Below are 57,671 nucleotides of genomic sequence, written 5' to 3' on the forward strand. Positions count from 1 at the left end.
CGACATTAGGGTTTTGCATAGCAAGATTTAAGCCAGAAAATGACAAATTCGTATCATCAACACCTGCATAGATCACAGCGCTTGCAGCCACACTGTGACGTTGCGTATTCACTGGAAGACCTAAAATCGCACGAGCATGAAGTTCAAATTCACTTTGATATTGAGATGCAAGTGTCACTAATCCAGTGTCATGTGGACGTGGAGAAACTTCACTGAACCAAACTTGATCACCTTTAACGAATAATTCCACTCCAAAAATACCGCAACCGCCTAGCGCTACTGTGACTTTATTGGCAATACGTTTTGCTTCATCAAGGGCAGCTGTGCTCATAGGTTGAGGTTGCCAGCTTTCTACATAGTCACCTGCATCTTGACGGTGTCCAATAGGGTCGCAGAAGTGCGTTTCGATGTCTCCTGTTTCAGGATTTTTTGCGCGTACTGTGAGTAATGTAATTTCGAAATCAAAATCAATTTGCGATTCTACGATGACAGTGCCTTGATTGACACGACCACCTGTTTGAGCATATTCCCAAGCCGCGTCGACTTCATCAAAAGATTTTACGCGTGACTGTCCTTTACCTGATGATGACATCACAGGTTTTACAAAATTTGGATAGCCAATATCATCACATGCTGCACGGAATGATTCCAAACTATTGGCAAAACGATAAGCCGAGGTTGGTAGCCCTAGTTCCTCAGCTGCGAGGCGACGAATTCCTTCACGATTCATGGTGAGATTCACGGCTTTCGCAGAGGGAATAACTACGGCAGTTTTAGCATCTTCGATTTCCACTAAGACTTCAGTGGCAATGGCTTCAATCTCAGGAACAATTAAATGAGGTTGAACTTGTTCAATCAGTTTTTTTAATTCTTTTGGGTCCGCCATATTCAAAGTATAGGAATGATGAGCAACTTGCATGGCAGGTGCATTGTCATAGCGATCTGCTGCATGTACTTCTACACCTAATCGTTGTAATGATATTACCACCTCTTTACCCAACTCACCTGAACCCAATAATAGAACTTTAAACGCCGAAGATTGAAGTGGAGTACCGAGTGTAATAAGCATTTGATTCATCCGTGCTTGATATTATGGACTTTTAGCATATCAGAACTAAAACCTCTTGAGCGCGATGAATACAAGAAAAAGCAAGAAATTATTTTGATATCGTTTAATTTTTTTATTGATAAAAATGCATAAGCCTTATCCGAGGATCAGGCTTATAAATTTAGAATCTGAATGAATATTACGCAAGAAATGTTTAAAGTGGGAAATAGGTATACACCAAACCGTATGTGAGTGCGGCCGTGAGTGTTGCAGGTACAATCTGTTTAAATTTGAAATACAAACCCGAGAGCACAATAAAACCAATTAACATGGCAACGCTCTTATTGGGTGTTTCTAAGAGCGGTGGTAAAGTCGCGACCACGAGCATTGAACTGATCGCAGCAATACCGATTGATCCAAGGGCGATTTTGAGCCAAAGTGCACCGCGTTTCTGGCGACCTTGTTGCAGTTTTTGAATCACAAAAAAAGGACCAAAGCGTGAGGCGAAATTCGCGATACCGACTAGAATACCGACACAAATAATTTCTAGATTCATGATTGTTCACCTGTGTGCAAAGGATCATGTTGCTTCAGTACATAATGTTTAAACAAACCAGCCAAAATACCAGAGCTTATGCCAATGAATATCGCTGCAGATAAATCGATAAAGTAACACGCAATAGCAGAAACAATAATGGTGATGGTCACGACAAAGGTATGTTTTTTCTCAAATGCAGCCAATAAAAAGCTCAAGAAAAGTGCAGGTAATAGAAAGTCGAGCGCTGCTTGCAAAAATTGGGGGAGATGACTGACTTGATCTGCAAATAAGCCCCCGAGAAAAGATCCAAGTGCCCAAGACAACCAGCTAAACAGACTCAGACCTAACATCCAAGATTCAGACCATTCTTGACGGCGTTGCGAAAGTTTAATCATGCCTGATGCAAAGACTTCGTCGGTCAAGCCCCATGACCAAATTGCAGTTTTTTTCAGATTGAGTTTATCTTGAATTAAGTTTTGTAAAGCAGGGCCATATAACAAATGTCGAATATCAAGCGCTATTACTGTTAAGGCTGTCATCCAGATAGAAGTGCCACTGCCGAGTAAGGCAACCACCAAAAATTGACTGGCACCGGCATACATCGAACAGGATAAAAATAATGCTTCCCACGCTGTAAAACCAAATTGAGTTGCAGATACACCAAACGCGAATGAAACAGGCAAATAGGTGAAAATGATGGCTTGACTATCTTTGGCACCTTGCCAAAAACTTGCCGGTGTCATGTGTGGGGAGCTTGATTGGGTCACGATAAACCTAATTGGAGATTGGAACAAAAGGTATAAAACGAGATTGAGTATTCTACCCGAATTTACTAGCATAGTGCCGAATAGTTTATTAGAGCGATGTCATGTTTGCGATTCAATCTCCCTTTAAATTAGCTGCATTGACTACATTCCTCATCTTCACTTTGTCCGGTTGTGGTGGTCAGGCAGAAACTGCCGATGAAAAGGTTGAAATTAAAGAAGCACCGAAGTTGACCAATGATGCAACTGAATATGCAAATCATGCTTGGCAATTGATTAATCAGGTTGATCCTATTCTGTATCAAGCCAATAAAGCGCTTATACCATCACAAGTACGCGAGCCTGTGCGTCAATTGGTGTTGGATTGGCGTATTAATGTCAAAATGACCGACTCAGTGACTGAAGGGAAATATGCGCTTTGTCGTAAAGCGCTAACAACCATAGATGCTTGGGCACGTGCAATCGTGGAAAATGAGGGTCAGCTCGCACAGCGTCAAGCCAATTATGAACGCGATAAAGCGCAGTGCAAAACTGCAATTGAGCAACCAGAATTAGGAAACACCAAGGCGTATACAAAATTATTTTAAGTGACCCTAGCCACCCCAATACAATGATTAATCCAGATTTTACTGAAGCATATCATCTTTAGTCGGTTAAGTTTGATCGGCTAAAGCTTTAAGTTGATTGAGATTAATCACCTCAATTTTTTTAAATGCAATTTTAATTGCGCCAATTTTTTCTAAATGCTGTAGTTCTTGATTAATGGTCTGTCTTGAGCAGACTAACATTTGTGCCAATTGTTCTTGAGATAGGTTGATGGTGTTTTTTTCAATCTCTTTGAGATTACCGTATCCATTTAAGATAAAGATTAATCTTTGGGCTAAACGTTGAATAAGGGGTTGTGTTTGAATAGACACCAACTCCATGAAAGCATAACGGAGTTTATGACTGACCAATTTGGCCATATAAAACCAAAATTTTGGATATTGTTCTAAAATTAGATCAAGTCCTACACGACTTATTTTGAGGATTTTGGATTTTTTACTGGTAATCGCATGATGAGAGCGGGGTTGTTGATCAATCAACGAAATTTCACCAAACCACATAATGGGATCTGCGATAACTGTCACCGCCTCACGACCTTCTACGTCAATATGTGCTAAACGAACAGCACCATCAATCACGGCATAAATGCCATCAAATTGATCAGCTTTAGAAAATATCAGTTGCTCTTTGCCATATTCAATGAGCTGTGCATGTTCGAGCATCAGCTGTTGTAGTTCATGATCAAACTGGCTAAACCACCAATTATTTTTTAAAAGATAAACGTATTGATTTGAAAGCAAAATTATCCCTTTTATGCTGTTTATTTGTCGTCTAGTCGACAACTTATTGGTTTACATTTATATATAGTGAAGGAAATAGTCAGAAAAAGGAATGATAACATGACTCGTTTAGAGAGCTTGCTTGGACAATATGCAGCTTATCACCTAGATCGTAAAAACGTATTTTCACATTTTATTGGAATTCCCTTGATTGTATTTTCGATCTTGTGTTTTGCAGCCAAAGCGCAATTTACAGTTGCAGGATATCCCATTGATCTTGCAATGTTATTGATCGTCGCATCGGTGATTTATTACTTGAGTTTGGATCTCATTTTTGGGGTAGTGATGGCAGTGCTATTTGCTTTAATTTATCAGCCAGCCACACAAGTAGCAGCTTTAGCGACATCCTCTTGGGTATTGGTAAGTGCTGGATTTTTTATTGTGGGATGGATTATTCAATTTATTGGGCACTATTATGAAAAGAAAAAACCAGCTTTTGTAGATGATCTTGTTGGACTCGCTATAGGTCCTTTATTTGTCGTAGCAGAATTTATATTTCTTGTTGGTTTACGTAAGAAACTGGAAGAGAAAGTATTGGTTCGAGCTAAACAATTACGCTATGACATGGACCATAAACACGTAAATCACTCGAGTACTTCAACTCAAAATCCATGATCTCAATCTTTTAAATAATCTTTGCAAAAAAAACAGCCTTTCGGCTGTTTTTTTAATGACTTAAACGTTAAAACGGAAATGTAAAACATCACCATCTTGAACGACATAAGTTTTACCTTCAAGACGCCATTTTCCAGCTTCTTTAGCGCCAGCTTCGCCGTTGTATTGAACAAAATCGTCATAGGCAATGCATTCTGCACGAATAAAGCCTTTCTCAAAATCAGTGTGAATCACACCAGCAGCTTGAGGAGCGGTCGCACCGATTTTTACAGTCCAAGCACGAACTTCTTGAACGCCTGCAGTGAAATAAGTTTGTAGGCCAAGTAAGCCATAACCTGCACGAATAACCACGTTAAGACCTGGTTCTTCCATGCCCATCGCTTCTAAAAATTCAGCACGCTCATCATCTTCAAGCAAAGAGATTTCAGCTTCGATTTGGTTGCAAAGCGGAACTACAATAGCATTCTCTTCTGCCGCTAATTTTTTAACAGCATCAAGGTGCGGATTGTTTTCAAAACCATCTTCAGCAACGTTAGCAATATACATTGTTGGTTTAAGGGTTAATAAACCAAAGCCACGAACTAATTTGCGCTCGTCGTCATCAAGATCAGCTGCGCGAGCAGGGCGACCTTCATCAAGTAATGGCTGAATTTTTTCTAGTACAGCTTTTGTTGCAACAGCTTCTTTATCACCACCTTTCGCAGACTTTGCTAAACGTGTAACCGCTTTTGATACTGTTTCTAAATCTGCTAAAGCAAGCTCAGTGTTAATAGTTGCAATGTCATCAAGTGGGTCAATTTTGCCGTTCACGTGAATAACATTTTCGTCTTCAAAACAACGTACTACGTGTGCAATTGCATCAGTTTCACGAATGTTGGCTAAGAATTGGTTCCCTAAACCTTCACCTTTAGAAGCACCAGCAACTAAACCTGCGATGTCTACAAATTCCATTGTGGTTGGAATAACACGTTGAGGTTTAACAATAGCAGTTAATTTATCTAAACGTGGATCTGGAACAGGAACGATGCCGGTGTTTGGTTCAATGGTACAGAATGGGAAGTTTTCTGCAGCAATAGCAGCTTTCGTCAATGCATTGAAAAGTGTAGATTTACCAACGTTCGGCAAGCCGACAATACCGCAATTAAAACCCATGAAAAGACTCACACAGTGTTATTTAAAAATTGTCGGTGATTTTACATCAAAGCCATGACAAAGTCAGGTCATGGCTTGGATGTTTCTCGAAAACACAGATGAGACTCAATTGAATAGTGTGAATTAGATTTTACGTTTGTCCAAACTATGTGCCAATTGATCACCCAAAGCTTGAATCAGCATGACCAATACGACTAATACGATGATCACCGCCAACATAATTTGCATATCGAAGCGTTGGTAGCCATATCGGTAGGCGATGTCACCTAAACCACCCGCACCAATAGCACCCGCAATCGCAGAGGAATTGATCATGGTTACAAGCGTGACAGTAAAACCTGCCACAATACCAGGCAGTGCTTCTGGTAAAAGCACATGCCAAATAATTTGTTTGCGATTACAGCCCATGGCTTGTGCAGCTTCTATGAGCCCATGATCAACTTCTCGTAGACTGACTTCCGCAATACGTGCGAAAAAAGGTGTAGCCGCAATAGTTAAAGGTACAACCGCAGCCCATACCCCATAACTGGTCCCCACAATCAGTCGAGTGAAGGGAATGAGCGCCACCATTAAAATTAAGAAGGGAATAGAGCGCGTAATATTTACCACCCAACCTAAGGCATGATTGATTTTTTTTGATGGATAAATCCCATTTTCTGAGGTGTTGACGAGGATTACAGCCATAGGAAATCCAATAAGAAGCGCTAAAAATGCAGAAATACCGACCATTAACAAAGTATCAATGGTACCCGTAATTAAAAGATCAATGAGCTGGTTGTGCATAGCCAAGCACCTCGATTTGTGATGTTTTATGGTGGAATTGCTGATGAAGCGTATGCACATCAACATCTAATTGAGGAATACCTACGATGAGTGAGCCAACCAGATGATGTTGAATAGTGTCTACATGGCTTTGATATAAATGCACAGGCAGTGCAATTTTAGAAAGTACATCATTTAAGTTGGGAGGATTTTTCAAATCAGTTGCATAGCTGATTTTCAAAATGGTATGCGTTAAATGTGTAGCTCGCTCTTGATGTAACTGGAATGGCAAATCTAGCTGTTCCAAATTGAGAAGTTCTTGCGTGATTTTCTGCTGGGGACGAGAGAAGACTGACCAAACTTGCCCTGATTCAACGATTTCACCTTGATCAATGACCACCACTTGATCGCAAATTTCACGAATCACTTGCATTTCATGTGTAATGAGAACGATGGTGAGTCCTAATTTTTGATTAATTTCTTTCAGTAAAGATAAAACAACAGATGTGCTTTCTGGATCAAGTGCCGATGTTGCCTCATCACACAATAGTATTTCCGGTTTACTGACCAATGCGCGGGCAATCCCAACTCGTTGTTTTTGTCCACCCGATAATTGTGATGGATAGTGATGATGCTTTTCAGCTAAACCGACTAGATTTAAAACCTCATCTACACGAGTTTGAATCTCAGCAGCAGGCACTTTTGCGATTTTCAATGGAAGCGCGACATTTTCCCAAACTGTTTTGGCAGATAGTAAATTAAAATGTTGAAAAATCATGCCAATACGCTGGCGTAGGACGATTAACTCATTGTGATTAAGTTGCCCTAGATCATGTTGATGTATATGAATACTACCATCAGAAATAGTTTCTAACCCATTTAAGGTGCGAATCAATGAGGATTTGCCCGCACCACTTTTGCCGATAATGCCGAAAATTTTTCCTTCAGGAATATCCAAATTAATGTTTTTGAGTGCGTGAACTTGTTTTCCTTGTACATCGTAATACTTATTTAAATGACGAATCGTAATATGGGGTACTGCAAATTCAATGTGTGAACCAAAACTCACCATGATTATTCTCCTTATTTCCAGCCTTCAAACCACAAACCTTGCCCAAAGTCTTTGTCTAGAATCTGACGGACTTTTGCAGAGTTTTGGAAGGTGTCAACCACAGTTTTTAATTTGTCATCCTGATCTTGATAATCCCGACGCGTTACAAACAAAATCGCAAATTTTTTATTGATCGGATCTAATAACAGTGCAGACGTAGGATCAGCAACTTTTGCCATTTTCAAATAATGAGGAAAACCCATAATTAAGTCAGCTTCATTGTAAGCATGCGCGGTTTGCGGGCCTTCAACTTCAATAATCTTGAGTCTTTTAGGATTACTGATAATGTCTCGGGTGCTGGTGAGTTCATTATTAATATCTTTAACTTGAATTAAGCCTGCACGAGCCAGCAAATTTAAACCACGTGCCATGTTGACTGGATCATTCGGTACGACTACTTTCGCTTGATCAGGTATTTCCTGTAGGGATTGATATTTTTTTGAATAAAGTCCGACATGACTGCCTGAACCTTTTGCAAAAGGCACAAGGTCATAGCCTGTTTCACGCACTGCATTCGCTAGAAAAACACTTTGTTGAAAGAAATTGGCGTCAATATCACCATTTTGCACAGCGACATTGGGCGCTTGCCAGTCTGAAAATTCAATCAACTCCAGATGGATACCTTGAGCTTTTACATCCTCAGCGACACTTTGCAGTAATTCAGCATAGGGTGGGCTAATGCCGATTTTAATAACTTTATCATTTGAGTTTTGACTGATATAACGATATCCCACTAAGGCCGCCAGTACTGCGACGATGACGACTGCAATTTGGATGAATTTAGATGATTGTGTTGAAGTAGACATGAACGCTCCTTATTTCCAGCCTTTGAACCATAGTTTTTCACCAATATCCTCATTCAATGCTTGTTTAACTTTGTCTGAGCTTTGATAAATTTGGATAAATTTTTTCAGTTGAGCTGCTTTTTCAGGCTGAGTTTGTTCAAAGTCATCGCGAACAACAAATAAGATGGCATAAAGCGTGTTGTTAATTTCATCCAAAATTAAGGCATCATTTGGATCAATCGTTTGCGCTAAGCGTAGGTACATTGGATAGCTAAATACGAGGTCTGCATCATCTACGGCACGCGCAGTTTGCGGGCCTTCGACTTCAATAAAGTTCAATTTTTTTGGATTGGATTTAATATCTTTTAAGTTGGATAAGTGGTTGTTGGAATCCTTAAGTTGTATTAATCCAGCGTGTTGTAAGAGGAGTAGGGCGCGACCCTGATTCACAGGATCATTTGGCAGTACAACTCGAGCGCCATTTTCAACTTCACTCATCGCTTTATATTTTTTTGAATATAAACCGACATGTGTTCCTGAGCCGATGCCCAAGGGTTTGAGCTTAAAGTTGGTTTCTTTTAACGCATTATTCAAGAAAGGTTGATGCTGAAAATAATTTGCATCAATATCCCCATGATTTAGGGTGATGTTGGGTGTATTCCAATCTGAAAATTCTACCAAACGTACATGAATGCCTTGAGCTTTTGCTTCTTCAATTGCGGCTTGAAGTGGTTTTGCAAAAGGTGGGCTAATACCAATGACAATTTCTTGTTGATCATTTTTTTTCAAAAAGGACCATGCAAATGCTGCAATCACAATAATGGCGATTGCAACGCCGATCCATTTAAGTCGAGAAGACTGAGCTTGTGCCATAGAAAGACCCCTAAATATTAAAAACTTAAGCTGAATGTTGGTGTATAGGATTTAAATTTGATTGTTGTATATCTTGTTTTAAGCTTGGACATCGGAAATGATGTGCAGGATGTGAATGTGGTAAATGATCTCCCGCATTGAATAGCTTGTGCCTTAAGCTACCCTCAGCATAGGCGGTCTTATAGCGACCGCGATGTTGTAGTTCAGGAATGACATAACGAATAAAATCTTGATGTGACTCTGGAGCGACTGTACGGGCAAGGTTAAAACCATCTAATCCAGAAATATCAATGAATTCGATTAGCTGTTGAGCAACTGTTGCTCCACTACCAACAAATAAGGGATAACGTCCACCCAGTACATGCTGAGCTTTTAAATCTGCCAAAGTGATTTTGTTTTCCTTAAAGCGCTCATTTACAGAAACGATGCTATTGGTTTTTTTATATGGAATAGCATCCTCATCTTTTAGATGACCTAAGTCTGTTCCGATTGAGCTTGAAAAATGGGCAATCCCTGCTTCAGGACTTGCATATTGGATATATTCCTGCAGTTTTTCTTGCGCTTGTTGATCTGTTTCAGCAGTGACGACAGTGATACCCGCAAATAATTTAATCGCTGTACCATCACGACCGTGTGATTGTGCTAATTGGCGAATCTTTTGTGTTTGCGACGCAATTTTTTCAGCGGTATCTCCACCAATAAACATGGCTTCTGCATGCCGAGTGGCAAACTGTAGTCCTTTAGGTGATGCTCCCGCTTGATATAGAACAGGTGTACGTTGTACTGAAGGCGAGACTTGGAAGACGCCGTGACTGTTATAGAACCGTCCTTGATGGTGGATCGTATGTACTTTAGTCGGATCGGTAAAAATGCGATTGAGCTTATCTTGGATGACAGCATCATTTTCCCAAGAGCCTTCCCAAAATTTGTAGCAGAGTTCTAAAAATTCTTCAGCTTGTTCATAACGTAAATCATGATCTTTCAGTCCTTGCTGACCGACCAATCGCGCTGCGCTATCCAAATAGCCAGTGACTATATTCCATCCCAAACGTCCTTGGGTCAGATGATCCAGACTCGCGAAGCGACGAGCAAATTGATAAGGCGATTCATAACTTAAGTTCACTGTAATACCGAAACCCAAATGCTGTGTGACGGCTGCCATTGCAGACACCAGCGTGCTTGGATCATGGCTCGGCAGTTGAATCGATTCTTTCAAGGTTAGATCAATGCCATTTTGATAGACATCGTAAACGCCAGTAATATCGGCAATGAATAATCCATCGAAAAGACCTTTCTCTAAAGTTTGAGCGAGTTCTGTCCAATAACTTAATTCATTAAATCGGTAGGATTGATCACGTGGGTGTGTCCAAAGCCCATGGTTGATATGACCTACACAATTCATATCAAATGCATTGAACAGGATCTGTTTTTGAGGTTTCGATTGAATTTTTGTCATTACAGCGTACCTCGTCTTGGGGGGAATACGCCGTTTAAAACATAATTGGCTATGAAGAAATATTTCCAACGCGCTGGATCATGCAAGGTATGAACACGTGCGTTTCTCCAGTATCGGTCAAGATTATCTTGTCGTTGACTTCCACGACTACCAGCCAGTTCAATCAGTTTTGACGAGACTTTTAGTGCAGTCTCGGTACTGTGTGCACGTGCTTTAGCCACTTGAATAGAAGCATGTGCAACTGAATGTTCTGAAGGGGAGACTTTGGCATCTTGAACCGCTTGCGCTGCTTGTTTTAGTAGTAACTCGGTGGCCTTGACGTCTGTTGCAATTCGACCAATTTCATATAGTGTCAAAGGGTCTTGAGTGGCATGTTCAACTTTTGCATCTATCCAAGGGCGTGCTTGACGAACGCGTATTAATGTTTCTTCAAAAGCAGCTCGAGCAATGCCTGTTTCAATTGAGGCATGAATAATTTGTGCAAATGGACCTGAAATGGTGGCAGTTGAATAAGCCAAATCAAAAGGGACTATATCCTCTGGGTCAATCTGTACATTTTCAAATTTAACAGTCCCACTGCCTGTGGTACGTTGACCAAATCCACTCCAGTCATCTAATAGGCTTAAGCCTTCGCTATCATATGGAACAAAGACTAGAAACTGGCGCTCTTGTTCATCACTAGCAAGGGTTGGAATACGGTGAGCGAATAGACTGCCAGTGCAATAAAATTTTTCTCCATTGAGGACATAACCATTTTCGACTTGTCTTAAAGAGGTATGGCGTTGTGCTGCATTTTTAGTTTTAAACTCAGCCAAGGCATTTCCAAAGCGAGCACCTTGTAAAACTTCAGTAAATAAACGTCTTTTTTGAGCCTCAGACCCAGTATTCCTCAAAATTTCAAGTGCATAGAAATGATTTTGTGGAATTTGTCCGATAGAGCCATCAACACCACTCATTAATGCGATGATTTTTGTCAGTGTATGAATAGAAACATCGGCACCGCCATATTGTTGAGGTACTGTAATGGCCCATAAGCCAGATTGACTGTACGCTTCGATTTCTTCATGAGGAAGCTCACGATTTAAATCTCGTTCAGATGCACGGTACTTAAACTTTTCTGCAAGTTCGTGTGCGACTTTTAATGCTTCTTCATCAGAGCGAATAATATGCGCTGGTCTATAACTGCCTGATTCTTGGATCTCTAAAGCTTGTAAAGATGACATGATGACTCCTTAAATCCAGGCATGACGTGCAGGAAAAGTATGGTTTAAGTAATACGAACCCAGCGCGTGAAGTTTCCAGCGAATAGGATCATGAAGGGTATGTACACGTGCATTTCGCCAGTGTTGATCAAAATTATGGACATTGAGGCTGGCGCGACTTCCCCCGAGCTCAATCAACTTTTCTGAGATATGCAGTGCAGCATCATTGGCATAGACTTTAGCTTCAGCAACTTTGATCGAAGCTTCAGCAATCTGTTCATCAGAGAGTTGTTCAACTACATTGAGTGAATCTAAATAATCAGCTGCTTCATCAAGCAAAAGAATGGCGGCATCTAACAAAACATTAGCTTTGCCAACTTCTTGTAAGGTGAAATACTCATCACTGGCACGCTCAACTTGTGCATCCACAATTGGGCGTGCTTTACGGATCGCAAACAACATGTCCTCAAATGCTGCTTCAGCAATACCAACATCGATAGCCACTTGCATCAGCTGTGAAAACGCGCCTCTAAAATTAGGGACGTCCAATAATTTTCTTTCATCAAAAATCAGTAATGGATCAACTTCAACATGGTCTAAAATCACTGTGCCGCTTGAAGTGGTACGTTGACCAAATCCATCCCAGTCATTGATCACTTCGACACCAGTGGATTCACGGTTCACTAAAACTAAAATCACGTGACCTTCAGGGTGTATGGCTTTGATAGCTAACCAATGTGCAAATGAACTGCCTGTAGAGTAGAATTTTTTTCCTGAAACTCGATATTTCTCATCCTCCAAAACAAGGCGTGTGTCTAAAGTCTTGGTATCTTTGGTATGTCGTTCTGGCCCCCCATTGGCAAGACGCTTACCTTTTAAAATTTCGTTGAAAATAAATAGCTTTTGTTCATGACTTCCCATGATGTTGATCATATTGAGCAATGCAATTTGATTTTGTGGAATTTGCCCTAAACTTGAATCCGCTTTATTTAGAATACGAAATACTTGGGCGAGGGTACGATGAGAGACTTCAGCACCGCCATAGACGTGGGGGATGCGCAAGCCTCCTAAACCTTTTTGGCTGAATAGTTCAATTTCTGCAAATGGTAAAGCTCGTTGTTGGTCACGGTGATTGCGACCTTCGAGCGCATAATCAGCAACATGATAGGCTGCATGAATGGCGTCTTGATCATTTTCAATAACATGAACATTTTCAGTAATTAAACGAGACATAGATCAATTCCTCTTTGAGGAGATATACGCTACGCCCATAGAATATTTTTTTTAAATGCTGGTTTTCGTTGAACTATTCAAAAAAAATGCTTAAGACAAATATAGATATCGATTGAAAAATATTAGAAAACTTAAAATTTTGATTAATAATGAATTTTAATAAATTTCAGTGCTCTAAACACCTTGAATTCATTTAGACTTTGCAATAAAAAAGATAAAGATTTGCTAAACATTTATAATTTAACGGATTCATATTTCCAAAAATAACAATTTAAGTTGCAATTGATGCATTATCACATTGTGTTTTGGCATAGGGTTGCATAAAGTAAGCAAAACAATAAATCCTATGATTGATCAAGACTTCGGAGATTTTATGCGCATCCTTTACCAGTTTCCTTTATCTCACTTTTGTGAAAAAGCTCGCTGGTTACTTGATCATAAGGAATTGGATTATGTTGCTCAAAATATGATTCCGGGCGTACATCGTGCATTCGCAAAATTAAAAACAGGTCAAAACTCTCTGCCGATATTACGTGATAAAGAAAAGTGGATTGCAGATTCAACCCAAATTGCCCTGTATTTGGATGATGTCTATCCAGAGCATTCATTGCTCAGATCAGATTTAAAGTTAAGAAAAAAAGCAATTGAAATTAATGACCTGAGCAATCAATTGGGCGTATCAGTGAGGCGGTGGGGGCTTGCTCAAGCTTTATCTGAAAGTGATGAGCCGCTAGAAATCATGATTGGTGAAAAAGGATATCTGAGAAAATTTCAAAAGATCAGTAAGCCACTTATTAAAACTTTAGTTTCAACCAGCTATCAACTCGATGATGAACAAGTTTCACTTGCTAAAGAAAACATGCATGAAATTATTTTGCAGTTAAATGATCAATTGATTCACAATCAATCTCGATATTTGGTAGGAGATCGTTTAGGTTTGGCAGATATCGCCGTTTGTTCAATGCTTGCTCCACTACTCGAGATTTCTGGTACACCTTGGGAAAGAGAATATCATCAGCCAGTTTCATCTGAATTTGTGGAATATCAAAATCAATTGCTTGATTTGCCGATAGGACAATATGTTAAACGTATTTATGCCAATGAACGAAATGCGCGGGTAGATTGGCGCGGGATATAACAGAGCATATTTTCTGTTATGTTGTCTAATTAGTTAATTTATTTTCATTTGAATCGATATTTTTGAAAAAATAACGCATAATCATTTTGTGCCATGAAAATATTGAGAAGAAGATGGAATTAGATCGTTACGATAAACAAATTTTAGAAATTCTTACGCATGAAGATTTGAATCTGAACGAGCTTTCGGAGCGTATTAACCTGTCTGTAAGTTCAGTGCACCGTCGTATTAAACATCTCATCGAAACCAATATCATGACAAATTTAAAGCGTGATATTAACTATCAAAAATTGGGGTTTAATTTACATGTGTTGTTACAAGTATCATTGAGTAAGCATGACTCAGATACTTTTGCAAAATTTTTAGATGAACTTAAAAGTATTCCTGAAGTGATCAATGCTTTTTTAGTCACAGGGCAATCTGCTGATTTTATTATAGAAGTTGTTGCTCGTGATATGGAAAATTATAGCCAGATTTTGTTACAGCGAATTGGTAAAATTGATCATGTTGTGGCATTGCATTCAAGTTTTGTCATTAAAGAATATGATGTATTTAACTGTCATGGTTTATTGAGTAAAGCATAATTCAAGCTTGCAAAAAAAGACGCCTTTCAATTAAAAAAACGCACCAGAAGGTGCGTTTTTTTAATTCTGAATATGGATTAAGCATCCAATTGCGCTAAAACCTCTTCAGAGAACTCAACGTTGGTATATACGTTTTGTACATCATCTAAATCTTCAAGCATATCAATCATTTTCATGATTTTTTTCGCTTGATCGATATCTGTGATTTCTGCTTTAGTTGAAGGGTTCATCACCACTTCTGCATTGTCAGATTTTAAACCTGCAGCCGCTAAAGCATCTTGCACTGTACCAAAAGACTCTGGTGTGGTGATCACAAGAATTTCATCTTCTGTCACTTCAATGTCTTCTGCACCAGCTTCCAACGCAACGTCCATAATTTGGTCTTCTAAAGAAACATCTTCAAAAGTAATTTCACCACGTTTAGTGAAAAGGAAAGCAACAGAGCCGTTAGTACCTAAGTTACCATCTGTTTTAGAGAAGCAGTGACGAACATCTGGTACGGTACGGTTTAAGTTATCAGTCATTGTCTCAACAATAACGGCTACACCACCAACACCATAACCTTCGTATGTGACTTCTTTTAAATCATCATTGTCTTCACCACCAGCACCACGCTGAATGGCACGGTTGATGACATCACGAGTCATGTTAACGGACAATGCTTTTTCAACAACTGCACGAAGACGTGGGTTGCTTGCTGCATCTGGACCACCGAGTTTTGCAGCTGTAACAATTTCACGAATATATTTTGTGAAAACTTTACCACGACTAGCATCTTGTTTAGCTTTACGATGCTTAATATTGGCCCACTTGGAATGACCCGCCATGCGAAATATGCTCCTTGTAGATTGGCCTTATGCCTAATCAAATCTGCGAAATTCTACCATAAGGGCTTTTTTTTAATAAAGACCCTTATTTTAGCAATTGATCAAGATCAGGCTTTATTCTTCGGTTCAGGAATAATAATGTCTAAACCTGTATGTTCCTTATAAAGTTCCTGAATCAATTTCAAATCATGATCCAACTCTGATGGCATGATTTTGCCAAAAATTCCGCCTTGTTTGGTTTTTTGGTTTACAAACAAGAAAACGATAGGGACGTTTGCGGCTTTTGCGATATGCCAAAAACCGGTGCGGATCGGTTTACGTTGTTCACCATTTTTCGCACGAGTCGCTTCAGGCGCAATCACGAGATTAAATTTGTCATTGGAGTTGAAGAGTTCAACCATTTGCGCCACGATATCTTTATTTGAGTGACGGTCAACTGGAATACCACCAACCCCTTCTAGAATTGGCTTAAAAGGTCCTTTGAATAGTTCTTTTTTAATTAGTGTGTGAATCGGGATATCATGGATTTGAAACAGTGCGATTGAGAGTACAGCATCCATCATCGTGGTATGTTCAAAACCGATAATGACTTGTTTATCACCAAGCACATTCGGTTCAACATGATATTTGACACCAGCAAGTTTAAATGCCATTTCGGCAATGTGTTTTTTCATGATTCACAGAGATATTTGAATTTTATATGGCAGAGTTTCTTACTTCATTTTAAAAAATTCAATCCCTTTAGTAATAAATTATAGAAAAATTGACTACTAAATTTAGATTTTATCTGCAAACTTTACATCCTCGACGCTTACCAAAAATTCATAATTTTTCACATATTTGTGACTGAAATTCTATACATGATCAAGATCGTACGTGATTTGTAAACTGCGATGAATAAATTTTGGTCAAGCTGAAGATAAAAAAATGAAAAACCTTGTTTTTGAATTTGATATTGGCTAGTATTCTGATTCGAAAATACTTGAGAAATCAGTATTTATAGGGCCTATAGCTCAGTTGGTTAGAGCAGCGGACTCATAATCCGTTGGTCGACAGTTCAAGTCTGTCTGGGCCCACCAAATTTTATAATCATATGCATTCATATGAGATCCAAACCCTTAATTCTAAAAAAGTTAAGGGTTTTTTGTTGCTTTGTTTAACGTCATATAATTTTATATTGGAACACGCTCTGTGTATCATTGTTTGTATCCTAAATTTAAAATATAACTCAAGAATACAAGATAGAAAAAATATAAGGATAATCCTGCGTTATGAATACACATTCAGGAAAGGCTGATGTTATAAACCGTTCAACAAATATTGTTCAGAATGGAACTGTAATACGTAAAAAAAAATGTAGAAGATCGATATAAATCTTTAAAGCCTAAAGTTAAAGAATATCGTGAGCCAACTGATATAGCAGGTTTATATTGCAGAGTTCAGCCTAATGGAAAAAATCGTGACAATATCGTTATAAAATTCCAAAGGTAAATGGTTATGGACTGGATTAGGAGCTTATCTTTTGCGCCGTGTGTTGCCTGAATATCAAGTTAGAACATAGCATTAGACAGAGCATAACTGCGAGCATCAAAAGAGTAAGATATATAAATTAAAGCCTGATATTTTTATTGATCGCTCCAAAGCTAAAATGCTAAACGTTGTGCTGGATACCAAGTGAAAGTTGATTGATCAAAATGACCGTAGTAGACGATATGGCTTAAAGGATAGTGATACTCAGCAGATGTTCGCTTACAGTCACTATTACCTGAAACATGAGAGTGAAGTGATTATGGTGTATCCATACCGAGCAGGGAAGTTTGATCAACCTTTGGATGATTTTTGCTTTAGACATACTCAGGGTGCAAAGCTTCGAGTAGTGCCTTTTAATGTAGATGATCCCAAAAACTTCAAAATTATTTAGTTTTTTAATTTTTGAGCTTAGTCCCATATTCGGGACTTAAATCTACTTTTAAGATAGATCGGTCCCAATTTAGGTACTTATCGTAAGGCATAAATAGGCATGTATTTATAGGTAATGTGGTTTTATTTAGTTCTTTTTGTCTTTATAAAACCTGTTTTGAAAATGGTAGACAATAGTTCTAGGATTTATATTTAGGATTATAGGCAGTTATCCCTCCCCCCTTAAAACTCAATTAAATATGGAAGTATTACCTAGATCAGTAGCATAAATTTAATCATATTTATCAAGATACTAATTTTCTAAATAAATATCTAATTAATTATTATATCACTCATTTAACTGAAAAAGGCTAGATCAGATCTAAAGTTTGGTGCACATAGTGCACATAAATACCAACTATTATTGTCTGACTATAAGAGGATTTGCCATGATGGCGCAGTAAATCTTGTATCCAGGACGGAACTATGACTGCGTATTTACATTGCATGTCACATACCCCTTTGGTTGGGATAGTTGATCCAGCCCAAAGAATTTTAGATGCAATCCAACATGCTGAAGCTAATATTCGTCAGCAGATTCAAGCTTTCGATCCAGAGCTCGTTATTTTACTCGGTCCAGACCATTACAATGGTTTTTTCTATGATGTGATGCCACAGTTCTGTATTGGCATGCAAGCTCGTGCAATTGGTGATTTTAATACCGCAGCAGGTGAACTTAGTGTACCTCAAGCTGATGCAGAAGCTTTAGCTACCCATATGATAGAAGCGGGTTTTGATTTAGCTGTATCTTATCAGATGCAAGTCGATCATGCCTTTGCGCAACCTCTTGAAACCAATTTCAGCTCACTGACTTCGGTACAAGTCATTCCTATTTTTATTAATTCAGCCGCACCACCAATGCCGACATTTAAGCGTGCAATCGAATTCGGTGAAGCACTAGGGCAGTATTTAAAAAATCAGAACAAAAGAGTATTACTGCTGGCCTCAGGTGGTTTGTCACACCAGCCGCCTGTACCTGAATTGGTCACAGCGAATAATCATATGAAAGATAGATTATTAGGTGGTGGAAAGAACCTACCGGCAGCTGAACGTCAATTGCGTACTCAGCGTGTAATTGATGCCGCTCATGCATTTATCAAAGATCAAAACTGCTTGCATCCTTTAAACCCTGAATGGGATCAGATGTTTATGAACTGTCTGATCAACAGCGATTATCAGACACTTGCCAATATGAGTAATAAAGAGGTGTCTGAGATTGCAGGAAAGTCTACACATGAAGTCAAAACTTGGGTTGTTGCTGCCAGAGCATTTCAATGTTATGGCGATTTTCAGGTGCAATCTCAGTTTTATGAACCTATTCCAGAATGGATTGCTGGTTACGGCATTCTCTCAGCCAAATTAGTTTAAGGATTCTATTCATGACATATAGCTACGAATCGACGTCGCGTTTTTTGCCTGTCCAAATTGAAGATAAAACCTATCAAGTCCATCTTAATGATATTGGACAAGGCCAAGAGACGATTGTAATGCTGCATGGTTCTGGTCCAGGTGCGAATGGTTGGAGTAACTTCAATAAAAACGTTGACCACTTTGTAAATCTGGGTTATCGAGTAGTTCTACTCGATTGTCTTGGTTGGGGTGAAAGTGACAGTATTTTATGTTCTGGCTCACGTTCTCATCTTAATGCAGAACAACTAAAGCAGGTTTTGGATCAACTCAATATTGAAAATGTGCATTTAGTCGGTAATTCAATGGGAGCACATTCGTGTACGGTCTTCACTTTATTGTATCCGGAACGAGTCAATAAATTGATTTTAATGGGTGGGGGTACAGGTGGTGTTAGTCTTTTTGCGCCAATGCCAGCTGAAGGTATCAAACAGATTCAGAAAGTGTATCGTCAACCGACGCTTGAGCATTTGAAAGACCTCATGAATGTCTTTATTTTTGATGCAAGTCAAATGACAGAAGAATTACTTCAAAGTCGCTTAAAAAACATTTTAAGTAATCAAGAACATCTCGATAACTTCCTTGGCAGTTTTAAAGTTAATTCAAAACAGTTCCCTGATGTGTCTGCTCAGCTCGATCAAATCCAACATAAAACATTGATCGTATGGGGACGTGATGACCGCTTCTTACCACTTGATATTGGTTTGCGTCTATTAAGCTTAATCAAAGATTCACAAATGCATATCTTTAACCGTTGTGGACATTGGGCACAGTGGGAGCATGCGGCAGATTTTAATGCATTGCTGACTCAATTCTTAGCGGGTGAAAAGTAATGTTAGAAAATAGTCAGAAACTTGCAGATCTTCTAGCTTCAGTTGATAAAGAGCCGATTGGTGTTGAAATCGTAAAACAGCTTTTAAGTCCAGATGCAGAAGCTGAAGCTTATACCATTCAAGCATGGAATATCCAAAAACAGCTACAACAAAATGCCATTGTGACTGGTAAGAAGATTGGTTTAACCAATCCCAAAGTACAGCAACAACTCGGCGTAGATCAGCCAGATTTTGGTGTGCTGCTTAATCATATGGATTTCTCTAAAGAGTCAGCGATTTTAGTAGAACATTTTATTCAACCTAAAATTGAAGTTGAGTTAGCTTTCCTAATTAAAAAAAATATTGAGCAGTCAATTCGAACTGTTGAAGAAATGCAGCAGTACATTTCCTATGTCATTCCATCTTTCGAAATCGTCGATAGCCGTATTCAGGACTGGAAAATTCGTTTTGTAGACACCGTTGCAGACAATGCTTCAAGTGCAGCCTATGTCCTATCAGGTGAGCGTAAAGCCATTACAGAGGTGGATTGTGCAGCTGTCAAAATGACACTTACACAAAATGGTGAACTGGTTTCACAGGGCTCAGGTTTTGAATGCTTGGGTAATCCACTCAATGCTGCAATATGGCTTGTTAACAAGATGCTGAGTTTTGGTACACCAGTACAAGCTGGAGAAATTATTTTATCAGGTGCATTAGGACCAATGGTGAATGTGAAAGCAGGAGATGAGTTTGAAACTCAAATTGATGGCTTTACACCACTGAAGGCTAAATTTATCTAATTGGATTCAAGAATGAGTAAGAAGCTAAAAGTAGCCATTATAGGTTCAGGAAATATTGGTACAGACTTGATGATCAAAGTGATCCGTCATGGTCAAAATCTTGAAATGGGGGCTTTCGTTGGGATTGATCCTAAGTCAGAAGGTTTGGCACGCGCTGAACGATTAGGTGTTAAAGCGATTTCGACGGGTGTACGAGGCCTTATTGCGGATCCTGTATTTCAGGATATAGATATTGTTTTTGATGCAACATCAGCAGCAGCGCATATTGAAAATGACAAACTGCTCCGTGAAGTAAAACCCAACATCAAAATGGTGGATTTAACACCTGCTGCGATTGGACCTTACTGTGTGCCTGTCGTAAATGGTGAAGATCACCTGCAAGTCGATAATGTCAATATGGTGACTTGTGGTGGTCAGGCGACCATTCCAATGGTACATGCAGTATCCCGCATTGCCAAAGTGCACTATGCAGAGATCATTGCATCAATTGCGAGTAAATCCGCTGGTCCTGGTACTCGTGCCAATATTGATGAATTTACGGAAACGACTTCACAAGCAATTCAAGCAGTTGGTGGGGCAGAGAAAGGTAAAGCAATCATCATTATGAATCCTGCTGAACCTCCTTTAATGATGCGTGACACTGTCTTTGTTTTATCTGAATTGGCGGATCAAGATGCAATTCGTGCATCTGTACAAGATCTGGTAGCTCAAGTTCAGGCCTATGTTCCTGGCTATCGTTTAAAACAAGATGTGCAGTTCGACATTATTCCAGTAGATCAACCTGTGCGTATTGAAGGCTTGGGCTATCGTTCAGGTTTAAAAACGTCTGTATTCCTTGAAGTTGAAGGTGCTGCAAACTTCCTTCCAGCCTATGCAGGGAACTTGGACATCATGACATCAGCAGGGTTGGCTACAGCTGAAAAGATCGCGCAAGCGATTATGGCATAAGGAGATCATCATGGATTTAAACAAGAAAATTTACATCTCAGATGTAACCTTACGTGATGGTAGCCATGCCGTACGTCATCAGTATTCATTAGAAAATGTACGTCAGATTGCACGTGAATTGGATCTGGCGAAAGTTGACTCTATTGAGGTTGCTCACGGTGACGGTCTGCAAGGTTCGAGCTTTAACTATGGTTTTGGCGCACACAGTGACATTGAATGGATTGAAGCTGTTCGCGATGTGATTTCACATTCTAAAATTGCGACCTTGCTGCTACCTGGTATTGCTACGATTCATGACCTGAAAAATGCCCATGCTGCTGGTGCTTCAATTGTACGTGTGGCAACCCATTGTACCGAAGCGGATGTATCTAAACAGCACATCGAATATGCCCGAAATTTGGGAATGGATACTGTTGGTTTCTTAATGATGAGCCATATGCAGACTCCACAAGGTTTGGCTGAACAGGCAAAACTGATGGAAAACTATGGTGCGACTTGTATCTACGTTGTGGATTCAGGTGGTGCAATGGGCATGCAGGATATTCGTGATCGTTTCCGTGCTTTAAAAGATATGTTGAATCCAGAAACTGAAACAGGTATTCACGCACATCACAACTTGTCACTTGGTGTTGCCAACTCAATCGTAGCGATTGAAGAAGGCTGTGACCGTGTTGATGCAAGCTTGGCGGGTATGGGTGCAGGTGCAGGTAACGCACCATTGGAAGCATTCATTGCTGCAGTAGATAAAATGGGTGTAAATCATGGCACTGACCTATACCGCTTAATGAATGCGGCAGATGATATTGTGCGTCCATTACAAGACCGCCCAGTGCGAGTAGATCGTGAAACTCTAGCTCTTGGCTATGCAGGTGTGTATTCAAGCTTCTTGCGTCATTCAGAAATTGCAGCACAAAAATACGGTGTGTCGACTGTCGACATTCTTCTTGAGCTAGGTAAACGACGTATGGTCGGTGGTCAGGAAGATATGATCACTGATGTCGCCTTAGATTTATTGCACCATCAATAAGATAGAAATATGTTTTTATTAATCCTATTTATATTTTATTGGAATTTATAAAAATATAAAAATCTGATTATGAATTATTTTTAATAATTTTGTATAAGATATAAATGTTGAGATATTTCTCAAATGGATTTATATAGTTAATATATTAATAATGGAATATAGATGAAAATTAAATTACTTACTTTTGCATTATGTTGTGTCACACTTAATACTTATGCAAGTGATAATCAAGTACAGGATCTAAAAAAAGAGTTAGAGGTGTTGCAATTAAAAGTACAGCAGCTTGATTCTGATTCAAAATCTAAGTCAAGTGTTACATTTAAGCCTTATGGTTTTATTCGATTTGATATGGCACATCATTTTCAAGGTTCGGATAAAATTTTTAATACGATTAATACACTCCCATTAGATACGCAAAACAATGTCAATGGAAAAACATTTTATAATTTAAATGCAAGTCGTTTGGGTCTTGATGTTCATGGAAAAGTGAATCAACAAGATGTTTTAGCAAAAATCGAAATCGATTTTCGTGGAGGATCATCCAATGATCAAGTACGTATTCGCCATGCGTATGTCAAAGTAGATAACTGGTTATTCGGTCAGACCACATCACCTTTCGTTTCTGCAGATATTTTGCCTGAAAAGCTAGACTTTATGGCCAATTTGGGTGGTGCAATTCAACGGAATCCTATGATTCAGTATCAGCATACGATTGATAAAGATATTAAGACTTGGGTCGCTTTAGAAGATGGCAGTAATACGCGCAATAAAGATGATCAAACACGTTTCCCAACACTTACTGGTAAAGTTCAAGTACGTTCAGATGATCAAAAGAGCGTATTGAGTGCACGTGCGTTGATTGGACAAAAGAAAACAAGTACAGATGAAGATATCGCTTGGGGTATCGGTCTTGGTGGTGTTTACCAAATTGATAACAAAAACAAGTTACATGCTGATTATTACCATGTCAAAGGTGATAGTAAATATGTGCTATTTGCTAATGATGCTTACGCGATTGATGGCAAAGATGAAATTATAGCCAATGAATTTGATTCTATTGCTTTAGGTTTGACTCACACATGGAATAGTCAATGGCGCTCGACCTTAGGTTTAGGTGCCATGCTTGCTCATGATGGTACTTATGCTGATTTATCACCGAGCGCCAATGAATCACTCTATCAGGGGTGGATCAATCTAATGTACAACCCTACACGTACTTTAACTTATGGTCTAGAGTACGTGCACGGTGAACGCACGACATTTAGTGATCAGAAGGGAACAGATAGCCGTCTAGAAGCAATGGTGCGTTATGCTTTCTGAGGCTTATTATTTTAGATGATTGTGTTTCATCGTTCATTTTGTTTCCCTGTTTTCCCCGTTCCATGACGGGTTTTTTTTTATTATTTTTTGAAGGTGCACATGGTGCACCTTCTTTGTTGATTTCATTGAATCAGAACTCTGAGCTTTCTAGTATGAATTAACCCAGTCAAACCTGTTCTAGATCGTAGATCATGGTTAACAAGGAAGCTTACTATGAATATTAAATTAATCGAATTGCCAATACTTGGCATGGTAGATGAAAAAGAAGCAGAATTTCGAGTCAATACGGCAGCTTACCGTGGACAAGAAATCTTTGAATTAGAAATGAATAACATTTTCTATAAGACTTGGATTTATCTATGTCATGAAAGTGAAATTTCCAAAGCAAATGACTACAAGTCTACGCAAATAGGTACACGTCCAGTAGTAGTCACCCGTAGCCGTGATGGCAGTATTTCTGCTTTTTTAAATGCTTGTCCGCACCGTGGTGCAACTGTATGTCGTACTGAAAAGGGCAATACACGTGCTTTTGTTTGTCCATACCACGGCTGGTCTTTCCGTCCAAACGGTGAATTGATTGGTATTCCAGATGAACAGCGTTATCACGATTGTTTCGACAAGTCTGATAAAAATCTAAAAATGGTGCCACGTATTGCATCTTATGGCGGTTTGGTATTTGGTTCTTTCAATGAAAATGTTGAACCATTAGAAGACTTCCTAGGTGGCATTAAAGAACATATTGATATTTGGTTACAACGTACTGCAGGTTCAACTTATAAAGCATGTGCACCACACCGTTATGGCTATGATGGTAACTGGAAATTCCAAGCTGAAAACGTATATGACGGTTATCACCCAGGGTTTGTACACCGTTCAGCATTTAATACAGTAAAAAAATTTGCAGGTTCATTTGAAAATCGAGCTTTGGATCAAGCCGTACGTCAACAAGGCTATACTCGTGGATATCCTGAAGGTCACGGTACATTGGAAGCAGGTGCACCTTTAGAATCTGGTAACGTCGATCCACAAGCCCGTGCGGGCTATAACCAAAAGTTGGTTGATTTGTTCGGTGAGCAAGGTGCAGCGGATACTCTAACAAACCGCCAGTTTCTGATTTTCCCTAACCTAGTGATCTTTGACTTTAATATTCGTGTGATTCAACCGATTTCTCACGACAAAACTGAAGTGTATTCATACCCATTGATGATTGACGGCGCTCATGATTCGATCAATGCAAACCGTATGCTTGATGCACAAACACGTGTCGGTACAGCAGGGATTCTATCTGCTGATGATACTGATGTATTCAACGGTAACCAAAATGCATTGAATGCTATTGGTATGGATTGGATTACCTTAAGCCGTGGTTTAGGTAAAGAAGAAGTCAAAGAAACAGGTGAGCGTATAGGGGTTTACAGTGATGAAGCTCCTCAACGTGCATTCTGGCGCAAATGGACAGCAATGTTATCTAAATAAGGGACTGACACTGTGAAAAATGAAATTAAAGCTTTAATCCATAAAGAAGCAGCTTTACTTGACCAGACTAAACTGGATGACTGGTTAGAGCTTTATACTGAAGATGGTAGCTACTGGATTCCAATAGATGAAAACTGTGATCCATTAAAAGATTCATCCATTATTTACGATGACATAGAACGTTTGAAAATGCGCGTTGAACAGATTATGCGTCAACACCGTGTTGCTCAAGATCCAGCATCACAAACACTTCGTATGATCAGCAATATTGATATTCAGATGGCAGAAGGTGAAGAACAAGCATCTGCAACATTCGCAATGTTACTGATGGAAATGCGTTCAGGTGATTGGCGTCAACGTGGCTTGGGTAATATTAACCATTATCCAGCGCATTGTACGGCAACATTTACCAAAGTAAATGGTCAGTGGAAGATCAAAGATAAAGTGATCAAACTATTGAATCGTCATCAGCCAATTTTTGGTTTGTCTTTCCTTATGTAATTTCTATTGCTGGGCATTTTGTCCAGCATCTTTTATAGAGAATTTTTATGCTAGCGCTAAATAAAATAGCCAGCGGGATGGGGAATATCGCGCTTCAACATGTGGATGTACGCCAACCAAATCCTGGCGAAATGCTAATTAAGATTAAAGCAAGTGGTCTCTGTGGCACAGATATGAGTGTCTATAAAGGTGCTGGCACTTATGCACAGCGTATGAATTTCCCAACAACTTTAGGCCATGAAGCTGTCGGAGAAATTGTTGAATTGGGTGATCAAAACAGTGGCTTAAAAATTGGTGATTTGGTCAGTCTGGAAAGTCATATCCCATGTTGGGTATGTCCTGCATGTAAATCAGGTGACACTCACATCTGCCCAAATACACGTTATCCAGGTATCGATATTAACGGTACATTTGCTGAATATGCAACAGTCCCGAAATGTATAGCTTGGGTCAATCCACCTAACATTTCCATAGAACATGCAGCACTGCTTGAACCTTTAGGTATTGCGGTCAATGCCACGCTAGAAGGTAAAGGTGTCGCGGGTAAAACAGTAGTCGTTAATGGCTGTGGTCCGATCGGCTTAATGAATATTGCAGTTGCCAAGCACTTTGGTGCATCTAAAGTCATAGCAGTAGACACTAATGACTATCGTCTACAAGTCGCTCAGGATATGGGTGCGGATGACGTAGTCAATCCTCTCAAATTTAATGCTGTAGCCACTGTAAAAGCTTTAACTCAGGGTTTGGGTGCTCAAGTGGTATTTGAATATACCGGCAGTGTTGAAGGAGCTAAAAATGCCTTTCAATTCCTTGCCATTGGTGCAGAGCTGAAATGGTGTGCGACTCCAAATCAAGCTTTTGAATTTGATTTCGGCATCTGGCGCAAATCACGTCCGACCATTTACAACATACATGGCCGAAAAATCTGGAGTACATGGCAAGTTGCATCCCAATTGGTCTATGACAAAAAAATTAATCTGGATCCTGTGATTAGTCACCGTCTTGAACTCAAGGATGCGGCTCGTGCATTTGAGCTGGTGTTGGCAGGTGAAGCAATTAAACCTGTAATTATTTGTGAGTAAGGAGGATATATGGAACACAATATCCTATTGAGAGTTGCAACAATCAAGGATGTAGCACAAGACATTCGTGAGGTTGAATTTGTTTCAGCTGATACAAATTTTGATTTACCAAAATTTGAAGCTGGAGCACATATTGAGATTAAACTAAAAGAAGATCTTTACCGTAGTTATTCATTAGCGAATGATTGCAATGAAGCACATCGTTATGTGGTTGCAGTCCATCTCTCTCCTGAAAGTAAAGGTGGTTCATCTTATATCCACCAATCGCTGAAAGAAGGAGATTTAATTTATTCAACTGCACCACGTAATAACTTTCCATTAGATGAGAGCACCGACAATTACGTTCTGATTGCTGGTGGTATTGGTATTACTCCAATTTTAGCTATGGCTTATCGTTTGAATGCTCTAGGTAAAGTTTGGACTATACATTACTGTGCCCGTACGCGTCAGCATGCAGCATATCAAGGCCAACTTGCTGAATTGTCAGATAAATCTGGAAATAAAGTGCATTATTACTTTGACCATGAAGCAGATGGTCAGAGTTTGAATTTAGCTGATTTGGCCCAAAGCACTGAAGCTGAATCACATTTCTACTGCTGTGGTCCAAAAGGCATGCTAAATGCTTTTGAGGCAGCAACTGAACATCGGAAAGATACTGCGCATTTAGAGTACTTCTCTGCAAAAGAAGAAGCTGCTCTATATGGTGGTTATGAAATCGAATTAGCTAAATCTAATTTGATTTTAAAAGTTCCAGCAGGAAAATCCATTCTGGATGTTGTGTTTGAAGCTGGAATTTCTGTGCCATCTTCATGTAGGGAAGGAATTTGCGGGAGCTGTGAAACAGCAATTTTATGCGGTGAAGCAGACCATCGTGATGCACTTTTATCAGATGAAGAAAAAGAAAGCAATGAGACCATGATGATCTGTTGTTCAGGAGCAAAATCTAAGAAATTAGTGCTCGATTTATAAAGCCACCCAGGAAATTGATATGTCTCAAGTTACCAGTGAAACACCGTATAAGACCTGCCAAACGTTAGAGCGCGGTTTAGAGCTTATCCAATGCTTTAATGGTATGGATGCTACAGCTTGTCGTATTTCCGACTTAAGTAAATTAACTGGTATACATCGAACAACTGTAAAGCGATTACTTGAGACTTTAAGACTTAGTGGTTTTGTTCAGTATGATGCACTCACTGGGTTATATAGCTTGACTCATCAAGTGAAAAGTCTCAGTTGTGGTTATCGTGATTCGGTTGAAATTGTTGAGTTGGCTTATCCAATTTTAAAAGAAATTTCAAAAAACATTGCATGGCCATGTTCAATCTTACTCTTTGATAAATCTGAAATGGTAGTACGTAACAGCACACGTGCTTATAGTCACTTATCTTTTCACTCTGCTTTACCAGGACGGAGGATGCCAATTTTATGTACGGCAGCAGGTCACGCTTACTTTTCATATATGACGCCAACAGAACAAGACTTAGTCTTAGAGCTACTGATTGACAAGGATGATGAATATTCAAAATTAGCATCTAATCGTGAGTATATTAATCAAATTGTGAAGGAAACAAGGCAACGTGGATATGGCTTAAATAATGGTGCATGGAAAGATGAACCCAAATTTGGTGCTATCGCTGTTCCAATTCTAAAGGATGGAAAGGTGATAGCATGTATTAACTGTATTTATTTAATAACTGCTGTAAAAAGACTGAATAATCTTAAATTGTTGATTCAACGAATGAAATTAGGAAAACAAGAAATAGAGGAATTAATAAGGTAATTAATAATTGTTTTTTTAAGAGTAAGTGTTATTGAATAAACTTATTACTCACGATTATTTATTAATTAGTTTGATAAATCGAATTTTTTTATGGGTGTATTTTGTTGATGAAATAGATTTATTTTGTTGGGGTGTTTACTCTAATGTTGGGATTAAATAAACATTTATAATTAAAAGATATTAATTAATATATTTAATAATTAAATGGTTAATTTATAAATATTATGTAATGGATTTATTGGAAAATCACTCATTATTAAGTTAATGAATCGCATAAGGATTAATCGGATTAAACCTTAATACTCATTGATGAGTTATAATAGGAAATGTAGATATGGATATAGCTGAGAGCTCAAAAAAAATTGTGAGTGCAATGGATCGTAAAGTAACTTTGCGTCTTATGCCTCTTCTATTAGTTTGTTATGTATTTGCAAATTTAGATCGTATTAATATTGGCTTTGCAAAAATGCAAATGTCTATAGACCTTGGTTTCTCTGATACGATGTACGGATTAGGTGCAGGCTTATTCTTTGTTGCATACGCATTATTTGGTTTACCAAGTAATATGGCACTTGACAAGTTTGGTGCTAAACGATGGATTTGTACCATCATGGTTCTATGGGGCCTATTGTCCGCTGGTATGTTCATGGTTAAAACCGAAGAACAATTTTATGCCGTGCGCTTCTTGCTAGGTGCTGCTGAAGCAGGCTTTTTTCCAGGGATCATGCTTTATATTACACGTTGGTTCCCTCGTCGTCGTCGTGCAACGATGACAGCATGGTTCGCTTTAGCTGTGCCAATTGCAGGTATTTTAGGTGGTCCTGTATCTGGATTAATCATTGACGGTATGAACAGTATTGGTGGTCTTCGAGGCTGGCAGTGGATGTTTATATTAGAAGGTATTCCTGTGGTGTTCCTTGCACTACTTGTATTAAAATATCTTCCAGACACAATTCAAGGTGCAACATTTTTAACAGAAGCTGAAAAGAAAATCTTATCGGATGAATTAAACTCTGAAGAGAAAGCGAAAACTGAAACTGCAACGTCATTTATGGGTATTTTCTTTAATAAATACGTATGGATCTTGGTGATTGTTTACTTTGCTGTACGTCTAAGTGTGAATACCTTGTCTTACTGGATGCCGACATTCATTCATGGAGCAGGCGTTTCAAGTAATACAGCAGTTGGTTTCTTAAGTGCTGCACCATATGTATTTGGTCTGTTATTCATGTTGTTTATTGGATACTCATCAGACCGTACGGGTGAGCGTCGTATGCATTTATTCATCTGTATGTTAATGAGTGCAGTTGGTTTGGCATTAGCAGGTGTAATGTCAAGCAGTATTGTTGCAGTGATTATCGGTTTAAGTATTGCTTGTATGGGGGCAAATGCTGCTCTTCCACTATACTGGCAGTTCCCACCAGCATTCCTGTCTGCTGCAACACTGTCAGCTGGTCTTGCTATTATCAGTTCATTCGGTTCAGTGGCATCATTTGCTGCGCCTTATATGATTGGTTGGATGCGTGACAACATCGCAGATCCGGGTATGGCACTTTACATTATTTCATTCATGATCATCGTAGGTGCATTCATTGTATTGTCTGTGCCTGCAAAACAAGTCAACAAGATTATCTCTAAATCTAATGAAACAGCACCTGCTGGTAAGACATCTCCAGCAGGCTAAGGGTTTACTTTGATTGAATGAACACTCCAGCATTCGTGTTGGAGTGTTTTTATTATTTGCATATGTCGAAAATAAAGAGTGAAAATGAGCAAGGACGGCCCACAAAAACAACATCTATCAACAGCTATTGTATTGCTTATGGCAATTGCTTGTGGCTTATGTACAGGTAGTAATTATTATAACCAGCCTCTATTGGGTTCGATTGCTGCTGAATTTCAAGTTAGTTTACCCACTGCTGCATATTTAAGTTTTACTGCGCAAATAATGTATACCCTGGGTTTGCTGCTATTGGTGCCTTTAGGAGATATGTTTGAAAAGAAAAAAACTATTGTAGTCTTTATGATGTTGGCGGCTCTAGGGCAGTTAATTTGTGCCTTTTCACCTACGATCGGTATCATGTTCTTTGGTACTGCAATGAGTAGCCTATTTTCTATCGCAGCTCAAGTTTTGATTCCATTTTCAACAACATTAGGTGATCCCAAACGTAGTGCGCAGATTGTAGGAACACTCATGAGTGGACTGTTGATGGGGATTTTACTGGCGAGAACGGTTGCAGGTTTTACTTCAACGATTATGAGTTGGCATGCAATCTATTATTTAAGTGGTTTTCTACTTATCGTTGTAGCTGTCTGTATTGCACTGAAATTGCCGAGTTCCCGTAGCCCAAAAATTGTCTATGCCGATATTTTAGGGTCCATGTTTCAGCTATTAAAAACGCATCGTATATTGCAAAAACGGGCAATTTTAGGAGGAATTTGTTTTGCTGCAGTAAGTATTGTATTTACGACCATGGCTTTATTGCTCTCTGAACAGCCTTACCAATTCAGTGATTTTCAAATTGGTTTAGTTGGCTTAGTAGGAATCACGGGTGTGGTGATGGGACCATGGGTAGGCAAACAATTTCAAAAAGGAAATGAAGCAAAGCTCACCACAGTTTCCTTGTATTTGCTGCTGATCAGCTGGCTGATTTTAAGTGCTGCTAAATCACATTTATTGGTGTATTTACTGGGTTTAGTCGTGATCTATGTATCACTCACCATCCTACATATTTTAAACCAAAATGTTGTCTATGCGATTGATCCGAATGCACGTTCACGTCTGAACTCAATTTATATGACTATTTATTTTTCTGGTGCTGCAATGGGCTCTTTTGTTGCTGCATGGATGTGGGAAGATTATGGATGGCAAGGGTGTTGTATCTTTGGCATTGCAATGGCTTTGCTCAGTATCGTTGTACATAAATGTTGGACTGTAAAAGTTGGTGGTCAATCTCAGGCGTTGGTTGAAGATTGATTCATCTTATGGCAGTGTTGGATAAAAGCTTGTAGTACCGGGGACAAGCTTTTTTCTTTGATATGAAACAAAGAAATTTCGCGAAAAATCTTGTTTTCAAAGCTTTTATTAACTAAAAAATTTGATTTATGTACGACGGATGAACGAGGCACAAGGCCTACGCCTAAACCAGATTGAACCAGGGCAATGAGTGTACTAATCAGTGATACTTCTTTGTAAATTTTTGGTTTTGAATCCAGAGTAATTTCCTGAAATTTTTGTTCAATCTTATGTCGTATACCATAACCACGTTTGGTTAAAATCAATTGTTCTTGGCTTAAGTCATACCAGTCATTTAATGGAGTATTCAGCTGAAAATCAGGCTGGAAAATCGCAACAATCTCATCTCGAAAAATACAATAAGACTGAAGAAAGGGCATATCTTTTTCTAACAGTCCTAAACATAGATCAGCTTTTTCATTAAGTAATGTGCTCACTAACTCTAAGGGTTCACATTCAATAATATCAATTTCAATCTCAGGATATTTCTGAATAAAACCTTGTAGGATATTTCCTAATAGATCTTGGGTGCTGTTTGGTGTTACTGCTAACCTGATTAAACCTGTATTTAAGTGATTCAAATCTTTAATCACATCCTGCATGTCATTTAATTCTGTTAATGCCCGTTTAATAAAGGGCAAAATGAGGTCTGCAGCTTCTGTGGGTTTCAAAGTACGTGTGGCGCGATCAAAAAGTTGGATATTTAATTTCTGTTCTAACTCTCGGATTAGCACCGTTACAGCTGGTTGGGTCAGTGAGAGCTCTTCTGCAGCAGCAGACATATGTCCATATTTATAGACTGTGATAAAGGCCAACATTTGTCGCACAGATGGTAACTCTTTGAGCCATAATTTTTTTTTATCAATCTGCATAATTTTTTCATTTCCCTATACATGCAGGATTTAGTTGAATAATAAAACAATCAAGATCATTTTAGGGAGAAAGTTATGACGACACAATTGAAATCGCAGGTTTGTATCGTGGGTGCAGGTCCAGTAGGTTTAACATTGGCAATGGATTTGGCTCGTCGTGGTATTGATGTCTTAGTTGTTGAAAAGCGTTATCGTGGTGAACCGCCAAATGTGAAATGTAATCATGTTTCAGCGCGCTCTATGGAAATTTTTCGACAATTGGGGATTGCACAAGCTGTTAGAGCCGCAGGATTACCCGATGAATATCCAAATGATGTGGCTTATAAGACACGTTTTATTGGTAAGGAACTTTCGCGCATTAAAATTCCAAATCGTCTGACCCGTTATACAGCGAATGAAGGACCAGATACCAATTGGCCAACAGCGGAACCTCCACATCGCATCAATCAAATTTATCTGGAACCGATTTTATTTGCTGAAGCTGAAAAAATGAGTGGGATTCGAATTTTAAATCGAACACAAGTCACAGATTTTTATGATCAGGATAATGGTTGTGTGATTTATGCAGAAAATTTGGATGATCAATCACAACTCGAAATACAGGCAGATTTTATTATTGGTTGTGATGGTGGACGTTCTATGGTGCGTAAAAAAATGGGGACACAACTCTCGGGTGTAGGACAATTAGGTAAGGTTCAATCAACCTGTATTCGAGCTCCACAATTACTTTCATTGCTGAATGATGTTCCTGCATGGGCAACATTTTCAGTTAATCCAGAACGTGGTGGCAACGTCTATGCGATTGATGGTAAAGAAATATGGTTGATTCACAACTATTTACTTGAAGGTGAGGATGATTTTGAGGCCATTGATCGTGATCAAAGTATTCGTCAAATCTTAGGTGTGAATGATGATTTTGAATATGAAATTATCAGTAAAGAAGATTGGATTGCACGTCGCTTAGTGGCAGATCAATTCCGCAGTAATCGTACATATATTTGCGGTGATGCTGCACATCTTTGGGTGCCAATGGCAGGTTATGGTATGAATGCAGGTATTGCAGATGCGATGAATTTATCTTGGACACTGGCTGCATATCTCAATGGATGGGCTGGTAAAGGGATCTTAGACTTATACCAAATTGAGCGACAGCCGATTACTGCTCAAGTCTCAAAATTTGCAATGAACCATGCCATTCAATTACATAAAGAACGTGTAAAAGTACCTGTGAACATCGAAGATGAGGGCACAGAGGGACAGCAGAGTCGTAAATTATTTGGTCAAATGCTTTATGACCTAAATGTGCGTCAATATTGTTGTTCAGGACTAAATTTTGGTTATTACTATGATCAGTCACCGGCCATTATTTACGACGATGAGTCTGCACCAAGCTATGACATGAATCAATTTACAAGTTCAACTGTGCCTGGTTGCCGTTTGCCACACTTTTGGTTAAAAGATGGTTCATCGTTGTATGATCGTTTAGGACGGGATTATACTTTGATCAATTTTGATCAATCATTAGATTGTTCAGCCTTACAAGTAATAGCGGCAAAATTAGGCTTTCCACTGGAAATTTTAACCTTATCAGAAACAATCCCTAAAGACTTGGGTTACAAAACTAAACTAGTACTTGTGCGTCCAGATCAACATGTCGCATGGCGTGGAGATGATTTCCCTGAGGACTTACATCATCTTTTAGGTGTTGTGAGTGTCAAAAAAGCAGATTAAGAAATAATAAAAATGGTTATATAAAAGGGCGCTTAGCGCCCTTTTTAGATTAGAAGTGGTGTACGTTCTTTAATGAATTCTATAAAGTCATAGAGATAATGATCAGTTTGCACGGACTTTGCATGAACCAGAGAAATAGTGCGTGTGGTGTCAGGTTCAACTAGTAAACGATAATTATGATTTGCATCGCTAAAATACTTTGCAATCGATTCAGGAATTACGGTTAAACCTAAACCTGCTTTGGCTAATGAAATAGCCGTATTGAGAAGCGTGACTTGTTGAACAACATGAATCTCATCCAAAATTTCAACTTTAGTAAAGACTTTATCGATCAGATCACGGATGCCATAGCCTGCTTTCACTAAAACTAAATCATGATGCTGAAGAGCTTTCCATGGCATGGTTTGGAGATCATCATTAAATATTTCATTCTTACCAAATACCACGAGTGCATCTTCAAATAAGTTATTAATATGATAACCATCAATATGGCTAATTGATGCTCCAATAGCAATATCAGCATCATGTTGAATCAAATAACTATAAAAATCTGCTGGCTGGCATTCTTGTAATTGCAGCGTAATATCTGGAAAAAGGCAAAGAAACTCTTTCATAATCGGAGCCAAAAAGGTTTGCGTCACTGTGGTTGTGGACACAATTTTAATTTGCCGCAAGTTTGGTGTATCAGATTTTAGATTGGTGCAGAGTTCATTCAGATCACGCATCACTCGTGAAATATAACGATTTGCTTCATGTGCTGCATCGGTTCGCTCAAGTTTACGTGTGGTACGTTTGAACAGCTGTGTCCCAAGTTTAATTTCAAGATCTTTAATGAGACTTGTGATTGCTGGTTGAGTAACACATAGTTGTCTGGCTGTTTCAGAGACACTTCCTAATTCATAGAGCGTTTGGAAGGCACGCATTTGCTGGATACTAGGTATATTCTTCATGTCAAACTTCCCTATGTCGACCGAAATTCAAGTAATTCCTACTGAATTAGTTAACATATTAATCTTGATTAAAGAGAATACCTAGTATTTTATTATGGATTTTTTTATACAAATGTCTTAATCGTTAACCTTGCTGAGATGGTAAGTAAATTTTTACGCCATCGAGTTCTGGGGAAACCTTAATCTGGCAACTCAAGCGAGAGGTATCTTTCACTTCATAAGCGAATTCAAGCATGGCTTCTTCATCGCCTCGAGCAGGACCTATTTTCTCAAACCAATCATTACCTATATAACAGTGGCAAGTTGCACACGAACATGCACCACCACAATCTGCTTGAATACCAGAAATACCGTTACGTACAGCTGCTTCCATAAGTGAACGACCTACTTCTGCTTCTACCAATATACTTTCACCAGTGTGAGTAATAAATTCAACCTTGACCATTTTAAATATCCCTGCGGTGTATGACATAGAGCTAGAGTAGAGGCTTTCAGCTCCTTGAAGAAGTTCAAAATAATTATAAGTAAGTGTTAAAGATAATTAATTTTTATAAATGCTTTTTTATTATAAATACTAATCTCTGAGGCTAATTTATAAGAAGACTTAATGCCACAACTGTCGCGCTTATGTGCAGAATAATTCCAATGATATTGCGTCATGCAAGTTTAGATATTCTGTTTCAACGAAGGATCACGATAATGAATGGAAAACTGAAAACTTTTGTAGATACCCAAAAAGGTACGATCGAACGTAAAATTTTTACTGCGGAAGATATTTTTCAAAAAGAGCTTGAAACGGTCTTTTCACGCGCTTGGCTATTTGTAGGTCATGAAAGCCAGATTCCAAATCCAGGTGATTTTTTTAGCTCACGTATGGGTAAAGAATCGGTCATTCTAGTTCGTGATAAAAACTCTAAAGTCCATGTGTTCTTAAACTCATGCCGTCATCGTGGGATGAAAGTATGTCGTCATGAATCAGGTAATACTTCACTCTTTACCTGTCCATATCACAGTTGGTCATTCTCAACCGATGGTCAATTGCGCGGCGTGCCGATGCAAAAAGATATTTACGGCGATTGCTTTGATAAATCAGAATGGTCATTGGTGGAAGTTGCGAAACTTGAAATATACAAAGGCACAGTGTGGGCAACATGGGATCCAGAAGCTCCTGATTTCCTCGAATATTTAGGGGATGCAAAAACACATTTAGATTTGGCATTAGATCATCGTGATGGTCGTCCGGGTGGCTCGGAAGTGGTTGGCGTTCATAAGTGGATTTTCCCAGCTAACTGGAAATATGCAGCAGAAAACTTCTTAGGTGATACTTACCACAACCCAAGTCATCGTTCTGTAGACTTAATTGGTATTGGTCCATCTGCGGAACAGGGTGTTAAAGGTCGTCGTGATAACGAACTTGAATATTCTAAACATGTTTGGGTTAGCTTCCCACATGGTCATGGTGTGCATTCAGCTGTACAGCCACATGGTCAAGAATACGTTGAGCAGTTTAAAAATGACCCTGAGATTGAAGCATATTTCCGGTCAAACTTTGAGAAGCGTAAAGAAGCGAAAGGTGATGATTACCGCTTGCGCCCATTTGTAGGCACAATTTTTCCGAATACGTCATTCCATGGCACGCAACCACGTAGCTTATGTGTATGGCATCCGCATAGCCCAACGGAAACTGAAGGCTGGCGCTTCTTCTTGGTTGACGCTGATGCCCCTGAAAAAGTGAAAAGCTTCTTACGTCATTACTATATGCGTTACTCAGGCCCAGCAGGTATGACTGAGCAAGATGATATGGAAAACTGGCTGTATGCGACTCAAGGATGCTCAGGTGTGATTGCGCAACGTTTCCCATTTAACTACCAACAGTCGCTCGGTAAAACCTATTTAGATCCTGTCGTGAATGGGATTGAGATTAAAGGTGATGTGAGTACGACAGTGACTGAACATATGGCTCGTGGTTTCTATTTACGTTGGAACGACTACATCAACGAAGAAAATTGGGATGTGCTGTCAGGTAAACAAGATAACCGTTTCAATCCTGAACTTGCCAATCGTTTAGAAGTGGCTGATGAGCAGGAAACCGTGAATGAATAAGGTTGTTATTGTTTCAGGTGGAAATGCTGGCTTAGGGCTTGAGATTAGCCAGCGTTTACTTGAGCTAGGTAATATCGTTGTGGCTTTCGGTTTGCCTGAGCATAGTGCACAGGTATTTACCGAGTTTGCAGAAGATCGCATTAATTTTTTAACAGCAGATTTAACTCAAGAAACTGAAATCAATGCACTCTGTGAAAAAGTCGCAACGCACTTTGGTCGTATTGATGCCATTGTCAATAACGCTGCGTTTGGCCCTTTGGGCACCTTGCATAACACATCCGTTGAACTGTGGCAGAAAATACAAAACGTAAACCTTTTGGGACCGTTTATTTTTGCAAAAGCCGCAACACCTTATATGCAAGCGCAAGGTGGCGGTGCCATTGTGAATGTAGGTTCTGGTGCAGGCTATGGTAAGCCTAATATGTTGGCTTATGCCACATCTAAAGGCGGACTACTTGCATTTAACCAAGCGCTCGCACTGGATTTATTTCAATACAGAATCCGTGTAAACGCATTAATTCCTGGCGGTGGCGGTATTGTGACACCAATGAGCCTAGAGCGTTTCGGTGGCAGCCAAGAAGCTTTACAAGCCAAAGCTGTGGGATCAGTTGCAGGTCGTCCAATTCACGGAGGTGACATGGCGGGTGCAGTGAATTTCTTAATATCAGATGCTGCACAAACCATTAGCGGCACAGTCATTGATGTGGGATGTTTCCATCATCAGGGATCTTCAACACCATTAGGGATAGCAAAATGACAGTATTAACCAGTTTTGATCATCAAATTTCATTAGCACTGCGTGCAGAAGTCGAAGACTTCTTTTATCAAGAAGCAGATTTTATTGATGAGCGCCGTTTTAAAGAATGGCTAGAGATGTTGCACGAAGACATCAAATACTTCATGCCAATGCGTCGTAACGTTAAGTTCGGCCAGCATGCAGAAAAAGAAAATACCCGTCAAGGCATGGATATTAGTTGGTTTGATGAAGGGAAGTGGACGCTGACCAAACGTGTCGAGCAGATTTTAACAGGGGTGCACTATGCAGAAGAACCTCTGTCACGTACTTCGCATTTGATTACTAATGTTCGTGTGCTTGAACATACTCAAAATGAGCAGGGTCAAGAAATTGTGAAAACTAGCTGCCGTTTCTATGTCTACTTAAACCGAGTGGAGTATGAAGTCGAGGAGATGGTAGGCAAACGTTACGACACATTGGTGAAGACTGAACAAGGTTGGAAAGTCCTCAACCGTGAAATCATTTTGGATCAAAACGTTTTATTGGTGAAAAACTTAACCACGTTCTTCTAAAACAGGGAGTTGAAGATGATTAATTTGATTGATATTCAAGTGGGCGATACCGTAACCACCAAAAAAGGCACAGTGGGTATTTGCACTGAAAATATGGGTGATGGTCAGTGGATTGAAATCGAGGCGAATGGAGAGATTGAGCTAGTCCATAGCCAAGATGTGAAAACTGTCGAGTCAAAATCGGAGTAAGCATGTTACGCGCCTATTTTATGCCGTGTGACTTCTACCCAAAAATCTTGATGGCAGGTGACAAGCCGGATGTCTGCCAGTTGATTGACGTGTTGGATGAGTTTATTGACCATCCAACACTGATTGAAATTCAGCATCTTTCCAAAATCTTACTCAAAGATTTTACGCTTACCCTCAAGCCACAACAGCAAGATGAACTTGAAGGTTTATTTCAGACCTCAAAAGATCATTTTGATTGGGTGTTATGTCGCGACACAGCACTGCATTTTTATCAAGAGATTGATGAAATGATCAATCAACCCGAACAATCAGGTTCACTATTCTTAGAAATGCTACGACCTGATGAAATTAAAATCAAAATTTCAATGAATGAATTTGATGATTCGTATTTACAGTAATTAATAAAGGTGGGTGATGATGCAATACGATTTAGTCATCATTGGTGCAGGCCAAGCAGCAGCACAATGTGCCATTAAGGCACGTGAAAAGGGATTCCAGGGCAGTATTGTCATTATTGGTGAAGAGGCGTATTTGCCTTATCAACGTCCGCCACTGTCGAAAAAATATTTAAGTGGTGAAATCAGTCAAAATGATTTATTGATTTACCCTGAAACGCTCTATCAAACTAAAAATATTGAATTTCGCTTACAACAACATGTGACCTCAATTCAGCCAGACATTAAAACTGTCAGTATTTCTACTGGCGAAACGCTTAAGTATGGTGCATTAGTGATTGCGACAGGTTCGCGTCCAAATCGTCTACCGAGCGCTGTATTACCAGCTTTAGAGAACGTATTCAGCTTTAGAGGCATTGAAGACTGCCATCAAATCCAAAATGAGCTAGCAGAAAATAAAACCCTAGTCATTTTAGGAGGTGGATATATCGGTCTAGAATTGGCGGCTGTTGCACAAAAACGTGGACTAAAGGTCATTTTACTTGAGAAAGCTGAGCGTATTTTACAGCGCGTTGCTTCCGAGCCAACCAGCCGTTATATCCGTGACACACATCAACAGCATGGTGTACAGATTCTTGAAAATACAGGCGTTACCACATTCCATTATCAAGCAGGTCGATTAGATTCGATTGAATTGGACTCAGGTGAAACAATAGAGTTAGATCTGATGGTCGTGGGTATTGGTGTGACTGCAAATTATGAACTTGCAGAAGCGTGTGGCATTGAAATTCACAATCGTGCAATTTGGGTGAATGAATATTGTGAAACCAATATTGCAGATATTTATGCGATTGGTGACTGTACTTGCTTTAATTTGGACAACCAATTTACCCGTTTAGAATCGATCCAAAACGCAAATGAGCAAGCAGAAGTCGTGGCAGCTCGCCTCAATCAGCTTGAATCAGCATACAGACCTGTCCCTTGGTTTTGGTCTGATCAGTACAATTTGAAATTACAAATCTCAGGTTTAGGCCGAGACTATAATCAAGTGTATAGCCGTATTGATGTTGAAAAGGGAACGGCAAGTTTTTGGTATTTTGCAGATGAAACCTTAAAAGCAGTCGATGCGATTAATGATCCGCGTGCGTTTATGTTTTCGAAAAAGTTTCTCGGTAAAACAATTCAAAATCCATCGAACTTGGTAGATCTCAATTTAGATTTAAAAAATATTCTGCAGTAGCTAAAGCATTAGTTATAAATCAGACCGATATATAAGATGAATATAGTTAATATATTAACTATATTCGCTATATAAACAACATTTTCAAAGACCTTGGGTCATGAACACACATAAAATAGAGATAGATCAATGGGTAATTTAAAACACATACAAACAGACGGAAATATCTTTGGTATCGCTTTGAATTACAAGTGTTTGTATGAAAAGCTACAAGCACAGTTCAATGAGAAGCCATATGTCAATGAACCGAAAAAACCAGTTTTATTTATCAAAACACAAAATACCCGTAATACATCAGGAAATCCTGTAATAAAGAAAAAAGGTGAAACTTTACAAGCAGGGCCAACGATTGGTGTGGTGATCGGGAAAAGTACCACTCGCGTTTCGAAAAGTGATGCTGCTGCACATATCGCAGGTTTTGTTGTAGTGAACGAGCTAAGCTTACCTGAAGAAAGCTACTACCGCCCAGCAATTAAGGCGAAGTGTCAAGATGGTTTCTGTGTGGTTGGTACACCTGTTGCTGCATCTGAAGTTACTGATCTGTCTAACTTAAGTTTAAAAGTATTTGTGAATGGTCAGTTGAAGCAAGAAGGCACAACTGCGAATTGGATTCGTACACCAGAACAAATCATTGAAGAAATTTCTGAATACATGCCATTGAATGAAGGCGACATCATTTTAACGGGTACACCATTCGGTCGTGTTGATTTAAACGCAGGCGATGAAGTTCGTATCGAGATCAATCAACTTGGTTCAGTGACAAACACAATTCAGGAAGAAGGTAATTAATTCATGAAAATTGCACGTATTCGTTATAACAATGAAGTTTTAGAAGTTCAGGTGAATGATGAGCTTCAAGTGACACTACCATCTGGTGAAGTTCTAGAAGAACAAGCAGTTGAATGGTTACCACCTGCAAACGGCACTATGTTCGCTTTAGGTTTGAATTATGCAGATCACGCACGTGAATTGGCATTTGAACCACCTAAAGAGCCTTTGATTTTTATCAAAGCACCAAATACTTACACAGGTCACAATAAAAACACTTGGCGTCCTGACAATGTTGAATACATGCACTACGAGTGTGAACTTGTAGCGGTGATTGGTAAGACGGCTAAAAATGTAAAACGTGAAGATGCACTGGATTATGTAGCGGGGTACACACTGTGTAATGACTACGCAATTCGTGACTTCCTTGAGAACTTCTACCGTCCGAACTTACGTGTGAAAAACCGTCATTCAACCACACCAGTAGGTCCATACATCATCGACAAATCATTGGTGCCTTCACCAAACAACCTCACTTTACGTACTTGGGTAAATGGTGAGCTTAAACAAGAAGGTACAACGTCTGACATGATCTTTGATGTGCCATTCTTAATTGAATACATCTCATCATTCATGACTCTACAACCAGGTGACATGATCGCGACAGGTACACCAGAAGGTTTAGCGGATGTAGTTCCAGGTGATGAAGTTGTGGTTGAAATTGAAGGCATCGGTAAATTACGTAACTTCATCGTTTCAGAATCAGATTTTTTCAAAACAGTTTAAGCAGTTAAAGGATGAACAAAATGATTAAGCATTGGATTGATGGTAAAGAAGTAGAAAGTAAAGAAACGTTTACCAACTACAACCCAGCGACAAATGAAGCGATTGGTGAAGTTGCAAGTGGTGGCCAAGAAGAAATTAACCTAGCAGTTGCTGCTGCAAAACGTGCTGCACCAGGTTGGGCAAAAACCCCTGCGAAAGAACGTGCGCGTTTAATGCGTAAATTGGGCGAACTCATTGACCAAAACGTTGCAAAAATTGCTGAATTGGAAACTTTAGATACAGGTTTACCTATTCACCAAACTAAAAACGTATTGATTCCACGTGCATCACATAACTTCGACTTCTTTGCTGAAGTATGTACACGTATGAACGGTCACACCTACCCAGTAGATGACCAAATGTTGAACTACACATTGCACCAACCTGTAGGTGTGTGTGGTCTTGTTTCTCCATGGAACGTACCGTTTATGACGGCAACTTGGAAAACTGCACCATGTTTAGCATTAGGTAATACTGCGGTATTAAAAATGTCTGAACTTTCACCTTTAACGGCGAATGAGTTAGGTCGTTTAGCGTTAGAAGCTGGTATTCCTGAAGGTGTATTCAACGTTGTTCAGGGTTATGGCGCAACCGCTGGTGATGCTTTAGTTAAACACCCTGATGTACGTGCAATTTCGTTCACAGGTGGTACAGCGACTGGTCGTCGTATTATGGCGAATGCGGGTCTGAAAAAATACTCGATGGAGCTTGGTGGTAAATCTCCAGTACTTATTTTTGAGGATGCAGATCTTGACCGCGCATTAGATGCAGCATTGTTCACTATCTTCTCTTTAAATGGCGAACGTTGTACTGCAGGTAGCCGTATCTTCATCCAAGAATCGGTATACGACGAATTCGTAAAAGAATTTGCAAGTCGTGCGAAGAACATCATTGTGGGCGATCCACAAGATCCAAAAACACAAGTGGGTTCAATGATCACCAAAGCACATTACGACAAAGTAACGGGCTACATCAAGATTGGTATCGAAGAAGGTGCAAACTTGGTTGCAGGTGGTTTAGAGCGTCCAGCAGGTTTGGCAGATCACTTGAAGAATGGTCAATTCATTCAGCCAACAGTATTTGCTGATGTTGATAACCGTATGCGTATTGCTCAAGAGGAAATCTTTGGCCCAGTGGTATGTTTAATCAAATTCAAGGACGAAGCAGAAGCATTACGTTTAGCGAATGATGTTGAATACGGTCTAGCATCTTACATCTGGACGCAAGACATTGGTAAAGCACATCGTTTAGCTGCGGGCATTGAAGCAGGTATGGTGTTCATTAATAGCCAAAACGTGCGTGACTTACGTCAACCATTTGGTGGTATCAAAGGTTCTGGTACAGGTCGTGAGGGTGGTGAGTACAGCTTCGAAGTATTCACAGAACTTAAAAACGTATGTATCTCAATGGGTTCTCACCATATTCCTAAATGGGGCGTGTAAACGCCCTTCTGGATCCACCTTTTAAATACTATAAAATTCAGGAAGAAAAAAATGGGTAAGCTCGCACTCGCTGCAAAAATTACACACGTACCTTCAATGTATTTGTCTGAACTACCAGGTCCACAAAATGGTTGTCGCCAAGCCGCGATTGATGGTCATATCGAAATCGGTCGTCGTTGCCGTGAACTCGGTGTAGATACCATTGTAGTATTAGACAGCCATTGGTTGGTAAATAGCGCATTCCACATCAACTGTGGTGAGCATTTCCAAGGTGTGTATACCAGTAACGAATTGCCACACTTCATTAAAGATATGGAATTTGATTACGATGGTAATCCAGAATTCGGTCAATTGATGCAAGAAGAAATTGCCAAAACTGGCATTCGTGTCCAAGCGCATAACATCAAAAGTCTTGAACTTGAATACGGCACATTAGTTCCGATGCGATATATGAACCAAGACAAGAAATTCAAAGTGGTTTCTGTGTCTGCATTTTTAACGTCACATGAGTTACAAGATAGCCGTAAATTTGGTGAAGGTTTACGTGCGGCGATTGAGAAATATGACGGTACGGTGGCTGTATTTGCCAGCGGTTCTTTATCGCATCGTTTTATTTGGGATCGTGAAGCAAGCCGTGGTATGGATTCATACACACGTGAGTGGGATCGCCAAGTGGACAAACACGTTGTGGGTATGTGGGAACGTGGTGAGTGGAAAGAGTTTACTGCAATGCTTCCTGAATATGCTGAATACTGCTATGGCGAAGGTGGTATGCACGATACAGCAATGCTTCTTGGCCTATTGGGTTGGGATCAATACGACAAGCCAGTTGAAATTTTAACGCCTGCATTCCCAAGCTCGGGTACAGGTCAAATCAACGCTGTTTTCCCAGTTGAATAATCGGAGTTAAGCCCATGCCTCACTTTATTGCTGAATATAGTGCCAACATTCAAGAAGATATCGATTTCCAAGATTTTTTTGGCAAAGTGAATCAATTATTAGGAAATACTGGTGTATTTCCACTCGGCGGCATTCGTAGTCGTGCCATTCGTATGGATGACTATGTGATTGCAGATGCAAAACATGATTATGCATTCATTCATATGACCTTAAAAGTTGGGGCAGGGCGTGACTTAGAAACCCGTCAGACTGTTGCAACTGATTTATTTAAGTTGATTGAAGAACATTTTCAGCCGCTCAAAGATAAGCGTTTACTCGCAATCTCATTTGAAATGATAGAACTTGATCCAGTGTTGAACTTTAAGTCAAACAACATTCATCAATTTCTGAATTCGCAAAAATAATACTGGATAGACGTACCATGCTTGATCAAGAACATATTAAAGCGCTGGCATTGCAATTAGACCAAGCGGAAAAAACACGTACACAAATGCGTCAGTTTTCTTTGCAATATCCAGAAATTACCATTGAAGATGCTTACGCAATTCAAAAAGAATGGGTTGCGCATAAAATTGCTGAAGGCCGCAAATTAATCGGTCATAAAATTGGCTTAACTTCACGTGCGATGCAAGTATCATCAAATATTACTGAGCCAGATTATGGTGCATTGTTAGATGATATGCAGTTTGAAGAAGGTTCAGATATTCCATTTGAGCGTTTTATCGTGCCACGTGTTGAAGTTGAACTTGCGTTCATTTTGGGTAAAGACTTAACGGGTCCAAACTGCACGATTTTTGATGTGCTTGATGCAACGGATTACATTATTCCTGCGATCGAAATCATTGATGCTCGTTTACACAACGTTGACCCTGAAACGGGTATTACACGTAAAGTGTTCGATACTATTTCAGACAATGCTGCAAATGCAGGTATCGTGTTAGGTGGTCGTCCAATTAAGCCACACGAACTCGATTTACGCCGTATTTCTGCGATTCTTTACCGTAATGGCGTGATTGAAGAATCAGGTGTTTCTGCTGCAGTACTCAATAACCCTGTGAAAGGTGTGGCTTGGCTTGCAAATAAACTCCATCCACACGGTGTAACACTGAAAGCGGGTCAAATCATTCTAGGTGGTTCGTTCACACGTCCAGTGGCAGCACGTCCTGGTGATACATTCCATGTTGATTATGATCAGCTTGGTTCAATTGCATTCCGTTTTGTTTAAGGAGTTGAGCTGTGGTTGATACAACAAACTACTTTAAACAAAAACTCAAAACTGAGCAGCAAATTGGTATGTGGCTGGGTATGGCAGATGGCTATACCGCAGAAATCGCCGCCAATGCCGGTTTTGATTGGTTACTGATTGATGGTGAACATGCACCGAACGATTTAAAATCGATTCTTTATCAATTACAAACGATTGCTGCATATCCATCACAAGCCGTGGTACGTCCTGTGACAGGCGATGTGGCATTGATTAAACAATTGTTGGATATCGGTGCACAAACGCTACTTATTCCAATGATTGAATCAGCTGAACAAGCTGAGCTGATGGTGAGCGCAACACGTTATCCGCCTGAAGGTATTCGTGGTGTAGGTGCAGCACTTGCACGTGCATCGCGTTGGAACAACTTAACGACTTACTTGCAAGATGCAGATGAGCAAATCTGCGTGATCGTGCAAATTGAGTCGAAAAAAGGTTTAGAAAACCTAGATGAAATTTTAAAAGTTGAAGGAATTGATGGTGTCTTTATTGGTCCAGCAGATCTTTCAGCGGCATTGGGTCATCGTGGTAATCCAGGTCACCCAGAAGTTCAGGAAGTTATTGTTTCAAGCATTAAAAAAATTCGTGCAGCAGGTAAGGCAGCAGGTATCCTATCTGCTGATGAGAAACTTGCGAAACAATACCTCGCAATGGGTACAGAATTTGTTGCAGTCGGTGTTGATACCAGCTTACTGATGAAATCAATGAACCAACTGCTTGCAAAATTTAAAGATGGTGTAGCGGTACAAGCGCCAACCACACCAAGCGTCTATTAAGGAGAATATAGATGCAACTTAATAATCCAAGCTTACTTAAACAGCAATCGTATATTGATGGTGTATGGGTTGATGCAGAAGATCAAAAGTCTTTTGCAGTGACCAATCCTGCAACAGGCGAAAGCATTGCAACTGTGCCAAGTGTATCTGCAGCTCAAGTTGAGCAAGCTGTACTTGCAGCTGAAACAGCATTGAAAACGTGGAAATTGACTACGTCAAAAGAACGTTCAGCACTTTTACGTAAATGGTTTAACTTGATTGTTGAAAACCAAGAAGACTTGGCTGTGATTTTAAGTACAGAACAAGGTAAGCCATTGACAGAAAGTCGTGGTGAAATTCTGTATGGCGCAAGTTTTATTGAGTGGTTTGCAGAAGAAGCAAAACGTACTTATGGTGACGTGATTCCACACGACAAATATGGTCGTCGTTTAGTTGTCATTAAACAGCCTGTCGGTGTTGTTGCTGCAATCACACCATGGAATTTCCCGAATGCCATGATCACGCGTAAAGTGGGTCCTGCACTAGCAGCAGGCTGTACCGTGATTATCAAACCTGCATCTGAAACACCACTTTCAGCATTGGCTTTGGTGGCACTTGCTGAACAAGCGGGTATTCCTAAGGGTGTGGTGAACGTGGTAACAGGTAGTTCACGTGAAATTGGTGGTGTGTTAACCACGCATCCAGTTGTGAAAAAAGTATCTTTCACGGGTTCTACACAAGTGGGCAAAGTGTTGATGGAGCAATGTTCATCAACTATGAAAAAGCTCAGTATGGAACTCGGTGGCAATGCGCCATTTATCGTGTTTGAAGATGCTAACTTGGACAAAGCGGTTGAGGGTGCAATTGCGTCTAAATTCCGTAACTCAGGTCAAACCTGTGTATGTACCAACCGTATTCTTGCACACGAAAGCATCCATGATGCATTTGTGGAAAAACTTGCAGCTGCAGTGAAGCAGTTAAAAGTTGCACCAGCATTTGAAGCAGGCGCAGAGCAAGGTCCATTGATCAATGAAAAATCAGTGGAAAAAATCCAAGAGCATATTGCAGATGCAGTAGAAAAAGGTGCGAAAGTGATTGTGGGCGGTAAACGCCATGCACTGGGTCAAACCTTCTTTGAACCAACATTGTTGGCAGACGTTACGCCAGATATGTTGGTGGCTAAAGATGAGACTTTTGCACCACTTGCACCTGTATTTAAATTCAGTACAGATGAACAAGCGATCGAAATGGCAAACGATACTGAGTTTGGTTTGGCATCGTATATCTATACTGAAAGCTTAAGCCGTGCGTGGAAAGTGGGTGAAGCACTTGAATACGGTATGGTGGGAATTAACGAAGGTTTGATTTCAACTGAAGTCGCACCGTTTGGTGGTATTAAAGAATCGGGTTCAGGTCGTGAAGGCTCGAAGTACGGTATCGAAGACTACCTTGAAATTAAATACATGTGCATGGGCATTTAACTGCTGTGACGGAAAAAGGATCTAAGGATCCTTTTTGTTTTATGTCTCGGTTATTTATTTTACATAGTTTTATTTAATAAGTTAGATAAGATTTAAGTTCTTTTCAATATATCTGTATGGTATGAAAAAATTAAAAAATTTGGTTGAAATTTAAAAAAATCATTAACACTTATTTACTCGATACGAATTTAAAAACAAATCGATAAAAAGGAAAGCAATGATATTTAATCATTGTGCAAGAAAATTAATGATGATCGTAGAATCTGGTTATAGGTAGCATAATTTTACTTTCTCTCATAAATATTGAATAGGCTTTGGATTTCAAAATTTTCAGGAAATAGATAGTGTAAGAAATGCTAATGCTAATGCTATAATGATAACGACAATTTAAGCGATATTTTTGGAATATTCATTAATTTTAAGGTCTTAATCAGTTATAATTAGTTAATATATTTATTAATAGATTTTTTAAAAAATTATGAAAAAAGTCCATCCTTCCGTAACTCTCGAGCTATTGCAAGCACGTGAAGCTCTTATGACCCATTTCCGTCCGGCATTAAATGATGTAGGTCTAACGGAACAACAATGGCGTATTATTCGTATTCTAGCTCAGTATGGTGAATTAGAGAGTAATCTACTAGCAGAGAAAGCGTGCATCTTAAAACCAAGCTTAACTGGGATTATTCGTCGTCTGTGTGAAATGGACTTGGTTGTTCGTCGTCGTGGTGATACAGACCAGCGTTTTGTTTATATTCATCTAACAATATCAGGTGATAATGTTTTCAATCAAATGTCTGTCGAGATGGAAAAGCGTTACCAATGTATTCATAAAAAAATTGGTGATGAAAAGATGGCGAAATTACTTGAATTGCTAAAGGATGTCCAACAGCTAAAAATCGATTAAGCTCGCGGTGTTTTTATTAAACTAAAGATAATTAGGTATAAAGCCAGAATACCTGCATATACTAACATTAGATGGGAAGGAAAAAAAACGGCTGCTAAAAGTCCTACAATTAAACCTCCTATAGCATCAAAGCCAAAACGTGTGGATGTATAAATAGAAATTGCACGTCCACGAAAGGCTTCTATAGTCGAATTTTGAATAATAATATTGGTTAAAATATTAGTAGTAGAAATTCCAAATCCTAATAAGAACATCGCAAAGCATAAGGCTTCTACAGATGTAGTTAAACCAAGAATTAATAGACCTATGGTACAAAATGTAATATTGCGCATGAATAAGGTTTTATGACGACTAAAATCTTTTTTGCTCGCCAAAATCAGTGAAGAAACTAGAGAGCCAATCCCTGCACATCCCCACAAAATCCCAAGGGTTTTTTCATTGCCTGAAACAATGTCACGTGCATAAATAGGTAATAAAGTGACATAGCTTGAAGCAGTCATATTCAACACAATCACGGTACACATCATCAAACGAAAATGCATGTTTTGGTACATGAATTTTACGCCTTCAATAAAAACTTGACCGACTTTTCCACTGGCTTTGATTGATTGAACGTTACTCATACGTGCAACAGCAAGTCCTAAACACATATATGAAAAGGCATTAAGATAAAAACACAGCTCAGCTCCAATTAAGCTAAGTAATAAGCCACTAATAGGTGGGCCAATAAACCGAGAGGCATTAAAAATCATGGCGTTGAGTGCTAAAGCATTAGGTAATAATGTTTTATCTTCAATAATTAGGCTCAATAAGGATTGACGTAGAGGCGTATCAATCGCAGTTAAGATACCCAGCAGTAGTGACATGCTGATCAGAACAGTAGGAGTGAATAAATCAAAATGATATAGCAGCCCTAAAAAAATCGTCTGAATAAAAAAAAGAACTTGAATCACGATCAGAAATTTTTGTTTATTTAGTTTATCAATCCATGCACCGGCGATTGGACTGACTAAAAGTTGAGGAATAAGAGCACAAAATCCAATGATTCCTAATAATGCAGCCGAATTGGTTAGCTCATAAATAATCCAAGCCAGAGCGACTTGTTGGATCCATGTACCTAAAGTTGAAAGTGAATGGCCGATAAAATAATTGCGAAAATTTGAAGAGCGTAATGAATTGAAGGTATGCACAAGTTTATAGAATTTAAATTAATATATTAACTATTTTAGTCTTTACTCGTTAATTTGAAAATAGTGTTATTATATGAGATTTATATTATTTTTCTACTCTAAAGTAAAATCAGTCCACATGAATGAGTATATTCTCATATTGAACATAGAATATGTCACAAGATCGGAGAGTAATCTCTCCTAAAAATAAAAGGATCTAAAAGTATAATTTTCTCCTAGGAGACTATCAGGAGATTCCGTATGAAAACTTCTAAATTTACTGACAGTCAGATCATGGTCATTTTGAAATAGAAGCAATCTGTTAATCCTGTAGCTTCTCTTTGCCGTGAACAAGGTATGAGCAATGCTATATCTAATCAATGGCGTGAATAATAAAGCGGTATGTACACTTCATTTTAATGGTTCGACTCAGAGAATTATTAGCTGAAAATACAATACTAAATAATCTATGCTGGAGAGTAATTAAATGAAGAGATTATTTGGGAAGCAATATCAAAAAAGTGGGAAGCTATCTTACCGACGTTAGATGGCTCAACAAGCGTTACCCTGCATGTGGTAAATGCTCGTAGCTTGCTCTTCATTTGGAATTAGTTTAACCTGGTTGTTATTATCAGGTTAAACTTTGTGATGACATGCATTAATTGGCGAACATCTCATTGAACTCACTGATGAAAATTCTGATTGGGTATTTGGTCAAGGCATATCATATTTACGACATGTTGATAATCACTACTGAAATCACAAGTGGGTTTATAGCATTTAATGTGAGTTAACACTGAATTAGTTATTCAGTCTAACTATGGCTCAGAGTTTATCAAAGGGGGAGTTTGTTGGTAAAAATAAATTTAAGCGATTAAATTATGAACAATTAAACTGTGTATCCTAACTTGTATCCCATAATTTTTTGAAATTAATTAGTATAATAAAAACAATAGGGTAGGTGTTAGTTGTTATCCGTCTGGGCCCACCAAATAAAACGACCACTTACGCGCATTAATCGTAAGTGGTTTTTTATTTTTTAAATTTTGGTAAGCAAATGGTAACAGCTTAAATCATCAATTATTTATAATGACCTTTAGGGAATAAAGAGTTCAAAGATAGAATATCCTGATTTAATCGATTTTAATGATTGTTCTACAATCTTGTTCAAAAGCCGATTTTTCCCAAGCTATTTAAATTTAATAGATAACTTGGAAATGGGTTACATCTAATTTAATAAATTCTGTTAATCTTTGAATAAGTGCATGAATTCTATTCATTTGGATTTAGACAATGATTGCAGTCTAAAAAAATCGGTCAATCAAGACACATGCTTAATTTTTTTCAACACTTAGAACTTCAAAAATTCTGTATTTTAGTAGAGTATTTAACCTCAACCAAAAGCCAACAGATAACGCATAATATAGCGGGCTTTCCAGCCTTTGTAGCCATTGCCGATCGTGTCCAATCGGATCACGATATGGCACCCCTTGAAGCAAGTCAGGATTATCCAAAATCAATCGATAAAGTTTTGCATTTTTCAGGGAAAGGTCGTGATATTAAGGATTTTGAGTTATTTCTTCATCAGGCTAGTTCAGCTCAGATTAGAAATTTACTTTTGATCACTGGTGATAAGCTTAAAGAGCATAGTTATGGGGATGATCAATTTGAACGTACCCGATATCTAGAATCGATTAATGCAGTGATGTCCGCAAAGAATTATGGTGGCTTTAATATAGGTGTTGCATTTAATCCCTTTAAATATACTGAGGCTGAGCATTATGCTCAATATTTAAAATTACATAAAAAAGTTAAAGCCGGCGCAGATTTTATTATTACCCAATTAGGGTATGACATGGATGCCTTAAAAGAGATAAAGTCTTTTCTAAAACATTACCATTACAAACAAAAAATACTGGCTTGCGTTATGCCACTGAGCTTGGCACGGGCCAATTTTATAGTCAAAAATAAAGTCGCTGGTATTGTGATTACACCTTATATGTTGAGAGTGTTGGCTCAGGAAAAACAGAATGGATTGGCTGAAAATGCGTATAAGCGGTGTGCCATACAAATATTGATGTGTAAGCTTTTAGGTTTCAATGGTGTTCATCTTTCAGCATGCGAGAAGTCAGAAGAACAGAAGATTCTTCAAAATTATATTGAGCAATATCAACATGATGATTTAGAGGAACTAGAAGCACGCTGGAAATCTCTTTGGCAGATTAAGACTGGAAATGAGTTTGTTCCAGAATTAACTTATGATGCACGTCAACCGACATTAGGTCAGCTGATTAAATATCATCATTTGCATGTCATGCATAAAGCCCTTTTTGAGTCCAAAATCTCTAAAGGTATAGGTAAGTTTATTTTTAAAGCGTCCTTTTGGAATAACGAGCTAGCATCAAAAACTTTGTTAAAAACCGAATTTACGTCTAAACATATGGTTGTGGGCTGTGAAAATTGCGGTCAATGTAGATTGGCTGATACTTTATATATTTGCCCTGAAACATGTCCTAAAGGACTTGCAAATGGTCCTTGCGGTGGCACCACATTAGATCGATGTGAGTTTGGAGATCGTGAATGCATTCACTCTGTAAAAGCCCGATTAGCCAAAGCCGTACGACATACTGACGTTTTAAAAGATACCCTGATTGCAACCGTACCCATTGAAGTTCGTGGAACCAGTTCTTGGAAAAATTGGTTTTTGGGAAAAGTTTAAGTCTTTTCAATTTCTTGTATGGGTTGATTTATAGTATTGAAATGCAATTATTAATTAGCGTTATATAGGGGCTTAAATTAAATTATCCTATAAATCTAAAAGCCAAAATTTAATCTATTTTCCTATATATCAATATTTACTGATTCTTAAATTCTCATGATGACTCTATAATTTATTTATTACATAGATGTAAAACGAGAATTAAGGATGAGCATAACGCCCATTAAGTCAGGCACTGGCAATTTAGCTAATGTGATTTATCAACAAATAAAGGATGATATTTTTAGCTTTAAGCTCAAACCTGGACAACGTTTTACTGAAACGGACCTTTCTGAAAAGTATGAGGTTAGCCGTACCCCAACACGGCAAGCACTGTATCGACTTGAACAAGAAGGCTATGTGAATGTGCATTTCCGCAGTGGTTGGGAAATTAAGCCTTTAGATTTTACCTTTTATCAGGAGCTCTTTGATTTACGTATGATCTTGGAAAAAGAGGCTGTTAAACGTTTATGCGTAATGGATCATGAGCAATCTGAAGAATTACAGAATTTAAAGCGATTATGGCTTGTAGACGAACAGGACTATAACCAGAACACCCAAGCATTGGTGCTGCAAAGTGAAGATTTTCATTGTGCCTTGGTTAGAGCTGCAGGAAATCGTCAAATCGCCAAGATTCATCATGAAATCAGTGAAAAAATCCGAATTGTGCTCAGTCTAGGCGCCATGCGTGAATTCGATATCCAGCATGCTTATCAAGATCATGCTGCAATACTTAGATGTATTTTAGCTCGTGATGCTGATGGGGCGATCCATTTAGCAGAACATCATGTCTTACATAGTATTGAGGACGTGAAGAAAATTACCCTTAAAATATTTTCAACTGTTTAGGATAATTTATTAAAAAAATGCCAATTTTCAAAAATTGGCATTTTTTTTGCTTCTAATCCATATCTTGTATACAAGAATGTACACAAAACTAATCCAGCGATGCTAGAACAACTTGCGCTTAGTTTTAGTGCATTAATTTTATGAATAGTGCACCAATTTGAAATCACTATTTGTAAATGCATCAATATTGTGCGTATAGATGAGGATAGTTTTTTTGAAATCGCGTGTAGTTTTTTTAATGAGTTTGGTTGGTATAAATGATCAGGTGATTGCAACAGATCAGGTCAAAACCTTAGATACGATTTATGTCAGCACAGCTTTAGCCTCAGAATCTACACAGCAATCTCAAGCTTTAAGCAAGTTTCAGCATGATCTATTGGATATCCCTTTCAATAAAAGTCATCTGTCGCAAGATGTCATTCAGCAGCAAGATATTCAGCGCATGGATCAAGCCCTTAGCATCGTGAGTGGGGTATTGCATCAAAATAATTATGGTGGGGGCTTTTGGGATAATTATTCATTCCGGGGATTCCAAGGCAATCCCAATATGGGGGTGAATGCCATTCGTAATGGGCTAAGTGTCAATCGTGGCATTTCTGCACCGCGAGATATGGTGAATATTGAATCACTGGATTTTTTAAAAGGTCCCAGTGCCGCACTGTATGGACGTGGTGAGGTCGGTGGGGCATTGAATGTCACCACAAAAAAACCACAATGGACGCCTGAAACAGTGCTTAATCTTCGTGGAACAACACAAGATGAATATCGTTTAAGTCTAGAGCAGACCGCGCCAATCAGCGATGCGTTGGCGTATCGAATGGCCTTTGCCATTGAGGATAATCAGTCGTTCCGTGATCATGTCAGTAGCCAACGTTTATTTGTCGCACCGCAATTCTCGTGGAAATTATCTGAAAATACCCAAGTGGATTTAGACACTGAATTTACCCAGCATTTAGGCACATTTGACCGTGGTATCACGGCTGTAAATAACCAGTTATTGATGGATCCAAAGACCTTTACCGGTGAGCCTTCTGATGATGATATGCGCGTCAAAGACAATCTCTATCAAGTTCGATTAAAGCATCAGTTCAATGACGCATGGCAGATGAATGCTGCGATCAGTTATAAAGATGCGCAGATGGTTGGCTATTCAACAGAACCACGCAAATTACAGGCCGACCTTGAAACATTAGAGCGTCAGCGTCGTCATCGTGATTATCAGACTGAGGATATTCTGCTACAAGGTGAATTACTTGGTCAACTGCAACTCGGTCATGTGCAGCATGAATGGGTACTCGGTGCAGAAACAGGACGTTTAGACTTTATGCAACGTCAATTGCGTCTCAATCACTCGGCTGCTCAGCCCAATTGGATCAACATTTACCATCCCGTTTATGGGCAATTTAGTTCCGAGATGCCTTTACATACCGATTCGGATGAACGTCAGCAGTACATGGCTGTGAATGTACAAGATCAGGTCTTTTTTAATGACCAATGGAATGTGTTATTCGGAGGTCGATTCGATCGTGTCGAACAGCGCTTCATCAACCATCGCACGCAGTTCAAGGATCAGAGTACAGCACAAAAGTTTAGCCCACGCATAGGCCTTAATTACCGTCCTACACCAGCACTGTCTGTATATAGCAATTATGGTGAAGCATTTTCCATGAATAATGGCATGGGTCGTACAGGGGAGACGTTTGCACCTGAAACAGCGAAAAGCTATGAAATCGGCGCGAAATACCAATGGCAAGATCACAGTATGCTTAGCATCGCCTTGTTTGATATGAGCAAAAAAAATGTCCTGATGACGGATGCCATTGATCCAAACTATGAAGCTGCGGTTGGTGAAGTGAAAAGCAAAGGGCTCGAAATTGACTTCAACCATCGTATCAATGACCAGATGATGGTGTCAGCAGGCTACGCCTATATGGATGCCAAAGTCAGCAAAGATGATGTGTTACCTGCAGGCTCAGCACTGAGCAACGTACCCAAACATAGTGCACATGTCATGGCAAGTTATGACCTTTGGCAAAATACGCAACATGCAGCAGGTCTAAATTTCAACCTCAATTATGTCGGGCAACGGAGTGGAGACAGCCCAACCAATACGGCTAATGGTTTCAGCTTACCTGCCTATACCGTATTGAACCTTGGGGCTTATTACCAAGCAAATCCAAATTTACGCTATCAACTGAATATTCATAATCTGTTAAACGAGGAATATTATCTATCCAGTTATAGCCATGTATGGATTCAACCCGGTGAGCCGATCAAAGCAGCGTTATCGGTACAGTGGCAATACTAATGCAAAGATTTATTGTCCTTTTACTGAGCTGTGTACTGTTGGGTTGTACGGCAACAGAGCAACCGATATCAGCAAAAATACAAAGCCCAACATCGCACTGTGTGGTTGATAGCTCAGAGACCGAAGTCTGCCTAGCTCAGCCAGCACAGCGTATTGTGTCCTTGTTTGAATCAGGTTTAGACGGGCTATATATGTTGGGGCAGGGTGCAAAGGTCGTGGGGATTCCTGCTGAGGTCTATTTACAGACCTTGTTATTTAATGCTTATTCCAAAATGGATCCACGTATTGCCAATAAGCAACTCGCTACACCTTCACAAGGCTCAAATGCCACCAACATTGAAAGCTTAATGCTATTAAAGCCAGATTTGGTGATTTTAGGTAGTGGGCAAACACAAACCATTCAATTGCTTCGACAATTTGGTATTGCAGTCTATGTGATGGAATCAGGCACTTACGATCAGGTGAAAGAAGAGCTGTATGAAATTGCACAGCTTACAGGTGCTGAGCAACGGGCTAAAGAAATTCTGGATTTTTCAGATGTGCTTCTGGCTGAAGTGGCACTCAAAACCTCAAAGCAAAAATATAAGCAATCAATATATTACGCATGGTCAGGTGGACGAATTTATTCAACCTCAGGCCGTAAATCGATTACCAATGATTTTATTGAATTGGCAGGGGCTTACAACGTCGTTAAAACGGAGACCAATCAACCGAATGTCAATCCAGAAACGTTGATTGAGTGGAATCCTGACAATATTGTACTGTGGAATACCGACCCAAACCTGATTTATCAGCGTAAAGAATTGCAAGGTCTAAAAGCAGTACAACAACAGAAAGTGTTTAATCTCAGCCCTGCATTTATCTATAACCCACATACCATCAAAATTCTTGTGACTGCTATTTATCTGCATCATCACATTTACCCTGACACCTCAGACTTAGCAGTTGAAGCCTTGCAACTCAAAATTTTAGAGAAACTCTATGGTCAGAAAATTGCCAAGGAGTTGATGTCATGAATAAGGCAAAATTGAAATACACCTGGTTTTATCCATTGCCGATTCTACTGATTTTTATGTCGCTGTTGCTAGGACCGAGTCAAACATTAAGCGCAGGGGATTATGCACTGTGGTTTATCCAGTGGATGTTGGGTACAGCGTATTTTGATGCGCAACAATTTAGCTTGATGCAAAATATTGTCTTCAATATTCGCCTACCACGCATCTTATTGACCTTTATGGTCGGTGCTGCTTTGGCAACAGCCGGCAATGGATTGCAAGCTTTATTCCGCAACCCCTTAGTGGATTCCTATGTGCTAGGGATTTCTTCAGGTGCCGCCTTTGGTGCGGCTTTAGCATTATCTTTGAGTTGGTTATCGCCCAATTTATCGGCGTTTATTTTTGGCGTATGTGCAGTGGCATTAACCTATGTGTTTGCCCAGCAAAAGCATGAAAGCCAAACTTCATTGGTGATGGTGATTTTATCCGGCATGATTGTTTCAGGTCTGTTTTTAGCAGGACTGACCATTATTCAATATTTAAGTGATCCTTTTAAATTACAAGCGATCGTGCAGTGGACCATGGGGAATTTACATCAGGCATCGTGGCAGAAAGTCCAATATGCGGTTGTGCCGATTACGGTGGCTTTAATGGGCTTATACGCCATGCGTTGGCGCTTGAATCTGATGGCATTGGGAGCTGATGAAGCACAAGCTGTGGGGGTGAATCCGAAGTGGGAGCAACTCATACTGATTGTATTGGTGACGCTATGCACCTCCACTTCAGTAGCTGCCGCAGGCATTATCAGTCTATACGGACTATTTATGCCGCATATTGTGCGCATGCTGGTCGGCCCTGACCACC

General features: G+C 39.3%; 57 protein-coding genes and 1 tRNA gene (2 of these 58 running past the window's edge). 40 read left to right on the top strand and 18 right to left on the bottom strand.

The annotated features are described in order from the left end of the window. The 3 genes from purT to AC1M9P_RS06240 form a co-directional block, all read right to left on the bottom strand. Window positions 1–1,078: the 5' portion of a formate-dependent phosphoribosylglycinamide formyltransferase gene (gene purT / locus AC1M9P_RS06230; RefSeq protein ID WP_481587033.1), read on the bottom strand. The gene continues 140 nt to the left of window position 1, outside the view; 1,078 of the gene's 1,218 nt are visible here — the first part of the coding sequence; it begins with the start codon at window positions 1,076–1,078; its stop codon lies beyond the left edge, outside the window. Window positions 1,079–1,262: 184 nt separating this feature from the next. Further along, window positions 1,263–1,604, bottom strand: a complete 342-nt coding sequence (gene ygaH, locus AC1M9P_RS06235) for an L-valine transporter subunit YgaH (protein ID WP_179998205.1) — start codon at window positions 1,602–1,604, stop codon at window positions 1,263–1,265. Continuing rightward, the gene (locus tag AC1M9P_RS06240; RefSeq protein WP_481587034.1) at window positions 1,601–2,329 is read right to left on the bottom strand and encodes an AzlC family ABC transporter permease; all 729 of its coding nucleotides are present in this window, start codon (window positions 2,327–2,329) and stop codon (window positions 1,601–1,603) included. The genes ygaH and AC1M9P_RS06240 overlap by 4 nt, the downstream gene beginning before the upstream one ends. Before the next feature lie 125 nt (window positions 2,330–2,454). Between AC1M9P_RS06240 and AC1M9P_RS06245 the strand changes: the two genes are divergently transcribed. Next, window positions 2,455–2,937, top strand: coding sequence for a hypothetical protein (locus AC1M9P_RS06245; protein WP_035264529.1), 483 nt, complete (start codon window positions 2,455–2,457; stop codon window positions 2,935–2,937). A gap of 66 nt (window positions 2,938–3,003) precedes the next feature. Here AC1M9P_RS06245 and AC1M9P_RS06250 read toward each other — a convergent pair whose 3' ends face one another. Then, window positions 3,004–3,696 (bottom strand): Crp/Fnr family transcriptional regulator, encoded by a 693-nt coding sequence (locus AC1M9P_RS06250; RefSeq protein ID WP_481587035.1) that lies wholly within the window; start codon window positions 3,694–3,696, stop codon window positions 3,004–3,006. 99 nt (window positions 3,697–3,795) lie between these two features. On the opposite strand from AC1M9P_RS06250, the gene AC1M9P_RS06255 reads away from it, so the two are divergent. Next, window positions 3,796–4,350, top strand: a complete 555-nt coding sequence (locus tag AC1M9P_RS06255) for an Mpo1 family 2-hydroxy fatty acid dioxygenase (protein ID WP_481587036.1) — start codon at window positions 3,796–3,798, stop codon at window positions 4,348–4,350. 60 nt (window positions 4,351–4,410) lie between these two features. On the opposite strand, the gene ychF is transcribed toward AC1M9P_RS06255, so the two are convergent. The 8 genes from ychF to AC1M9P_RS06295 form a co-directional block, all read right to left on the bottom strand. Then, window positions 4,411–5,502: a redox-regulated ATPase YchF gene (gene ychF, locus AC1M9P_RS06260; RefSeq protein ID WP_035264512.1), complete on the bottom strand. Its 1,092-nt coding sequence runs from the start codon at window positions 5,500–5,502 to the stop codon at window positions 4,411–4,413. Between the two features lie 123 nt (window positions 5,503–5,625). After that, a complete protein-coding gene (locus AC1M9P_RS06265; RefSeq protein ID WP_481587037.1) occupies window positions 5,626–6,285 on the bottom strand; it encodes a methionine ABC transporter permease in 660 nt (219 codons plus the stop codon). Then, the gene (locus AC1M9P_RS06270) at window positions 6,266–7,336 is read right to left on the bottom strand and encodes a methionine ABC transporter ATP-binding protein (protein ID WP_481587038.1); all 1,071 of its coding nucleotides are present in this window, start codon (window positions 7,334–7,336) and stop codon (window positions 6,266–6,268) included. Before AC1M9P_RS06270 ends, AC1M9P_RS06265 begins: the two co-directional genes overlap by 20 nt. Before the next feature lie 11 nt (window positions 7,337–7,347). Further along, a complete protein-coding gene (locus AC1M9P_RS06275; RefSeq protein ID WP_481587039.1) occupies window positions 7,348–8,181 on the bottom strand; it encodes a MetQ/NlpA family ABC transporter substrate-binding protein in 834 nt (277 codons plus the stop codon). 9 nt (window positions 8,182–8,190) lie between these two features. Beyond that, complete coding sequence (locus tag AC1M9P_RS06280; protein ID WP_179998201.1) at window positions 8,191–9,033, bottom strand: MetQ/NlpA family ABC transporter substrate-binding protein; 843 nt, start codon at window positions 9,031–9,033, stop codon at window positions 8,191–8,193. A 25-nt stretch (window positions 9,034–9,058) separates the two neighbouring features. Continuing rightward, window positions 9,059–10,489, bottom strand: coding sequence for an LLM class flavin-dependent oxidoreductase (locus AC1M9P_RS06285; RefSeq protein ID WP_481587040.1), 1,431 nt, complete (start codon window positions 10,487–10,489; stop codon window positions 9,059–9,061). After that, window positions 10,489–11,712, bottom strand: a complete 1,224-nt coding sequence (locus tag AC1M9P_RS06290) for an SfnB family sulfur acquisition oxidoreductase (protein ID WP_481587041.1) — start codon at window positions 11,710–11,712, stop codon at window positions 10,489–10,491. Before AC1M9P_RS06290 ends, AC1M9P_RS06285 begins: the two co-directional genes overlap by 1 nt. A 9-nt stretch (window positions 11,713–11,721) precedes the next feature. Continuing rightward, entirely contained in the window at window positions 11,722–12,924 is a 1,203-nt protein-coding gene (locus tag AC1M9P_RS06295; protein WP_481587042.1) for an SfnB family sulfur acquisition oxidoreductase, read from the bottom strand. Window positions 12,925–13,297: 373 nt separating this feature from the next. Here AC1M9P_RS06295 and AC1M9P_RS06300 point away from each other — a divergent pair, with 373 nt between their 5' ends. Further along, complete coding sequence (locus tag AC1M9P_RS06300; RefSeq protein ID WP_481587043.1) at window positions 13,298–14,062, top strand: glutathione S-transferase family protein; 765 nt, start codon at window positions 13,298–13,300, stop codon at window positions 14,060–14,062. A 113-nt stretch (window positions 14,063–14,175) separates the two neighbouring features. Further along, window positions 14,176–14,646 (top strand): Lrp/AsnC family transcriptional regulator, encoded by a 471-nt coding sequence (locus tag AC1M9P_RS06305; RefSeq protein ID WP_035264497.1) that lies wholly within the window; start codon window positions 14,176–14,178, stop codon window positions 14,644–14,646. 77 nt (window positions 14,647–14,723) lie between these two features. On the opposite strand, the gene AC1M9P_RS06310 is transcribed toward AC1M9P_RS06305, so the two are convergent. Both AC1M9P_RS06310 and AC1M9P_RS06315 read right to left on the bottom strand, forming a co-directional pair. Beyond that, window positions 14,724–15,473 carry a YebC/PmpR family DNA-binding transcriptional regulator gene (locus tag AC1M9P_RS06310; RefSeq protein WP_035264495.1) on the bottom strand — a complete coding sequence of 250 codons (750 nt, stop codon included), beginning with the start codon at window positions 15,471–15,473 and terminating at the stop codon, window positions 14,724–14,726. A gap of 107 nt (window positions 15,474–15,580) precedes the next feature. Further along, complete coding sequence (locus AC1M9P_RS06315) at window positions 15,581–16,147, bottom strand: 1-acyl-sn-glycerol-3-phosphate acyltransferase (RefSeq protein WP_171076734.1); 567 nt, start codon at window positions 16,145–16,147, stop codon at window positions 15,581–15,583. Between the two features lie 328 nt (window positions 16,148–16,475). Between AC1M9P_RS06315 and AC1M9P_RS06320 the strand changes: the two genes are divergently transcribed. The 15 genes from AC1M9P_RS06320 to AC1M9P_RS06390 all read left to right on the top strand — a co-directional run bounded on the left by AC1M9P_RS06320 (window position 16,476) and on the right by AC1M9P_RS06390 (window position 31,562). Beyond that, window positions 16,476–16,552: transfer RNA gene (locus AC1M9P_RS06320), tRNA-Ile, on the top strand. A 602-nt stretch (window positions 16,553–17,154) separates the two neighbouring features. Continuing rightward, a complete protein-coding gene (locus tag AC1M9P_RS06325; RefSeq protein ID WP_481587044.1) occupies window positions 17,155–17,394 on the top strand; it encodes a hypothetical protein in 240 nt (79 codons plus the stop codon). A gap of 464 nt (window positions 17,395–17,858) precedes the next feature. Further along, complete coding sequence (locus AC1M9P_RS06330) at window positions 17,859–18,800, top strand: 3-carboxyethylcatechol 2,3-dioxygenase (protein ID WP_481587045.1); 942 nt, start codon at window positions 17,859–17,861, stop codon at window positions 18,798–18,800. 11 nt (window positions 18,801–18,811) lie between these two features. Next, window positions 18,812–19,672, top strand: coding sequence for an alpha/beta fold hydrolase (locus AC1M9P_RS06335; RefSeq protein ID WP_481587046.1), 861 nt, complete (start codon window positions 18,812–18,814; stop codon window positions 19,670–19,672). Further along, window positions 19,672–20,451: a 2-keto-4-pentenoate hydratase gene (locus AC1M9P_RS06340; RefSeq protein WP_481587047.1), complete on the top strand. Its 780-nt coding sequence runs from the start codon at window positions 19,672–19,674 to the stop codon at window positions 20,449–20,451. Before AC1M9P_RS06335 ends, AC1M9P_RS06340 begins: the two co-directional genes overlap by 1 nt. A gap of 12 nt (window positions 20,452–20,463) precedes the next feature. Then, entirely contained in the window at window positions 20,464–21,399 is a 936-nt protein-coding gene (locus AC1M9P_RS06345) for an acetaldehyde dehydrogenase (acetylating) (RefSeq protein WP_481587048.1), read from the top strand. A 10-nt stretch (window positions 21,400–21,409) separates the two neighbouring features. Continuing rightward, window positions 21,410–22,426, top strand: a complete 1,017-nt coding sequence (gene dmpG, locus AC1M9P_RS06350; protein ID WP_481587049.1) for a 4-hydroxy-2-oxovalerate aldolase — start codon at window positions 21,410–21,412, stop codon at window positions 22,424–22,426. Between the two features lie 162 nt (window positions 22,427–22,588). Then, window positions 22,589–23,746 carry a DcaP family trimeric outer membrane transporter gene (locus tag AC1M9P_RS06355; protein WP_481587050.1) on the top strand — a complete coding sequence of 386 codons (1,158 nt, stop codon included), beginning with the start codon at window positions 22,589–22,591 and terminating at the stop codon, window positions 23,744–23,746. Between the two features lie 213 nt (window positions 23,747–23,959). Beyond that, window positions 23,960–25,222, top strand: coding sequence for an aromatic ring-hydroxylating oxygenase subunit alpha (locus AC1M9P_RS06360; protein WP_481587051.1), 1,263 nt, complete (start codon window positions 23,960–23,962; stop codon window positions 25,220–25,222). Between the two features lie 12 nt (window positions 25,223–25,234). After that, complete coding sequence (locus AC1M9P_RS06365; protein ID WP_481587052.1) at window positions 25,235–25,723, top strand: aromatic-ring-hydroxylating dioxygenase subunit beta; 489 nt, start codon at window positions 25,235–25,237, stop codon at window positions 25,721–25,723. Window positions 25,724–25,770: 47 nt separating this feature from the next. Continuing rightward, complete coding sequence (locus tag AC1M9P_RS06370) at window positions 25,771–26,805, top strand: alcohol dehydrogenase catalytic domain-containing protein (RefSeq protein ID WP_481587053.1); 1,035 nt, start codon at window positions 25,771–25,773, stop codon at window positions 26,803–26,805. Window positions 26,806–26,814: 9 nt separating this feature from the next. Then, window positions 26,815–27,774, top strand: coding sequence for a PDR/VanB family oxidoreductase (locus AC1M9P_RS06375; protein ID WP_481587054.1), 960 nt, complete (start codon window positions 26,815–26,817; stop codon window positions 27,772–27,774). A 19-nt stretch (window positions 27,775–27,793) separates the two neighbouring features. Beyond that, window positions 27,794–28,585, top strand: a complete 792-nt coding sequence (locus AC1M9P_RS06380) for a helix-turn-helix domain-containing protein (protein ID WP_481587055.1) — start codon at window positions 27,794–27,796, stop codon at window positions 28,583–28,585. A 334-nt stretch (window positions 28,586–28,919) separates the two neighbouring features. Then, on the top strand, window positions 28,920–30,269 hold the full coding sequence (locus AC1M9P_RS06385) for an MFS transporter (RefSeq protein ID WP_481587056.1): 1,350 nt from the start codon (window positions 28,920–28,922) through the stop codon (window positions 30,267–30,269). An 84-nt stretch (window positions 30,270–30,353) separates the two neighbouring features. Then, complete coding sequence (locus AC1M9P_RS06390; RefSeq protein ID WP_481587057.1) at window positions 30,354–31,562, top strand: MFS transporter; 1,209 nt, start codon at window positions 30,354–30,356, stop codon at window positions 31,560–31,562. Here the strand turns inward: AC1M9P_RS06390 and AC1M9P_RS06395 are convergent. Then, a complete protein-coding gene (locus AC1M9P_RS06395) occupies window positions 31,541–32,473 on the bottom strand; it encodes a LysR family transcriptional regulator (protein WP_481587058.1) in 933 nt (310 codons plus the stop codon). The genes AC1M9P_RS06390 and AC1M9P_RS06395 overlap by 22 nt on opposite strands. Window positions 32,474–32,548: 75 nt before the next feature. On the opposite strand from AC1M9P_RS06395, the gene AC1M9P_RS06400 reads away from it, so the two are divergent. Further along, a complete protein-coding gene (locus tag AC1M9P_RS06400) occupies window positions 32,549–34,204 on the top strand; it encodes an FAD-dependent oxidoreductase (protein WP_481587059.1) in 1,656 nt (551 codons plus the stop codon). A 44-nt stretch (window positions 34,205–34,248) separates the two neighbouring features. Here the strand turns inward: AC1M9P_RS06400 and AC1M9P_RS06405 are convergent, their stop codons facing one another. Next, window positions 34,249–35,154: a LysR family transcriptional regulator gene (locus tag AC1M9P_RS06405; RefSeq protein ID WP_481587060.1), complete on the bottom strand. Its 906-nt coding sequence runs from the start codon at window positions 35,152–35,154 to the stop codon at window positions 34,249–34,251. Window positions 35,155–35,278: 124 nt separating this feature from the next. Beyond that, window positions 35,279–35,599 carry a 2Fe-2S iron-sulfur cluster-binding protein gene (locus tag AC1M9P_RS06410; protein WP_481587061.1) on the bottom strand — a complete coding sequence of 107 codons (321 nt, stop codon included), beginning with the start codon at window positions 35,597–35,599 and terminating at the stop codon, window positions 35,279–35,281. A gap of 254 nt (window positions 35,600–35,853) precedes the next feature. Between AC1M9P_RS06410 and AC1M9P_RS06415 the strand changes: the two genes are divergently transcribed. From AC1M9P_RS06415 to hpaR, 15 genes are all read left to right on the top strand, one after another. After that, on the top strand, window positions 35,854–37,257 hold the full coding sequence (locus AC1M9P_RS06415) for an aromatic ring-hydroxylating oxygenase subunit alpha (RefSeq protein ID WP_481587062.1): 1,404 nt from the start codon (window positions 35,854–35,856) through the stop codon (window positions 37,255–37,257). Beyond that, window positions 37,250–38,014: an SDR family NAD(P)-dependent oxidoreductase gene (locus AC1M9P_RS06420; RefSeq protein WP_481587063.1), complete on the top strand. Its 765-nt coding sequence runs from the start codon at window positions 37,250–37,252 to the stop codon at window positions 38,012–38,014. The genes AC1M9P_RS06415 and AC1M9P_RS06420 overlap by 8 nt, the downstream gene beginning before the upstream one ends. Beyond that, window positions 38,011–38,565: a 3-phenylpropionate/cinnamic acid dioxygenase subunit beta gene (locus AC1M9P_RS06425; protein ID WP_481587064.1), complete on the top strand. Its 555-nt coding sequence runs from the start codon at window positions 38,011–38,013 to the stop codon at window positions 38,563–38,565. Before AC1M9P_RS06420 ends, AC1M9P_RS06425 begins: the two co-directional genes overlap by 4 nt. Window positions 38,566–38,580: 15 nt before the next feature. Further along, complete coding sequence (locus AC1M9P_RS06430; RefSeq protein ID WP_481587065.1) at window positions 38,581–38,754, top strand: hypothetical protein; 174 nt, start codon at window positions 38,581–38,583, stop codon at window positions 38,752–38,754. A 2-nt stretch (window positions 38,755–38,756) separates the two neighbouring features. Beyond that, window positions 38,757–39,152 (top strand): hypothetical protein, encoded by a 396-nt coding sequence (locus AC1M9P_RS06435; RefSeq protein WP_481587066.1) that lies wholly within the window; start codon window positions 38,757–38,759, stop codon window positions 39,150–39,152. 19 nt (window positions 39,153–39,171) lie between these two features. After that, window positions 39,172–40,389 carry an NAD(P)/FAD-dependent oxidoreductase gene (locus AC1M9P_RS06440; RefSeq protein ID WP_481587067.1) on the top strand — a complete coding sequence of 406 codons (1,218 nt, stop codon included), beginning with the start codon at window positions 39,172–39,174 and terminating at the stop codon, window positions 40,387–40,389. A 129-nt stretch (window positions 40,390–40,518) separates the two neighbouring features. After that, on the top strand, window positions 40,519–41,178 hold the full coding sequence (locus tag AC1M9P_RS06445; RefSeq protein ID WP_481587068.1) for a fumarylacetoacetate hydrolase family protein: 660 nt from the start codon (window positions 40,519–40,521) through the stop codon (window positions 41,176–41,178). Between the two features lie 3 nt (window positions 41,179–41,181). After that, the gene (locus tag AC1M9P_RS06450) at window positions 41,182–41,943 is read left to right on the top strand and encodes a fumarylacetoacetate hydrolase family protein (protein WP_481587069.1); all 762 of its coding nucleotides are present in this window, start codon (window positions 41,182–41,184) and stop codon (window positions 41,941–41,943) included. 20 nt (window positions 41,944–41,963) lie between these two features. Continuing rightward, window positions 41,964–43,424 carry a 5-carboxymethyl-2-hydroxymuconate semialdehyde dehydrogenase gene (gene hpaE / locus AC1M9P_RS06455; RefSeq protein ID WP_481587131.1) on the top strand — a complete coding sequence of 487 codons (1,461 nt, stop codon included), beginning with the start codon at window positions 41,964–41,966 and terminating at the stop codon, window positions 43,422–43,424. Between the two features lie 51 nt (window positions 43,425–43,475). After that, window positions 43,476–44,324 carry a 3,4-dihydroxyphenylacetate 2,3-dioxygenase gene (hpaD, locus tag AC1M9P_RS06460; RefSeq protein WP_481587070.1) on the top strand — a complete coding sequence of 283 codons (849 nt, stop codon included), beginning with the start codon at window positions 43,476–43,478 and terminating at the stop codon, window positions 44,322–44,324. Window positions 44,325–44,338: 14 nt separating this feature from the next. Next, window positions 44,339–44,728, top strand: a complete 390-nt coding sequence (locus AC1M9P_RS06465; protein WP_481587071.1) for a 5-carboxymethyl-2-hydroxymuconate isomerase — start codon at window positions 44,339–44,341, stop codon at window positions 44,726–44,728. A gap of 17 nt (window positions 44,729–44,745) precedes the next feature. After that, entirely contained in the window at window positions 44,746–45,549 is an 804-nt protein-coding gene (gene hpaH, locus AC1M9P_RS06470; protein ID WP_481587072.1) for a 2-oxo-hept-4-ene-1,7-dioate hydratase, read from the top strand. Between the two features lie 11 nt (window positions 45,550–45,560). Beyond that, window positions 45,561–46,364 (top strand): 4-hydroxy-2-oxoheptanedioate aldolase, encoded by an 804-nt coding sequence (hpaI, locus tag AC1M9P_RS06475; protein ID WP_481587073.1) that lies wholly within the window; start codon window positions 45,561–45,563, stop codon window positions 46,362–46,364. A gap of 11 nt (window positions 46,365–46,375) precedes the next feature. Continuing rightward, complete coding sequence (locus tag AC1M9P_RS06480; RefSeq protein WP_481587074.1) at window positions 46,376–47,824, top strand: NAD-dependent succinate-semialdehyde dehydrogenase; 1,449 nt, start codon at window positions 46,376–46,378, stop codon at window positions 47,822–47,824. A 478-nt stretch (window positions 47,825–48,302) separates the two neighbouring features. Next, complete coding sequence (gene hpaR / locus AC1M9P_RS06485) at window positions 48,303–48,728, top strand: homoprotocatechuate degradation operon regulator HpaR (protein ID WP_481587075.1); 426 nt, start codon at window positions 48,303–48,305, stop codon at window positions 48,726–48,728. On the opposite strand, the gene AC1M9P_RS06490 is transcribed toward hpaR, so the two are convergent. Further along, window positions 48,725–49,918, bottom strand: coding sequence for an MFS transporter (locus AC1M9P_RS06490; protein ID WP_481587076.1), 1,194 nt, complete (start codon window positions 49,916–49,918; stop codon window positions 48,725–48,727). The genes hpaR and AC1M9P_RS06490 overlap by 4 nt on opposite strands. Window positions 49,919–51,227: 1,309 nt before the next feature. On the opposite strand from AC1M9P_RS06490, the gene AC1M9P_RS06495 reads away from it, so the two are divergent. From AC1M9P_RS06495 to AC1M9P_RS06515, 5 genes are all read left to right on the top strand, one after another. After that, on the top strand, window positions 51,228–52,616 hold the full coding sequence (locus AC1M9P_RS06495) for a methylenetetrahydrofolate reductase C-terminal domain-containing protein (protein WP_481587077.1): 1,389 nt from the start codon (window positions 51,228–51,230) through the stop codon (window positions 52,614–52,616). Window positions 52,617–52,823: 207 nt separating this feature from the next. Continuing rightward, window positions 52,824–53,504 (top strand): GntR family transcriptional regulator, encoded by a 681-nt coding sequence (locus tag AC1M9P_RS06500; RefSeq protein ID WP_035267952.1) that lies wholly within the window; start codon window positions 52,824–52,826, stop codon window positions 53,502–53,504. A 214-nt stretch (window positions 53,505–53,718) separates the two neighbouring features. Beyond that, a complete protein-coding gene (locus AC1M9P_RS06505) occupies window positions 53,719–55,812 on the top strand; it encodes a TonB-dependent receptor (RefSeq protein WP_481587078.1) in 2,094 nt (697 codons plus the stop codon). Further along, window positions 55,812–56,828: an ABC transporter substrate-binding protein gene (locus tag AC1M9P_RS06510; RefSeq protein ID WP_481587079.1), complete on the top strand. Its 1,017-nt coding sequence runs from the start codon at window positions 55,812–55,814 to the stop codon at window positions 56,826–56,828. The genes AC1M9P_RS06505 and AC1M9P_RS06510 overlap by 1 nt, the downstream gene beginning before the upstream one ends. Next, on the top strand, window positions 56,825–57,671 hold the 5' portion of the coding sequence (locus AC1M9P_RS06515; protein WP_481587080.1) for a FecCD family ABC transporter permease. It continues 170 nt past the right edge of the window; 847 of the gene's 1,017 nt are visible here — the first part of the coding sequence; the start codon lies at window positions 56,825–56,827; its stop codon lies beyond the right edge, outside the window. The genes AC1M9P_RS06510 and AC1M9P_RS06515 overlap by 4 nt, the downstream gene beginning before the upstream one ends.

Source organism: Acinetobacter sp. 25-47-122 (assembly GCF_056779695.1).

What these genes read in the sequence shown, in the direction of transcription:
- ygaH (WP_179998205.1), bottom strand. Translation starts at nt 1,604, where the DNA reads ATGAATCTAGAAATTATTTGTGTCGGTATTCTAGTCGGTATCGCGAAT.
- AC1M9P_RS06240 (WP_481587034.1), bottom strand. Translation starts at nt 2,329, where the DNA reads ATGACACCGGCAAGTTTTTGGCAAGGTGCCAAAGATAGTCAAGCCATC.
- AC1M9P_RS06245 (WP_035264529.1), top strand. Translation starts at nt 2,455, where the DNA reads ATGTTTGCGATTCAATCTCCCTTTAAATTAGCTGCATTGACTACATTC.
- AC1M9P_RS06255 (WP_481587036.1), top strand. Translation starts at nt 3,796, where the DNA reads ATGACTCGTTTAGAGAGCTTGCTTGGACAATATGCAGCTTATCACCTA.
- ychF (WP_035264512.1), bottom strand. Translation starts at nt 5,502, where the DNA reads ATGGGTTTTAATTGCGGTATTGTCGGCTTGCCGAACGTTGGTAAATCT.
- AC1M9P_RS06265 (WP_481587037.1), bottom strand. Translation starts at nt 6,285, where the DNA reads ATGCACAACCAGCTCATTGATCTTTTAATTACGGGTACCATTGATACT.
- AC1M9P_RS06270 (WP_481587038.1), bottom strand. Translation starts at nt 7,336, where the DNA reads ATGGTGAGTTTTGGTTCACACATTGAATTTGCAGTACCCCATATTACG.
- AC1M9P_RS06275 (WP_481587039.1), bottom strand. Translation starts at nt 8,181, where the DNA reads ATGTCTACTTCAACACAATCATCTAAATTCATCCAAATTGCAGTCGTC.
- AC1M9P_RS06280 (WP_179998201.1), bottom strand. Translation starts at nt 9,033, where the DNA reads ATGGCACAAGCTCAGTCTTCTCGACTTAAATGGATCGGCGTTGCAATC.
- AC1M9P_RS06285 (WP_481587040.1), bottom strand. Translation starts at nt 10,489, where the DNA reads ATGACAAAAATTCAATCGAAACCTCAAAAACAGATCCTGTTCAATGCA.
- AC1M9P_RS06290 (WP_481587041.1), bottom strand. Translation starts at nt 11,712, where the DNA reads ATGTCATCTTTACAAGCTTTAGAGATCCAAGAATCAGGCAGTTATAGA.
- AC1M9P_RS06295 (WP_481587042.1), bottom strand. Translation starts at nt 12,924, where the DNA reads ATGTCTCGTTTAATTACTGAAAATGTTCATGTTATTGAAAATGATCAA.
- AC1M9P_RS06300 (WP_481587043.1), top strand. Translation starts at nt 13,298, where the DNA reads ATGCGCATCCTTTACCAGTTTCCTTTATCTCACTTTTGTGAAAAAGCT.
- AC1M9P_RS06305 (WP_035264497.1), top strand. Translation starts at nt 14,176, where the DNA reads ATGGAATTAGATCGTTACGATAAACAAATTTTAGAAATTCTTACGCAT.
- AC1M9P_RS06310 (WP_035264495.1), bottom strand. Translation starts at nt 15,473, where the DNA reads ATGGCGGGTCATTCCAAGTGGGCCAATATTAAGCATCGTAAAGCTAAA.
- AC1M9P_RS06315 (WP_171076734.1), bottom strand. Translation starts at nt 16,147, where the DNA reads ATGAAAAAACACATTGCCGAAATGGCATTTAAACTTGCTGGTGTCAAA.
- AC1M9P_RS06330 (WP_481587045.1), top strand. Translation starts at nt 17,859, where the DNA reads ATGACTGCGTATTTACATTGCATGTCACATACCCCTTTGGTTGGGATA.
- AC1M9P_RS06335 (WP_481587046.1), top strand. Translation starts at nt 18,812, where the DNA reads ATGACATATAGCTACGAATCGACGTCGCGTTTTTTGCCTGTCCAAATT.
- AC1M9P_RS06340 (WP_481587047.1), top strand. Translation starts at nt 19,672, where the DNA reads ATGTTAGAAAATAGTCAGAAACTTGCAGATCTTCTAGCTTCAGTTGAT.
- AC1M9P_RS06345 (WP_481587048.1), top strand. Translation starts at nt 20,464, where the DNA reads ATGAGTAAGAAGCTAAAAGTAGCCATTATAGGTTCAGGAAATATTGGT.
- dmpG (WP_481587049.1), top strand. Translation starts at nt 21,410, where the DNA reads ATGGATTTAAACAAGAAAATTTACATCTCAGATGTAACCTTACGTGAT.
- AC1M9P_RS06355 (WP_481587050.1), top strand. Translation starts at nt 22,589, where the DNA reads ATGAAAATTAAATTACTTACTTTTGCATTATGTTGTGTCACACTTAAT.
- AC1M9P_RS06360 (WP_481587051.1), top strand. Translation starts at nt 23,960, where the DNA reads ATGAATATTAAATTAATCGAATTGCCAATACTTGGCATGGTAGATGAA.
- AC1M9P_RS06370 (WP_481587053.1), top strand. Translation starts at nt 25,771, where the DNA reads ATGCTAGCGCTAAATAAAATAGCCAGCGGGATGGGGAATATCGCGCTT.
- AC1M9P_RS06375 (WP_481587054.1), top strand. Translation starts at nt 26,815, where the DNA reads ATGGAACACAATATCCTATTGAGAGTTGCAACAATCAAGGATGTAGCA.
- AC1M9P_RS06380 (WP_481587055.1), top strand. Translation starts at nt 27,794, where the DNA reads ATGTCTCAAGTTACCAGTGAAACACCGTATAAGACCTGCCAAACGTTA.
- AC1M9P_RS06385 (WP_481587056.1), top strand. Translation starts at nt 28,920, where the DNA reads ATGGATATAGCTGAGAGCTCAAAAAAAATTGTGAGTGCAATGGATCGT.
- AC1M9P_RS06390 (WP_481587057.1), top strand. Translation starts at nt 30,354, where the DNA reads ATGAGCAAGGACGGCCCACAAAAACAACATCTATCAACAGCTATTGTA.
- AC1M9P_RS06395 (WP_481587058.1), bottom strand. Translation starts at nt 32,473, where the DNA reads ATGCAGATTGATAAAAAAAAATTATGGCTCAAAGAGTTACCATCTGTG.
- AC1M9P_RS06400 (WP_481587059.1), top strand. Translation starts at nt 32,549, where the DNA reads ATGACGACACAATTGAAATCGCAGGTTTGTATCGTGGGTGCAGGTCCA.
- AC1M9P_RS06405 (WP_481587060.1), bottom strand. Translation starts at nt 35,154, where the DNA reads ATGAAGAATATACCTAGTATCCAGCAAATGCGTGCCTTCCAAACGCTC.
- AC1M9P_RS06410 (WP_481587061.1), bottom strand. Translation starts at nt 35,599, where the DNA reads ATGGTCAAGGTTGAATTTATTACTCACACTGGTGAAAGTATATTGGTA.
- AC1M9P_RS06415 (WP_481587062.1), top strand. Translation starts at nt 35,854, where the DNA reads ATGAATGGAAAACTGAAAACTTTTGTAGATACCCAAAAAGGTACGATC.
- AC1M9P_RS06420 (WP_481587063.1), top strand. Translation starts at nt 37,250, where the DNA reads ATGAATAAGGTTGTTATTGTTTCAGGTGGAAATGCTGGCTTAGGGCTT.
- AC1M9P_RS06425 (WP_481587064.1), top strand. Translation starts at nt 38,011, where the DNA reads ATGACAGTATTAACCAGTTTTGATCATCAAATTTCATTAGCACTGCGT.
- AC1M9P_RS06430 (WP_481587065.1), top strand. Translation starts at nt 38,581, where the DNA reads ATGATTAATTTGATTGATATTCAAGTGGGCGATACCGTAACCACCAAA.
- AC1M9P_RS06435 (WP_481587066.1), top strand. Translation starts at nt 38,757, where the DNA reads ATGTTACGCGCCTATTTTATGCCGTGTGACTTCTACCCAAAAATCTTG.
- AC1M9P_RS06440 (WP_481587067.1), top strand. Translation starts at nt 39,172, where the DNA reads ATGCAATACGATTTAGTCATCATTGGTGCAGGCCAAGCAGCAGCACAA.
- AC1M9P_RS06445 (WP_481587068.1), top strand. Translation starts at nt 40,519, where the DNA reads ATGGGTAATTTAAAACACATACAAACAGACGGAAATATCTTTGGTATC.
- AC1M9P_RS06450 (WP_481587069.1), top strand. Translation starts at nt 41,182, where the DNA reads ATGAAAATTGCACGTATTCGTTATAACAATGAAGTTTTAGAAGTTCAG.
- hpaE (WP_481587131.1), top strand. Translation starts at nt 41,964, where the DNA reads ATGATTAAGCATTGGATTGATGGTAAAGAAGTAGAAAGTAAAGAAACG.
- hpaD (WP_481587070.1), top strand. Translation starts at nt 43,476, where the DNA reads ATGGGTAAGCTCGCACTCGCTGCAAAAATTACACACGTACCTTCAATG.
- AC1M9P_RS06465 (WP_481587071.1), top strand. Translation starts at nt 44,339, where the DNA reads ATGCCTCACTTTATTGCTGAATATAGTGCCAACATTCAAGAAGATATC.
- hpaH (WP_481587072.1), top strand. Translation starts at nt 44,746, where the DNA reads ATGCTTGATCAAGAACATATTAAAGCGCTGGCATTGCAATTAGACCAA.
- AC1M9P_RS06480 (WP_481587074.1), top strand. Translation starts at nt 46,376, where the DNA reads ATGCAACTTAATAATCCAAGCTTACTTAAACAGCAATCGTATATTGAT.
- hpaR (WP_481587075.1), top strand. Translation starts at nt 48,303, where the DNA reads ATGAAAAAAGTCCATCCTTCCGTAACTCTCGAGCTATTGCAAGCACGT.
- AC1M9P_RS06495 (WP_481587077.1), top strand. Translation starts at nt 51,228, where the DNA reads ATGCTTAATTTTTTTCAACACTTAGAACTTCAAAAATTCTGTATTTTA.
- AC1M9P_RS06500 (WP_035267952.1), top strand. Translation starts at nt 52,824, where the DNA reads ATGAGCATAACGCCCATTAAGTCAGGCACTGGCAATTTAGCTAATGTG.
- AC1M9P_RS06510 (WP_481587079.1), top strand. Translation starts at nt 55,812, where the DNA reads ATGCAAAGATTTATTGTCCTTTTACTGAGCTGTGTACTGTTGGGTTGT.